Genomic DNA, 57,671 nt, shown 5'->3' with positions numbered 1-57,671 from the left:
TGCGCGACATGGAGTTCACCGCCTACGTCCCGACCGCTGTCGACCTGCCCGCCGGGCTGGCCATCCCCCTCGACCCGGCGATTCCTCTGGGACGCGAGCTGCGCTTGGCCGGCGCCCGGCTCGTCGACGCGCAGGGCCGCCCCGCGCTGACCGAGTTCGGCGGGGACGAGACGCCCGCCGAGGAACTGGCGATGGCGATCCACGACTGGTTGGCCAGCCGCACCGGTCAGCGGCTCTTCCTGGACGGCACCCGCCTCGGCGCGCTGACCTGGGACTCCCCTCCCCTGTCCGCCACGCTGGCAGCCTGCCGTGCCCGCGGGATCGATCCGACGCGCACGCCGATACCGGTCCGCCCCGCCGTGCAGACGATGATCGGCGGCATCAGCGTCGACCTTGACGGCGCGAGCAGCGTCCCCGGCCTGTACGCGGCCGGCGAGGCCGCCTGCACCGGGGCCCGCGGCGCGGCCGGTCCGCCGGACGCGGGACTCATCGAGGCCCTCGTCGGCGGCTTCACCGTCGGAGCCCACCTGGCCCGCACGGCCGGCTCGTTCGACGAGCCGGGCGAACCCGTCGGTCGGGAACCGGGTGGCTGCGTGCCCGCCGCCGCCCGGCAGCGCATCACCCGGGCCGGGCAGGCCGCCGGCCTCCTGCGCGAGCACACCGAGCTGGCGCGCGCCGCAGACGGGCTCGTCACGATGCCGACCGGAGCACCGTTCAGCGGCCCGGCGCTGTCGGCGACGAACCTGCGGCTGACCGGTTCCGCCGTCCTCGCCGCCGCCAAGGCCCGCCCCGAGTCACGCGGCTGGCACCGTCGCGCCGATCACCCGGGCAGCAGCGAGAAGTGGGTGCGGACCATCCGCATCAGGCTGGACGAGGACGGCCGCCTGCGCGTGCGCAGCAGCGCCGTCGAGAAACCGTCGGACCAGCACTGAGCCACCGCCCCGGGCGTTTCCCGGGGCCGGGACGGGTGACAGGACGTCCCCGGGCTGCCCCGCGGCAGCCGCCCGGCGGTGCCGGGGCACCGAACGGCCTGCGCTCAGACCCGCGAACCCACGGAGCTGCCGTCGTCGACGCGGATGTCCGGGCTCGCCGGGGAGGCGGCGTCGAGCGGGGAGGCCGTGTCGAAGTCCGACTGCCACTGCCTCAGGCCGACGGTCTTCTCGTTCTTGAAGGCGGTGGCGATCATCAGCTTGATGCGGTTGAGCTGGTTGACCTCGGAGGCGCCGGGATCGTAGTCGATCGAGGTGATGTTGGCCTGCGGGTACAGTTCGCGCAGCGTCTTGAACATGCCGCGCCCGACCACGTGGTTGGGCAGGCAGGCGAACGGCTGGGCGCAGATGATGTTCGGCGTGCCGTGCTCGATGAGGTGCATCATCTCGGCGACGAGCAGCCAGCCCTCACCGGCCTGGGTGCCGAGCGAGATGACCCGCTGGGCGCGCGTGGCCATGTCGTGGATCCGCTCGGGCACCTCGAACTTGCCGTTCGCGCCGGCCAGGGCCTTGTGGGCGGTCTTCTGGAGCTGCTCGATGTACCACAGCAGCATCTTCTTGACGTGGCGTCCGGTCTTGTCGAGACCGAAGTTCTCGTAGCGCCACTGCCCGGTCTCCAGCGACTGCAGGAAGAAGCCCATGAGGCCCGGCATGACGGCCTCGCAGCCCTCGTCCTCGATGACGCCGATGACGTTGTTGTTGGCGTCCGGCTGGAACTTCACGAGGATCTCGCCGACGACGCCCACGCGCGGCTTGCGGGGGATGTCGAGCAGCGGCAGCTCATCGAACTCCCTGACCATCTGGCGGCACAGCCACTTGAACCCGAGCTTGCGGCCCTCGGTGGGCGAGAACGACGGGTCGGCCATGAACTCGCGCACCAGGGTGTTCCAGCGCCCGTAGAGCCGCATCGCCGAGCCCTCCTCGCGCTCGTAGGGGCGGACGCGCAGCAGCACCTCCTGGAGCAGGTCCATGAGGACCAGGCCCTGGATCGCCGAGTGGATGAGGGTCGGGGTCAGTTTGAAGCCCGGGTTGGACTCCAGGCCCTGGGCCGAGACGGCCAGCACCGGCACCTGCTCGTAGCCGGCGGCCTTCAGCCCGCGGCGGAGCATGCCGACGTAGTTCGTCGCGCGGCACATGCCGCCGGTCTGGGAGATCGCCACGACGGAGGCGTCGGGGTCGGCGCCGCCGGTGATGAACTTGTTGATGAGCTGGCCGATGACCATGATCGCAGGGAAGCAGGCGTCGTTGTTGACGTACTTCAGGCCGCACTCCATGTCCTCGCGGGTAGCGTGCTCGAGCAGCTCCATCGTGTAGCCGGCGCGCCGGAACAGCGGCTCGATGGCCTGGAAGTGGATCGGGGACATCTGCGGCAGGTAGACCGTGTGGGTCTTGCGCATCTGCTTGGTGTAGGGCGGGGTCGCGCTCGCCGGCACCGTGATGAGCTCGTCCGGCTGCTCGGGCCGGATCGTCGTGTCGACCTCACGCGAGACCTCCTCGCGTTCGGCGGACGCGGCGCGCAGCGAGCGCAGCCGGATCCGGGCGGCACCGAGGTTGGAGACCTCGTCGATCTTGAGGACGGTGTAAATGTCACCGGCCTGTTCGAGGATGTCCTGGACCTGGTCGGTGGTGACGGCGTCGACGCCGCAGCCGAAGGAGTTCAGCTGCACCAGGTTGAGCCTCGGGTTGGCGCGCACCTGGGCGGCGGCCTCGTAGAGGCGGGTGTGGTACACCCACTGGTCCCGTACGCGCAGGGGCCGGTTGAAACCGGTGCTGCGCATGCCGTTGGTCAGCGCGTCCTCGGAGAGGACGACCATGCCCAGCTGCGTGATCTGGTCGGGGATGCCATGGTTGATCTCGGGATCGACGTGGTAGGGGCGGCCGGCCAGCACGATGCCGCGCATGTCGTGCTCGATCATGTACTGCATGGCGCGGTCGCCCTCGGCCCGGATGTCGGCCTTCGCCTTGTCGAGTTCCTCGAACCCGGCCGCGACGGCGGCCCTCATCTCGGGCAGCCCGATGTCCCAGCCGGACAGGACGTCGACCAGGCGTTCCGCCAGCTTGTCGGGGTCGTTCAGGTTGAGGAACGGGGCCATGAAGGTGATGCCGGGCTCGCGCAGCCGCTCGACGTTCTTCTCAATGACCTGCGGGTAGAAGGCCACGATCGGGCAGTTGAAGCTGTTGTCCGCCTCGGCGATCTCCTTGCGCTCGAAGCTGACGCAGGGCATCCAGATGTTCTTGACGCCGTGGTCGAGCAGCCACTCGATGTGGCCGTGCGCCAGTTTCGCCGGGTAGCAGACGTTCTCGGAGGCGATCGACTCCATGCCCGACTCGAACAGGTCGTGGTTGGAGCGCCCCGAGATGAGCACCTTGAAGCCGAGCTGGGTGAAGATCGTGAACCACAGCGGGTAGTCCTCGTACATGCCCAGCGCGCGGGGCATGCCGATCTCGCCGCGGGTGACCTTCTTGTCGGTGAGCCGGCGGTAGGCGAACATCCGCTTGTACTTGTAGTCGTACAGATTGGGGATCTCGCTCTTCCTCGGCTTGGCGTCGAGGCTGGCGCCGCGCTCGCAGCGGTTGCCGGAGACCTGGCGGGAGCCGTCGTCGAAGGTCGTGATGGTGAGCTTGCAGTGGTTCTGGCACAGCTTGCAGATGCGCTGGCTGGACTCCACCGAGAAACCCTCGAGGTCACGGCTCATCATGGCCGAGACGTCGCCCGGCGCGGCGTGGGCCTTGGCGATGAGCGCGGCCCCGTAGGCGCCCATGTGGCCGGAGATGTTGGGGCGCTTGACCTTGACGCCGGTCAGCAGCTCGAAGGCGCGCAGCACGGCGTTGTTGAGGAAGGTGCCGCCCTGGGCCACGACCTTGTCGCCGAGCTCACCCGTGTCGCGCAGCTTCATCACCTTGTAGAGGGCGTTGCGCACGACCGAGTAGGACAGGCCGGCGGAGATGTCGGCCATGCCGGCGCCCTCCTTCTGGGCCTGCTTGACCGAGGAGTTCATGAACACGGTGCAGCGGCTGCCGAGGTCGACGGGGGCCTGGGCCTGCATGCCGACCGTGGCGAAGTCGCGTACGTCGGTGCCCATCGTCTCGGCGAAGGTCTGCAGGAAGGAACCGCAGCCGGCCGAGCAGGCCTCGTTGACCGCGATGGAGTCGACGACGCCCTCGCGGATCCGGACGAACTTCATGTCCTGACCGCCGATGTCGATGACGCTCGTCACGCCGGGGCAGACGACCTGGGCGGCACGGAAGTGGGCCATCGTCTCGATCTCGCCCTCGTCGGCGTGCAGGGCGGTCCTGACGAGGTCCTCGCCGTAGCCGGTGACGCAGGAGCGGGCGATCGTGGAGCCCTCGGGCAGGGCCGCGATGACGTCCCTTGCGATGGCGACGGCCGCCTTGACCGGGTCGCCCTGGTTGGAGTCGTAGCTGGAGTGGACGATCTTGCCGTCGTCGTCGATGAGGACCGACTTGATGGTCGTCGAGCCGGCGTCGATACCCAGGTAGAGGTCGCCGACGGCCTGGCTCATGTCGGCCTGCTCGATGTCGATCACCGAGTGGCGTTCGTTGAACTCGACGCGCTCGGCCTCGTCGAGGAACAGCGGACGCATCGTCTTGGACGCCACCGTCGACTCGCCGGCCCCGTCGAGCATCTCGGCGAGGTGACGCAGCGAGAGCGCCGGGCCGTCGGCGAGGAAGGCGGCGCCGACCGCGACGTACAGCTGGCCGTCGGCGGGGGTGACGTAGTCCTGGACGTGCTCGCCGAGGACCCGCCGGAACGCCTCACGCAGCTCGGGCAGGAAGTGCAGCGGCCCGCCGAGGAAGATGACCTTGCCGCGGATCGGGCGGCCGCAGGCCAGGCCGGCGACGGTCTGGGTGGCGACGGCCTGGAAAACCGAGGCGGCGATGTCCTCGTGGCGGGCGCCCTGGTTGATGAGCGGCTGCACGTCGGTCTTGGCGAACACGCCGCAGCGCGAGGCGATCGGGTAGATGTTCTCGTAGCGGCCGGCGAGCTCGTCGAGGCCGCCGGCGTCGGTGCGCAGCAGCGAGGCCATCTGGTCGATGAAGGCGCCGGTACCGCCGGCGCAGGTGCCGTTCATGCGCTGCTCGGGAGTCGGGTGCAGATAGGTGATCTTGGCGTCCTCGCCGCCGAGCTCGATGACGACGTCGACGTCCGGGTCGAGCTCCTCGATCGCCTCGGTCGCGGCGATGACCTCCTGGATGAAGCTGACGTTCATCATGCGGGCGATACCGAGACCACCCGAACCGGTCATGGCGACCTTGAGGGTGTCGTCGGGGAACTGCTCACCGATGTCAAGCAGGAGCCGCTTCATCTCGCCGCGAACGTCGGCGTTGTGACGCCGGTAATCGCTGAAGAGCATCTCGTGACCGCGCATGACGACGGCCTTCACCGTCGTCGAGCCGACGTCGAGGCCAAGGCGCAGGGCTTCGTCAGTCATCCGTTGTTCTCCTTCGAGATCCGGTGAGCACCGTCCGAAAACAGAACGCTTGCTCTGTTTCATAGTAGGCCAGATTCCTGCCCTCGGCACGTCCCGATTTCTGCCCGGATCCCTAAGGGCCGGACCCCTACGGGTCTGGGTGAAGGCCGTGCGGAGACCCCCGGGGATTCAGCTCGGGACCATCCCCCGACACGGTGCCGCGATCCGCAGAGGAGCCCGGTGAATAATGAGGGGCATTGTCCCCGTGCAGACCTCTTCGGAGGAAGACTCACCATGTCCTCTCGTCCGCCCAGCCGCATCCACCTCGTCCTCGCCGTCCTCTCGCTCGTGTGCGTCCTCACCGGTTCGTTCGCACTGAGCGGCTGCGTTGCGGGCGGCTCCTCAGTCGAGCCCCCGCAGCCTCGGTGCAGGTCGTCCTCGAGGGCCTCGTCGCGGCCTTTCCCGACGACGCCCAGGTGTCGGTCGTGACCGCCGACGGCGACGTCGTCACGGCCGGCGAGGTGCCCGAGAGCACCGCGTGGTCGACGATCAAGGTGCCGATCGCCATCGAGGCCCTGCGCGAAAGCGGGGACGAACTCGACGAGCAGGCGAAGCTGGCGATCACCGAGTCCGACAACGACGCGGCGAGTGCACTGTTCGAGACGCTCGGCGACGGCTACCAGGCCAGCACCAAGGTCGACAACCTGCTGCGCGAGGCAGACGACACGTCGACGCTGACCCTGCCCAATGCCGCGCTCGGCGGCGACATCGGTTTCGGCATGACCCAGTGGTCGAGTGCCGACCAGGCGCGGTTCGCCGCCTGGATGGCCTGCTCGGACGAGGACGCCGTGCAGCACGTCTACCGGCTCATGGCCGATCTGGTCGACTCGCAGGCGGTCGGCGTCGAGACCGTCGAGGGCGGGCACGCCAAGTCGGGCTGGGGCACCAACGAGCACACCGGCGTCTCGACGATGCGTCAGATGGGCACCATCGACACCGGCTCGGGTCTGGCCGCGATGAGCATCGTCATCACCGGGGGCGAGCTTGAGGACGTCACCGAGGAGATCGACGTGCTGGCCGACTGGCTGGCCGGGCACGCCGGCGAGCTGCCCGTCGTCGAGTGCGGCGCCGACGGACAGTGACGCCGTTCCCGCCCCGACGGCCCCGCTGGGGTGCGGCCGCGCCGGAGCATGCGGGGCCGGCGAGCCCCGTTGGGGGGTGCGGCACACGGCTCGCGGCGATCAGCCCTCGCGCCTGCTGAAGCCGAGTAGCCACAGTAGGTAGAGACCACCGATCGCCGAGCTGACCAGCCCGACGGGGATCTGGAAGGGGGCGAGCAGCCGCTGGGCCAGCAGATCGGCGGCGCCGAGCAGCGCCCCGCCCATCGCGACGGCCGGCCAGAAGGCGATCCCGGGCGTACCGGCCAGGCGGCGGGCCAGCTGAGGGGCGGCCAGGGCGAGGAAGCCGATCGGCCCGGTGACCGACACGACGGCCGCGACGAGCAGGACGCCGTAGACGAGCATGGCGAGGCGCTGACGCCCCGGGCGCACCCCCAGCCCGGCGGCCGTGTCGTCGCCGAGTTCGAGGATGCGTGAGGGGCGGGCCAGCCAGGCCAGCTGCGGCAGCAGGACGACCAGCCCGGCCACCAGCACCCTGGTCTGGGACCAGCCGATCGTGTTGAGGCTGCCGAACTGCCAGGCCTTCGCCGCCTCGGCGGACTCGAGCGGGGCGCGGCTGACGAGGTACTCGTTGACCGCCGAGATCATGGCGGCGATGGCGATGCCGGCCAGGACGAGGTTCTCGCCTGCCATGCCACGGCGGACCGTCGCCACGATGACGAGTGCCGCGGTGAGGAGACCACCGGCCACGGTACCGAGGGCCAGTGTGGCGACACCGGGGGCGCCCATGAGAATGATGACGATGAGGCCGCCCGCGCTGGCGCCGGTGGTGAACCCGACGATGTCGGGGCTGCCCAGCGGGTTGCGGGAGAGCGACTGGAAGACGGCGCCCGACAGCCCCAGGCCGGCGCCGGCGAGCCAGGCCGCGATGGCGCGCGGGAGTCGCTGGTCGAGGACGATGAACCGGTCCGTCTCGGAACCGCCGCCCTGTAGGACCTGGAGGACACCGGCGAGGTCGAGCTCGTAGGAGCCGGTCGCGACGGCGAGCACGGCGACGAGACCCGCGACGAGAACGAGGGCCGCGGTGACGGCCACGGCGCGCGGGCGCACCGGCAGGCGGGCACCGGCGGGCAGGGGCAGCGACGGGGCCGCGGCTCCGTCGTGCCAGAGATCCGACCGGGCGCTCATCGTCCCCTCCTGTACACGACCAGGGAGAGCAGCACTGGCGCGCCGACGAAGGCCGTGACGACGCCCGCCTCGATCTCATCCGGCCGGGTGATGACGCGGCCTGCGATGTCGGCGGCGAGCACCAGAATCGGGCCGCCGACGATCGACAGCGGCAGCAGGCGGCGCTGGTCGGGACCGACAACGAGCCTCAGGACGTGGGGGACGACCAGCCCGACGAAACCGATCGGCCCGGCCGCGGCGGTCGCCGCCCCACACAGCAGGGTGATGGCCGTCAGTGAGGCGGCCCGCACGAGGCCGAGCCGGGCGCCGAGGGCGGTGGCCTGCTCGTCGCCGAGGGCCAGGACGTTGAGACTGCGTCCGCAGGCCAGCGCGATGAGCAGGCCGGCCGCGACGAACGGGGTGGTCCAGGCGAACGTGGCCAGGTCGCGGTCGGCGAAGGACCCGAGAGTCCAGAACCGGTAGGAGTCGAAGGCCGCGGTGTCGTACATGGTGACGGTGCCGGTCACCGCGTTGAGCGCCGCGGCGAGCGCGACACCGGCGAGGACCAGGCGCGCGTGTCCTGCGCCGGGTCGGCGCCTGGCCATCGTCTGGACGAGGAGGGCGGCCGCCGCGGAGCCGATGAACGAGAACCAGACGTAGCCGGAGACCGCGCTCACACCCCCGACGGCGATGGCCAGGACGACGGCGAAGGAGGCTCCCGCGTTGACGCCCAGGACACCGGGCTCGGCGAGCGGGTTGCGGGTGAGGGCCTGCATGACGACTCCGGCCGCGCCGAGGGCGGCGCCCACAACGACGGCCACCACGGTACGGGGCAGCCGCAGCTGCCAGACGATGATCGAGGCGGCGCTGCGGTCGTGCGCGGCGAGCCCCTCCCATACCTGGGCGAGCGTGAGCTGACGTGAGCCGATCGACATGCTGACGAACGCCAGCAGCACGATGACGGCGACTCCGAACAGGACGCCCGCGACGGTCCGGCAACGCCTTTCAGCTGACAGCGCAGGAATATGAGACACACTGAGAGAGTACTATTGAAAAGTTTAGGCTTACCTCATGACTGTACGTATTCAGCGCCGCACGTTCAGCCTCGGCGCCCTCGCCGTAGCCGCCGCCCTCGCCGGCTGCTCCTCCGACAACTCAGGCTCATCCGGCTCCGGATCATCCGCCTCCTCGGCCTCCGCGCCGGCCAGCTACCTCGTGCCCCGCAGCATGACCGAGGGCATGGGCAGTGGCGCTGCCGACGGCGCCTGGCCGCGCACCGTCACCCACCACAAGGGGGAGACGACGATCGAGAACGAGCCGCAGCGACTCGTCGTCATCTCGACCGGCCAGCTCGACGTCGCCCTCACCATGGGCATCGTGCCGGTCGGCTCCACCGGGGTCGACGGCTCCAAGATGGTTCCGCAGTACCTCTACGACGCCTTCCCCGGCGACAAGGCCGGGCTGGACGCCATCACCTATGTCGGCAGCCGCACCGAGCCGAGCATCGAGTCGATCGCGAACCTCGACGCCGACCTCATCCTGGTGAACTCGGCCGGCAAGAACATCGACAGCCTCTACGAGAGCCTCACGGCGCTGGCGCCGACCGTCGTCACGAAGGGCACCGGGCTGTACTGGAAGCAGGACTTCCAGCTCATCGCCGATGCTCTCGGCAAGCTCGGCCAGGCGCAGGACTGGCTGACGAGCTACCAGGAGGACGCCGCGAGCTGGGGCGCCGGCCTGTCGACCGTGCCGACCGTCTCGTTCCTCAACAAGACCTCAGACCGGACCCGCATCTACGGCCTCGCCTCGTTCCCCGGTTCACTGGCCGAGGACGCCGGCCTGAGTCGCCCCGACAGCCAGCGCTTCGAGGACACCTCGCAGGACATCGATGACGAGAGCCTCGACCAGGCCGACGCCGACTGGATCTTCTACGGCGTCCAGTCCGGCGACGGCAGCGAGGTGACCTCGCTGCCGCTGTGGGGCACCTTGGGCGCGGTGTCGAACGACCAGGCCGTGCAGGTCGACAACGACCCCTTCTACCTGAACGCCGGCCCCACCGCTGCCGCCACGGCGATGGCCGCGCTGAAGGAACACATCGGATGAGCCAGGTCCTGCGGGACGGCACACCCGGTTCGGGCCCGCAGGGCAGACCACGGGCGACTCCCGGCCTCAGTGCGCGGAAGCTGGTGATGAGCTATCCGCACGGCGACCCGGTCATCGAGCACCTCGACGTGGACATCACCCCCGGCGCGTTCACCGTCATCCTCGGACCCAACGCCTGCGGCAAGTCGACCCTGCTGCGCGCACTGAGCCGGGTACTCGCCCCCACCGGCGGGCAAGTGCTATTGGACGGGCGCGACGTGCACTCGTACTCGCCGAAGGCGCTGGCCCGGCGGGTCGGTTTCCTCGCCCAGTCCTCGCTGACCCCGGACGGCATCACCGTGCGCGAGCTGGTGGCGCGCGGCCGCTACCCCCATCAGGGCCTGCTGCGGCCCTGGTCGGTCGAGGACGAGAAACAGGTGCGCATCGCGATGGAACGCACCCATGTGGCCCCGCTGGCGAAGCGGCCGGTGACGAATCTGTCGGGCGGCCAGCGCCAGCGGGTGTGGATCGCCATGACCCTCGCCCAGCAGACCGACGTCCTGCTCCTCGACGAACCGACCACCTACCTCGATCTGGCCCACCAGGTGGACGTCCTCGACCTGTGCCGCGAGCTCAACCGCGAACTGGGGACGACGATCGTCTCCGTGCTGCACGACCTCAACCAGGCCTGCCGCTACGCCGACGAGATCATCGCCATGCGTGACGGCACGATCCTGGCGAGCGGCGCACCGGCCGATGTCGTCACGCCCGAGCTGGTGGAGCAGGCCTATGGGCTGCCGGTCAGCGTCCTCACCGACCCGATCACCGGCACGCCCCTCGTACTGCCGCAGGCGCCGCGCCGGAGCTGATCGGAGCACGAAGCCGGCCCAGCCCGATCGACCCCGCGGTGATGCCGAACCGCGGCGTCGAGATGCGCGGAGCCGTCCCTCACCCGATCGGCCCCGTACTCACTCGGAACCGCCCCGCCCCGGCCGAGAGACCCGCAGGAAGCTACACTGCACAGCTATTGAACAATGTTCAGCCCTGTGAGGGTACTTGTCTGGGAGAGATGATCGCGTGAAGACCGTACGACTCGACGGCCCCGAGCCGACCACCGCATTCTGGCGTGCCCACCGCGAGGGGGCGCCGATCGCACTGCGCACCTCCGGTACCACCGGTGCGGCGCGCACGATCGTGCGCAGCACGTGCTCATGGACCCGCTCCTTCGCGCCGTTGATCGAGCGCACGGGGCTTCATGCCGGCGACAGGATGTGGATACCAGGGCCCCTCGACTCGACGATGAACCTCTTCTCGGCCTGCCTGTGCGAGTACGCCGGGGCCGCCTGGGACTCTCGGCCCGAGGGCGCGAGCTGGGCGACGCTGACCCCGTCCGGGCTGGCCAGGGCGCTCGACAGCCACGCGCCGATGAAGGCTCTCGTCGCCGGGGACGGGTTGTCCCGGGCGCTCTGGCAGTGGGCCACCGGTCTTGGCTGGGACGTGGTGCACTATTACGGCGCCGCGGAGCTCTCGCTCGTCGCACTCGGCCGGCATGCGCAGGACCTGCGCCCCTTCGAGGCCGTGGAGATCGACACCGCCGACGACCGCATCTGGGTGCGTTCTCCCTGGCTGGCCGACGGCTGTCTCGAGCCGGAGGGACCGGGCGCGTTCCGGCGGCGCGCGGACGGTTTCGTCACCGTGGGCGACCGCGGCCGGCTCGACAACGGGCTGCTCCAGGTGTGGGGCAGGGCCGGGGCGATCACGACCGCCGGGGCGACCGTCGAGCTGGCGCCGCTGCGGGCCAGGCTCGCCGCACGTGCCCACGGCGAGGTGGTGCTGCTCGGTCTTCCGCACCCCGAGCTGGGACAGGTACTGGCCGCGGTCACGACCAGCCACGACGACCTGCGCCACGTCAGGGGCTGGGCCCGCCGGAATCTGTCCGGCCCGCAGCGGCCCCGCGTCTGGCGGGTCATCCCCCGCCTGCCCAGGACGACGACCGGGAAGATCGACCTGCACCGGCTGGCCGAGGAGCTGCGATGAGCGTCTACGTCGTCGACGCCCGGCGCACCGCGATCGGCTCGGCCCGCGGCATGTGGCGCACCATGAGCACCACCGACCTGGCCGCCCCCGTGCTCGCCGAGCTGGCGCGATCCTGCCCCGCGCCCGAGCTGATCCGGCAGATCGTCGTGGGCACTGTGCGGGGCCCCGGCGGCAATGTCGCCCGGGTCGCCGCCCTCGCAGCCGGGCTGGACGGGATACCCGCGCTGAGCGTCGACCGTCAGTGCGGCTCGGGGCTGGCCGCCGTCGAGGTGGGCCACCACTGGCTGACGGCCGAGCCCGGATACGTCATCGCCGGAGGCGTCCAGGCCGTCTCGACCGAGCCGCTGACCTACTGGCCACCGACCGGCGGAGGACCTGCCCAGCGCTACGAGCGGGCGCCCTTCTCCCCGCCGGGCCGGCCGGACCCCGAGATGGGTGAGGCGGCCGATGCGCTGGCCGCCGAGCGCGGTATCGGCCGACGACGCCAGGACGCCTACGCGGTGGACTCCCACCGGCGGGCCCTTGCGGCACAGGAGGCCGGGCTGTTCACCGCCGAGATCATTCCCATCAGCGGCAGGGACCGCGACGAACGGCCCCGCTCCGGCTTCAGCATCGAGCGGCTGGCCCGTTTCCGGCCCATCTTCCGCGGCGACGGCACCGTCACCGCCGCGAACTCGTGCGGCATCAACGACGGGGCGGCCGCCGTGCTCATGGCCGACGAGGACACCTGGGTTCGGCACCGGAGCCCGGGGCTGCGCGTCCTGGCGCTCTGCTCGGCCACCTGCGACCCGGCCCGCCCCGGCTGGGGAATCGTCCCGGCCTGCCGGCTGGCCCTCGAGCGCAGCGGCATCGCCCCCGACCAGCTCGACGTCGTCGAGTTCAACGAGGCCTTCGCCGGGCAGGTGCTCGCCTGCCTGGACGCCCTGGGCATCGATCAGGGGCGCAACTGCCCGCAGGGCGGCGCGATCGCACTGGGGCATCCGTGGGCCGCGTCCGGAGCGATCCTGCTGACCCGGTTGTTCAGTCAGCTGGTCCGCCAGGGCCGGGGACGATACGGCCTGGCGGCCATCGCGATCGGGGGCGGTCAGGGCACGGCCGTGGTCGTCGAGACGGCGCGCTAGCCAGCTGCTCGCCGGCGCCGGTCAGGGCACGGCCGTGGTCGTCGAGACGGCGCGCTAGCCAGCTGCTCGCCGGCGCCGGTCAACGACCGGCCCGTGCCGCCACGGCCCCGGCTGTGCAGCGACCGGCGCACCGGGCGGATCGCCGCGCACGGGCCGTCGGCGGAGCCGCGCCCTCGACGTCCGTCCGGATGGGCAGGTGACCGGGCACGCGGCCCGGCACCGCCAGAACCCGCATGACGTGCGGCCCGGCCCCTCCCATCGCACAGGGGGCCGGGCCGCACGGGTCCTTGTCTCAGGCCGAGGCGACCTCCGGGTCGGCCGCGGCGGCCCGCAGACGCTCGTTGGCTCTCTCGACGTCGAGCCTCCACAGCAGGAACAGGATGATCGCATTGGCGATGGCCGGGATCCACAGGTACATGAAGTAGAGCATGGCGATCACCGAGTGCGCCTGTTCCGCGGCGTTGGCGACGTAGCCGCTGGACGACAGCAGCCAGCCGGCCAGCGCCGTGCCCAGACCGCCGCCGACCTTCACCCCGAGTGAGGTGCACGAGAACATGAGGCCGTCGATGCGTTTGCCGAACCGCAGGAAGGTGTTCTCGGAGGCCTCGGCGATGAGCGCGTTGAGCGTGCCCTGCAGCGGGCTCATGCCGAGCGAGGCGACGCCCGAGAAGAACATCATGAGCGGGACATTGCCCAGGTAGGCGGCGCCCGCCACCCCCAGCCTCCCGAGGACGGCGATGATGTAGCCGACGATGTTCACCTTGTACATGCCGCCGAACTTCGCGACGACCGCGGGGGCGAAGAGCAGCCCGACGATGAGCGGGATGTTGATGGCCCATGCGAAGGGGCCCAGGAGGTTGGCATTGCCCAGGATGTACGTCATGAAGTAGATGCCCATGTTGAGGGTCGCGGTGAACATCTGGGTCATGATGAAGATGACGAGGATGACCAGGTAGTACTTGTTGTGTGCCAGCAGCTTGAAGGACTCGGCGACCGAGACCTTCTCGGCCTGCCGGGCGGCCTCGGCGTCGTCGATCTCGGTGAGTTCCTCTGGCGAGAGCTCCTTGACCGACAGCACTGAGATCGTGTTCACCGCCAGGCCGACGAGGGCGTAGATGATGGCGATGGTCCGCCAGCCCTCCGCGCCGCCGCCGAGCATCTTGACACCCTCGACGGTGATCGTCTGGATGGTCAGGCTGGTGCCGAAGGCGAACATGAACCGGATCGAGCCCATCTGGACGCGTTCTGAGCTGTTCTTGGTGATGAGCGCGGTCAGTGCGGAATAGGCGATGTTGTTCGCGGTGTAGAAGACGGCATTGAGCAGCGTGTAGGCGATGAAGAACCAGGCGTACTTGGCGGTGTCGCCCAGACTCACCGGGATCGCGAAGATGGCGATGATCATCGCGGCACAGCCGAAGAAGCCCCACAGCATCCACGGGCGGGCCTTGCCCATCCTGGTCTGGGTCTTGTCGAGGAGCGTGCCGAAGACGAAGTCCGAGAAGCCGTCGAACAGCTTCGAGACCATCATCAGCGTGCCGACGACGCCCGCGTTGAGACCGACCGTGTCGGTCAGGTAGATCATGACGAACGCCGACAGGAGGGCGTACACGACGTTCCCGGCGACGTCACCGGATCCGTAGCCGACCTTGTTGTACCACCTCAGGTACTTCTTCTCTGGCATGAGTTCACCTTTCTCCAGGGAACGAGTGGTTGGCGGGTGGTCAGTTGGTGAGGGCGGGGACGAGCCGCAGGTTGAGCTTCAGTTCCGCGTCGTCGACGCGGTACCGCTCCAGCAGGGCCGGCCCGCAGCTGTTGGAGCCGATGCCCGACATCGCCGCGTCGAGACACAGGACCGTGGAGCCGCAGGGCTCCAGCTCGACGTCGTGCCGGGCGCGGGTCAGTTCCTCCTGCGTCCAGGCGGAGGCGTTGAACGAGAACCGCCGCGCGCCGACGACGGTCAGGGCGAGCCCCGGCCCGGTCAGCTCGACCAGCTCGCAGTCGGCGCGGCTGCCGTTCTCCTGCGGACGGATGTAGTCGTGCCCCAGATCGGCGACGGAGCTGGTGAACATGCCGTGGTGGCAGGCGCGGTGCTTGTCGACGTAGCTCTCCTGGGGGCCGAGCCCGAAGTAGCGCACGGCGTCCAGCCGCCGGGGCAGGAACAGGCGCAGTCCGAAGCGCGGCAGGAAGGGGAACTCCGTGTCGCGCTGGGCGTTCAGGTCGAGGGCCAGTGAGCCGTCGGCACCGATCGTCCAGCGCGCCCCGAGACGGGCGATGGGCTGGACGGTCGGGGCGACGAGCGCCATCGTGGCATCGACGAACACCTGCCCGGTGGGGGTCGTCGACACGGCGGTGCTGTAGGCGCGGGTGCTCGTCTGGTCGTAGCGGGCCCGCAGCCACTCCAGCTGAATGGAGCGGTCGTTGTCGGTGGGGGCGCGCCAGATGTTGACCTCGGCCGGCCGGTCGAGCAGCCGTTCACCGCCGACGGTCATGGTGCGAGGCAGGCCGGTGCTCCGGTCGAAGCAGTACTCGAAGTCCTCGCCGCGCACGGTGATGGCCTCCTCGTCCTGCACGGTGCCGGGCGTGGGCCCGCCGGCAGCGCGGCCGAGCAGCGCCGCGGCCTCGCGCAGGCGGGGCTCGGCGGTGGGCACCTCGATCTCGTCGAAACCCAGCTCGTGGCCGGCCTCCAGCAGTGGCCGGGGCTCGGCCAGGCGGTAGCGCAGCGTGAGGAAGCAGCAGCCGCTGGCAGGGGTCTCGATGCGCAGCGGCACCGTCGCGCTCGTGTGGGGCGGCACGGAGGCGGGCAGTTCGACGGGCCCCTCGTCGACGAGCTCGCCGTCGCGCGTCAGCGTGTAGGAGACCTCGGCGTAGCCGGCGAGATCGGTGAAGTCCAGGTCGTTGCGCAGGGTGACCGTGCCGGCGGCGAGGTCGAGGGCGGTGACCCGCACCGGACGCTGGACGTTGCCGAGTTCCAGCAGGCCGGGGTGGGGTTCCCGCTCGGGCGAGACGAGCCCGTCGACGCAGAAGTTCCCGTCGTGGACCCGTTCGCCGTGGTCGCCGCCGTACAGGTGGATCGGCCGCCCGTCCGCGGTGGTACCGGCGCGCACCGCGTGGTCGCACCACTCCCAGACGAAGCCGCCGCACATGCGCTCGTCGGCGTTGATGAGCTGCCAGTACTCCTCCAGGTCGCCCGGCCCGTTGCCCATGGAGTGGCAGTACTCGACGAGGATCAGCGGCTTGTCGGGCTCGTCGTCCAGGTAGGCGTGGATCTCGTCCAGGCTCGGGTACATGCGGCTGTACAGGTCGATGCTCGAGTAGTCGTAGCGCCGGTCGCCCGAGCGGTAGTAGGCGCTCTCGTAGTGGGTGACGCGGCTGGGATCGAACTGCTTCATCCACAGCAGCGCCGCCTCGAAGGTCCAGCCGTAGGCGCACTCGTTGCCCGCCGACCAGGAGATGATGCACGGACGGTTCTTCTCGCGCTCGACGCACAGCCGGACCCGGTCGAGCGTGGGCTCGATCCAGGCGGGATTGTTGGCGATCCGCTCGTTCCAGTGCTCGACGACATTGGGCCAGGAGTCATCGGCCAGGAACTGCGTCTGGGTGCCGTGGCTCTCGTTGTCGGCCTCCGACATGACGTAGAAGCCGTACTCGTCGCACAGCTGGTAGAACTGCGGGCAGTTGGGGTAGTGCGAGGAGCGGATCGCGTTGACGTTGTACTGCTTCATGAGCCGCATGTCGCGGCGGATGTGGTCCAGGTCGACGGTGGGCCCGGTGACCGGATCGCTGTCGTGCCGGTTGACGCCGCGCAGCGTGACCGGCGCGCCGTTGACGAGCAGGACCGGCCCGTCGGTCCGCACCTCGCGCAGGCCGACCCGGTCCCTGATGACCTCGTCGGGGCAGCTGAGAGTGAGCGTGTAGAGATAGGGGTCCTCGGCGCTCCACAGGTGCGGCCGGGGCACGGTCAGGACGGCCCGGTGCGTGAACTGCGGGTCGGCGCCGAAGGGTTCGAGGACGGCTCCGGCGACCGGGGCGCCGTCGGCGTCGGCCAGCTCGAGCCGGGTCGGCACCTCGCCGCCGCGGAAGGCGGCCCGCACGGTGACGGTGGCGGCCTCCTCGCCCAGCTGCGTCGTCGTGAAGTAGTCGAAGAGCGCCGCGGCCGGGCGTCTGAGCAGGAAGACGTCGCGGAAGATGCCGCTGGTGCGGAACTTGTCCTGGTCCTCCAGGTAGGTGCCGTCGCACCACTTCAGGACGAGGACCGCCAGCCGGTTGCGGCCGGGAACGATCTGCTCGGTGACGTCGAATTCCGCGGTGGCGTGCGAGACCTGGCTGTAGCCGATGTATGTGCCGTTGAGCCAGACGTAGAAGCACGAGTCCACGCCCTCGAAGACGAGGCTCACCGCGGGGGCTGCAGCGTCCGGGACGTGGTCGAACTCGGTCAGGTAGGCGCCGGCCGGGTTGTCATGCGGCACGTACGGCGGGTCCAGCGGGATCGGGTACCGCACGTTCGTGTACTGGTGCCGGTCGTAGCCCTGGTGCTGCCAGCTGCCGGGAACCTTGACCGGGGCGAAACCCTGCGGCTCGTGGTCCGCGGCGTAGAAGGCGTCGGTGAGCTCGTGGACGCTGTCGTAGTAGCGGAAGTCCCAGTCGCCGTTGAGCGGCTGGAACCGGTCCGAGGACTCCCGGTCGAGCGGGTCGTGGCCGCTGCGGGGCGAGCCGGGGACGTAGTAGGCGCGGGTGGGCAGGGTGTTCTCGTGCAGCACCGAGAGGTCCTCGTAGTGCCTGGGAACGATCATCGTCGGCGTTCCTTCCCTTGTGACGTCTGCCTGGCGGGCCTCTGCTCCGAGGCGGGCGCCAGGTGTTCTGAGGGGATGCGACCCGTGCGGAGCCGCACCTTTGAGTGATAACGTTAACATCATGCATCACGCCACCGTTTGCGTCAAGTCAACGCGGAATAAATGACCTGAACTCATGGTCAACTAGACAGAATTGTCGACGTCAACAACCATGTTGACGGATCGCTCGCGCCGCCTTGGTATGGTCCGGTCCATGGGAGGCTCACGTCCTGGTGCGGCAGGCGCGCCGTCGATCATCGACGTCGCGCGGCTCGCGGGCGTCTCCTCGCAGACGGTGTCGAGGGTCTCCCGCGGCGCACCGAACGTGAGCGACAGGACCAGGGAGCTGGTCCTGCAGGCGATGGACAAGCTCGGCTACACACCGAACAAGGCCGCCCAGGCACTGCGCAGCGGCGCCTTCCACACGATCGGCGTGCTCACCCAGCAGATCCAGCGCACCGGTGAGGCATGGACGACCAGCGGCGTCCTGGAGGCAGCAGCGCAGGCCGGGTACACGGTCGTCATGGCGCAGGTCGCCCATCCCGATGGTGCGGAGATGGGCCGGGCGGTGGGCCGGCTCGCCCAGCAGTCGATCGACGGCCTGGTGATCGTCCAGGCCGGGACCGCCACGGCGGAGCACCTGGCGCTGCCGGCCGGCCTTCCGGTGGCCTCCTCCGATTCGGCGCTCGCCGGACGCTATCCATCGGCGTCGGCGGACCAGGTGCAGGGGGTGCGCGAGGCGATGAGTCATCTTCTGGGGCTGGGCCACCGCACGGTGCATCACATCGCGGGCCCGGCGGATTCGCGTTCGGCACACGTCCGGTCCGCGGCGTGGGCGCACTGCCTGGCCGAGGCGGGGATCGCCGTGCCCGAGCCGGTCCCGGGCGGCTGGGAGGCGAGCGACGGCTACGCGGCCGGGCTCGAGCTGGCCGGGGACCCGGAGGTCACCGCGGTCCTCTGCGCCAACGACGAGGTGGCGCTCGGGCTGATACGGGCCCTGCACGAGTCGGGCAGGCGGGTGCCCGAGGACGTCTCCGTCGTGGGCTTCGACGGACTGCCGCTGGGCGAGTACGCCTTTCCCCCGCTGACCACGGTCGAGCAGGACTTCCGTCGCGCCGGCGCCGAGATGGTCCGGCTCGTGCTCGCCCAGGCCCAGGGGCGGCCGCTCGAGGAGAGCCATGTCATCATCCCGACCAGGCTCGTCGTGCGGGCCAGCACCGCGGCGCCCCCGGCGTGACGCGTCGGCCCTCTTGAGAACCGGACGGGACCATGACGGCGGGCGGCCGGCCCGCGGTCAGAAATCGGCGTCGACCCGCATGGCGCCGAGGGCGTAGAAGGTGGCCTCCAGGACACCGACCGGGCAGGGCCGCTCGAACAGGACGATGCTCACCCAGCCGCGGTCCTCGTCCACGACGTCGGCGTCCCACCAGCGCCAGGGACGCTCCCCCGGGTCGGCCCAGGGCAGCCAGGCGTCGACGTCCCAGATCCGGTCGGAGCCGGCCGGGCGACGCCGGCAGGCCCTGCGGAACCAGCCCGGCAGGGTGGCCCTGGCCCTGCCGTCGGTGAAGGCCTCGTGGTCGAGGCCGGCCACCGTCAACCAGACCTGCCGGGCGCCGTCGATGACGTCCTTGGCCAGGCCCGGGGCGACGACGTCGATGCGGCCGAGACCGACCCCGCCGGGCTGTTCAACGGCGTCGGGGCCGGACCTGAGTCGTGACAGCTCCGTGGACATGGCAGACCTCCCGCGGGCAGGGGATGCGGTGAACCCATCATCGCGCACGACCCGACCGGCCCGCTCCCCCGGCCCCGAGCTGTCAGCCCATCGACTGGCTTATGGCTCGGGCCCACTTCGCTCAACGCCTGTCCACACCTCAAGCCAGCAACTAGACTCGACACATGAGTGCAAGATTGGGACGCCTTGTCGTGGAGGGGTTCAGATCGATCCGCCAGCTTGAGCTGGATCTCACCTCAGACGTCACCGTGCTCATCGGGGCCAACGGCTCAGGGAAATCGAATCTGGTGAGCGCCTTGGAACTGGTCTCACGCATCTGGGACGGCAGTTTCCATGAATACCTGAAACAGCGCGGAGGAGTCGGCAACCTACTCTTCGAGAACTACGAAGAAACCGCCGAGCACATCTTCGTCGAACTCCTATCGGAGTTCGACGAACAGGACCATCGGAACGGCTATCGCGTCGAAATATCTGCCATCCCGATACAGGTTTTCAACTCAGAAGTAGTAGCAGAACTGCACGAATGGCTGCTCTTCCAAGCCGGCCGCGAGTGGCAACGCCCCTATGACGAAGACTTGGGACTCAGCCTGCAGAGCAAAGTCCGACACATCGTCGAATCGGAAACTGCTGGAAAACGACTCCATAATTTCGCCGCCTACGTTCGCCCCATCCTTGAAGGATGTCGAGTCTTCCATTTCGATGATGTCTCCAGCAATGCACCCGTCAAAAGCAAGCCACGGGTTGGCGACAACTTGAGTCTGCACTCGGACGCCGCGAACATTGCCGCCTACCTCTACCGGGTGAAAACCGAACACCCTGAACACTACCTGAGGATTGTTTCCGCCATTCGACATGTCACTCCCTTCTTCGATGATTTCGTTCTCCTGCCCGATACCTCAGGTTTTATCGAACTGCGATGGAGACAGCAGGGACTGGATCGCGTTTTCACAGCCCATGAGGCCAGCGATGGCACACTGCGCTTCATCTGCTTGGCCACCTTGTTACTGGGACCCGATCTTCCGGAAACAGTGGTTCTGGACGAGCCGGAGCTCGGGCTTCATCCGGCAGCGATCAGTCTGCTCGCGGAGATGGTCCGCATCGCCGGCCAGAATGGCCACAAGGTCATCCTGGCCACTCAGTCCGTGCCGTTGGTCTCCCATTTCGAGCTGGGTGAGATCGTCGTCCTGAACCGGGTCAATGGCGCCACCGAGGCAGTACGCCCCGATGAAGAATTCCTCGCGGCCTTCCTCGACGACTACTCGACGGGCAATCTCTGGGAAATGGGGCTTCTGGATGGGCAACCGGTGCACGAGGAAGCAGTCTCATGAACAAGGATGATCGTCGTGTTATTGTCCTCGTTGAAGGTCCAACCGAGAGAACTCTTGCCGATAGGGTTCTCACTCCAGCCGCTTTGAAACAAGACATCTTCCTAAAAGCCGTGACCGTCAAGACGTCCAGCACCCCCTCAGGAAGTCACAGCGGCGGAGGCACTTGGACGAACTACCAAAAGGCGCTCACCGGTTTCTTCAAAGACAGAAATCTTCGCCGAATAGGACTCCTCATCGATTATTACCAGTATCCCCGAGGCGCCCCCGGACGCGATGCAGCAGGGAATGGCATCACACGTCAAAGCGAACTCGTCAACGCGCTCCGCGCGCAATATCAAGATGACCGCTTTTGCCCTCTCGTCGTGCTCCATGAGATCGAAGCACTGGTCCTGGCGGCGATCGATGCCGGTCATGGCGATGGAGTAATTCCACGTCGAGAACTCGCTGCCCTGCGACGCGCCATCGTGGCAGCTGGCGGCCCGGAATTCGTCAACAATGGCACCGAGACGGCACCGTCAAAACGCCTCAAGAAAGCGGCTCCGAACTACAGCAAAACAGTTACTGGACCTGATCTCGTCGCCGAGGCGGGCCTTGATGCAATCCTTGAACGCTGCCCCACTTTCGCCTCGTGGTGGCGCGATATCCTATCCTGACCGGGTGACGACAGAACGCACCCGGGGCTCGCCTCGTATCCGTGCTCATCGCGGCATGATGAGGCCAGAGCAGCGACAACGATTCCAACCGGAGGGGACTGATCGGGCTCGGGCCGTCAATACGTCATTGACGTTGTGGATGCGATGGGTCTCGTAGCGATCGGCGATCCGGACTGAGAACCATCACACCCATATGAAGAGGGAAAACGCGATCAACAATTTGCCGAGTCCACCCGCCCCGAACGAGGGCGCTGTGCACACGAGGCGTGCCGCAACGGATCGTTGCGCCCATTCCAGTGAGGATTGGCGGCCGATCGATGGCCCGCTGGCTACTGTTGTCCCAGACCCGAGGAACAGGAGGCGAGTGACATGACCCCCGGTGAGAAGATACAGCGGCTGAGAAGGCAGCAGGGGCTCTCCCAGGAGGCCCTGGCGGAAAGGATCACGGTCACCCGGCAGACCATTTCGAAATGGGAGTTGAACCAGTCCTCACCGGACCTGTTCTTCATCGCCCAACTCAGCGACATATTCAACGTGTCCTCCGATTATCTCATCAAGGACGACATGGTCGAGCCCGACGAGCTGCCCGTCAGGAAGCGGAACTACAGATTGTCCGAGCGCAGCAGGCGCATTCTGCTGGTGAGCTTCTCCGCGGCAGCGTTGACCGCGATCTGCGTGTGCCTGATCTGTGATTACTTCACTGCGGACGAGCTGTCCTGGTCCCTCATCGCCGCCACATCCATCGTCGCGGGATGGCTCATACTGATCCCGGGCCTGACGGCCAGGACGAGGCCTGTCCTGAGGACGCTGCTCATGGCGAGTATCGTTCCCGTCCCGCTGCTCGCACTGCTGTCCGTGCTGCTGCAGAAATCCGTCATCCTCACCCTGGGCGCCTGCATCTCGCTGGTTGCGGTCGCCACCCTGTGGGCGGTGTACGGAATCTTCCGTAGGTTCTGGCCGAACTGGTACCGGGCGGCCGGTTTCTCCCTCCTCGTCATGATCCCCGTTCCAATAGCAATCACTCACCTGGCGGCCGCGTTCCTTCAGCAAGGCACCCGCGATCTCACATCGGAGATCTTCAACAGCGCCATCACCCTTGTCCTCGCTCTCGTCTGCTTCGGATTGGATTTCGTCGATCGCCACCGCATGGACGAGGAAGCCGACCAGAGATGAGAACCGTTCTGCTGCATGGATTGGGCCAGACGGCCAAGGACTGGGATGGCGTGATCACCCGGATTCCCGCCGGTGAGGTGGACTGCCCGGAATTGTTCGCCGAGACGACCGGCGAGGTCAGCTACTCCCGGATGCTGGCCGATCTGGAACACCGGTATGCGGGCACGACGGAGTCGCTTCGCCTCTGCGGGCTCTCACTGGGGGCGATGCTCGCCATGGACTACACGATCCGGCACCCCGACGAAGTGGCTTCGCTGGTTCTCATCGGGGCGCAGTACAGGACACCCCGCCTGCTCATGGGCCTTCAGAACCTCCTGTTCCGGTGCATGCCGGGCAGGTCCTTCAGCGGCATGGGCATCTCCAAGAGTGAGGTGATCGAACTGGCCCGGTCCATGCGGTCACTGGATCTCACGCCACGGTTGGGCGAGATCGTGTGCCCGGTGGCGATCCTGTGCGGGGGAAGGGACCGGGCGAACCTGAAGGCGTCGAGGCGGCTGCAGAAGCTTCTGCCGCAGGCGACGCTCCATGTCGTGCCCGGGGCGGGCCATGAGCTCAACCGGGCTGCGCCAGATGCCATCGTTGACGTCCTCGATCCTGGGGCGCTCGGGGGCGCCGACGGGTCTTCTTGGACCAGCACGAGCCAGTGACCGGCTTGGGAAAACAACTCCGTGTCCCCGCTCCTGCGTGGGTTCTTGATCCGGGTCCTGCACCGCACGGCCAGGAGTTCATCCCACGGCTCGGCAGGGTTCGAGAAGTCCCTCGGGAGCCGCGCGCGGCAATGCGTGTGCCCCATGAAACTCATTCATGAGGATCGGACCGGGGCCGCACTCCACGCCAAGTGCCCGCCGGCTGAAACCATGAACGTTTTCCCCGCACGGGCCCTGCCGACAGCCGCCGTCCGGCACCCTGCGGCGCGTGGCCACACGGTGTGCCAGAGTGGGATCCGGCAGCGCGGGGAGGGGACCATGGCGACCGACGATCTCGGGTACACCGTCGAACCGGCCGCGCTGCCCCGACGTGTCGTCAGCCTGGTGCCCTCACTCACCGAGGCCCTCGCCTGGAGCTGTCCCGAACGCATCGTCGGAGCCACCGAGTTCTGCGTCCGCCCGGCCGACCTGGCCGAGCGGGCCGGGCACGCCGTCCGCCGGGTGCGGGGCCCGAAGAACCCCGACCTGGCGGCCATCACCACCCTGGCACCCGATCTGGTCGTCGCAGCGCGGGAGGAGAACCGCCGCGCCGACGTCGAGGCGCTGCGCGCGGCCGGCGTGGCCGTGTGGGTCACCGACGTGGACAGCGTCGACGGCGCCCTGGCGAGCCTGCGTCGGCTCCTGGGCGAGGCGCTCGGCCTGACCCCGGAGCCCAAGTGGCTCGCGGCGGCCTCTCGCGCCTGGAGCGCACCGGACGAGGAGCCTGGCGCGCGCGTCGTCGTGTGCATCTGGCGCGACCCGTGGATGGTCGTCGGGCCCCGCACCTACGCGGCAGACCTGCTGCGCCGCTCCGGTTTCCCGCTGGCGCCGCTCGACGTCGCGGGCTGGCGGTCCGCGCGTTACCCGGCCGTCACCGTCGAGACGATCCAGCGGGCCGGCGCCGATGCCGTCGTCCTGCTCGACGCGCCCTATCCGTTCACCCCGGACGACGGGCCCGAGTGCTTCCCCGGCCACGACGTACGGATCCTGCCCGAACGCCCGGTGGTCTGGTACGGCCCCGCCATGGTCGACGCCCGCGCCCGGATCCGCCGGCTGATGGGGCGCGGTTGAGCGGACCGGGCGGGGAGGATGCCGTCAGCCGGCCACCGCTGCCGCGAGCATCGCACGGCCCTGGACCTCGTAGGCTGCCTCGTCGAAGTCGTCGACGAGGGCGCGCTGGGTGGCGAACCCGAGGATCAGCCCGACGAGCATCTCGGCCAGGCCACGTACCCGCTCCTGCGGCAGGCCCTGGTTGCGGGCCCACGAACCAAGGGTCAGGTCGAGTCCGTCGCGCAGCTGGCTGAACTCGGCGCGCAGCGCCCGGCCCAGTTCGTCGTCGCTGAGGCCGCCCGCGCCGAGCTGGACGAGCAGTTCACCCAGTTCGGGGCCGAAGCGCAGCGCCTCGACCGCGTAGCCGAACAGGTCTGCCGGGGATGCGGGGTTGTCGAAGTACTCGGTGATGGCGGTCATCGGCCAGTGGAGCGCCTGCCGGGCGGTCTCGACGATGATCTCCTGCTTACTGCCGAAGTGGTGGTAGATCGCCCCCGTCGAGGTGCCCGAGGCCCTGATGATGTCCGCCACCGACGTGCCGCTGACGCCCTGTCTTCCGATGAGATCGGCAGTCGCCTCGATGATCGCCTGGCGGCTGCGGATGCTTCGAGGCTGTTCGGGCACGCCGCCAGTCTACGCAGCCGGGCCCACCCCGGTCTCCGCCGCCGCGCGCCCCTGGTCCACCCCGAGGCTCCTGTCGCGCCGCTCGGAGAAGCGGGCGTACATCTGGTCGATGACGTCGGCGAAACGCCGCTCGACCTCCCGTCGCTTCACCTTCAACGTCGGGGTGAGAAGGCCGTTCGCGATGGAGAACTCCTCGGGTGACAGGTGCAGCTCCCTGAACTGCTCGTGCTTGGGCAGCGAGCCGGTGAGCCGGGCCGCACGGGCCTTGACCTCCTCGACGACGCGCGGGTTCGTGAAGAGCTCGTTGACGTGGCCGTACTGGATCTGCAGTTTCTCGGCGATCTCACCCATCGTGGGCAGCGAGGGTTTCACCAGGAGCGTCAGGAACGGCCTGTCGTTGCCGAGCAGGACCGCCTGCTCGAACAGGGGGTCGGCCTGCAGCAGCGCCTCGATGGGCTGGGGCGCGATGTTCTTGCCTCCCTTGGTGACGATGATGTCCTTCAGCCGGTCGGTGATGAACAGATAGCCCTTGTGGTTGATCCTGCCGGCATCACCGGTCCGCAGCCAGCGGGTGCCGTCCTCGTCTGTCCAGAAGGCCCGGTCCGTGGCCTCCTCGTCGCCCCAGTAGCCGTCCATGAGGTTGGGGCCGGTGTAGAGGATCTCGTTCTCGGGGCCGATGCGCAGCCGCCCGCCGCTCATGACCCGTCCGACGCTGCCGCGCTGCCAGTGCGAGTGCGAGTTGAAGGAGATGAGCGGGGCCGCCTCGGTCATGCCGTAGCCGTTGAGGATCTGCAGCCCGGCCGCGCCGAAGAACAACGCGGCCTCCCGCGAAAGGGGAGCACCGCCGCTGACGAGCATCTTCTTCGGGCCGCCGATGGCGCCCCGGATCTTGCTCAGGACGAGCCGGTCGGCCGCGAGCAGTTTCGCGCGGTCGCGCAGCGACGGGTACTCGCCGTTGTTGTACGCGGCCTGCACCCTGGCGCCGACACCGATCGACCAGTCGAAGAGGCGCTTGCGGAGCCGCGATCCGGCGGCCTGTTCGCGGGCCATCGTCATGATCGTCTCGTAGAGCTTGGGGACGGCGACCACCATGGTCGGGCGCGCCAGCGGCATGAGTTCGGCGATGCTGCGGGTGTCGGTGACGTAGGTGTTCATGCAGCCGTGCGCCCACAGATAGGCCGTCCAGGCCCGTTCGAGGGCGTGTGAGAGGGGCAGGAAGCACAGCGAGTGCTCGGCGGGACCGATGTCGAATATCTCGTCGAGGGCCCGGAACTCGGCGATCATCGCGCGGTGGGCGAGCATGACGCCCTTCGGTTCGCCGGTGGTGCCCGAGGTGTAGATGATGCTGTACAGGTCGTCGCCGGTGGCCGACGCCAGCCGGGCATCGACCTCGGCCGCAAGGGCGGTGTCGGCGGGTTCACCGGCGGGCGCGAAATCGGCGAGCCAGCAGAACTCGCCGTCCCAGGCTGTGCCGTGCCGGGGGTCGTCGTCGCACGGGTCCATCGAGACGACCAGGCGCAGGCTCGGTACCGAGGTGGCCGCCTCGATCATGGTGGCGGTCTCCTGGGCGCTACCGGCGAAGGCGGCGACCATCTGGCAGTCGCCGGCGATGTGGGCGGCCTGCTCGGGCGTGTTCGTCGCGTAGATCGGCACCGGGACGGCGCCGATGTACTGGCAGGCCAGGTCGGCCTGGGTCCACTCGGGACGGTTGCGGGCGTAGATACCGACACGGTCACCGGCGGTGATGCCCTGCCGGAGCAGTGCGCAGGCGATCTGGGTGACGCGTTCGTCCAACTCGCGGTAGGTGGCGATGTCCCAGACCGCGCCCTCGTCTCCGACGCGCACCCGGGTGGCCGGACGGTGGCTGTAGCGGGCGGCCGCGGCCTTGAACATGAGAGCGACGTTGTCCTGCGCGTAGTGCAGCGGGCGGTGGTGTGACATGTCAGATCCTCGCTCGCAGCCAGGCGATGTCGGCGGCCTGGGCCTCGGCCCCGCCGGGGGTCTCGACGATGGCGGGTGCCCCGGCCGTGGCGACGATGCGTGCGATGGCCTCGGCGTCGGCCAGGCCCTGGCCGAGATTGGCGTGCCGGTCCGCACCGGTGCCCGGTTCGTCGCGGGAATCGTTGGCGTGCACCAGGTCGATGCGTCCGGTGACGGCCATGACCCGCTCGACGAGGCCGTCGAGCCCCAGCCCGGCGCCGTGGGCGTGGCAGGTGTCGAGGCAGAAGCCGATCCTGTCGCCGCCGTCGACCGCCCCGAGCGCCGTCCACAGCCTGTCGAGGGACTCCAGGCGGCGGGCCATGGCGTGCTGCCCGCCCGCCGTGTTCTCGATGAGGATCGGTACCTTGGCGTCCAGCCCGTCCACGGCCTTGACCCAGTTCGCGTAGCCGGCCTCGGGGTCGTCCTTCGCCGTGACGTGGCCGCCGTGGACGACGACCCCGATCGCGCCGAGTTCGGCCGCCATGTCGACGTGCTTCTGCAGCAGGCGGCGGCTCGGCACCCGGATGCGGTTGTTGGTGCTGGCCACGTTGATGACGAAGGGCGCGTGGACGACGAGCATCAGGTCCGCCGCCTCGGCGGCGGCACGCAGCGCCTGCGGACCGCCCTCGTAGTCGAGGACCGGCCCCTTCCAGCTCTGCGGGTCGCCCAGGCTGATCTGGGCGACCTCGGCGCCGCGCACGGCAGCCTCACCAACGGGGTCCTTCTCGTCGACGTGAGAACCGATCCGAACTGACATACCGTGAGCCTAGTGGGCGGGGCGCGTACACCCAGCGTGAGGGAGGCCGAACCGCGCAACGAGGGGGGAACGGCCCGGGTCGGTGTCCCCCGCCGGGCACGGTGCACCTGGCTCGGCGCTGGAGCCGCGTCGCAGAGACCCTGAGAGCTTCGGCGGAGTCCCCGGCCCGATTCGTGCCGCGGCGGATCAGCGCCCTGGCCGGGGCGGTGCGGTGCGGCCCGTCGGCTGGGCCGCCTGCCCGCGGCAGCACCGGCAGCCCGGCGTTCCCCACTTCGCCTCGTCCGGCAATCATGCCTAGACTTGGCCGGATGAACGCGCACCTCGACTACGATCCCGCGGCCTCGGTCCAGCTGCGCTGGCTGGCCAGGTTGAGCGATGAGATCCTGCTCAACCACTACCCGCAGCGTTCGTTCGAGCGGGGTGCCGCCTACGCCGGCCAGGCCGGTGTCGTCACCGACGTCCGGTTGGACACCGCGACGCTGTCGGGACACGTGCAGGGCACCCTGTCGTCGCCGTACGACACCTCGATCCGTTTCATCTGCGCGGGCCAGCGCGTCGTCACCTGGTCGGACTCGTGCACCTGCCCGAAGGGCAAGGACTGCAAGCACGCGGCCGCGCTGCTCATGAGCAGCCGTTCGGCCGCTCAGCTCGTCCTCGAGGGCAGGACCGCGGACGCGACACCGGCACCGACCAGCTCGTGGGAGCGCGCCATGGCCCGGCTGGCCCCCGAACAGGGCGGCACCCGCAAACTCGCCGTCGTCTTCGAGAGCGCCGGCATGGCCGGCTACGACTACTCCTCGTCGGGGCGCTGGCACCTGCACCTGCTGCGCACGAGCGTGGACGGCGACTGGGTGAGCAAGCGCGTGCGCTGGCGCGACCTCATCGACTCCCCCGCCATGGTGCAGGCCCGCTCCGACCAGCGCGCCGCCGTCCTGGGGCTGGCGCAGCTGCTGAGCGCCGATGACACCTACGCGATGAACCGCACGACGCTCGAGTCACTGCCGGCCGAGGTCTGGGCGCAGCTGCGCCGGGCCGTCGGCGCGGGCGTCGAACTGCTGCACGACCTGGGCGACCGCCGCCACGCCCGCGTGCACCTGGACCCGGCGAAGGCCTCGCTCTGCCTCGATCTGGCCGCATCCGGCGACGACTACGAGCTGCAGGTGCAGCTGCGGCACGAGGACCGCATCGAGCCCTTCCGGCCCGGCTGGACGCTGCTCGGCGAACCCGCCCACGGCATCCTGCGCACCGAGCCCCGCGGTGAACTGCGCCTCACCGAGCTCGACCACTCCGTCGACCAGGCGGTGCGCCCCCTGCTCGCCGCGGCACCCGCACTGGCACTGCCGGCCGCGGACCTGCCGCGCTTCCTGAGCCTGTACGCCCCGCAGCTGCGCGGGCACGTGCAGTTGACGAGCAGTGACGAGAGGGTCGACATCAACGAGCCGCCGGTCAGCGGGGTGTGGGTGCAGATCGACTTCAGCCAGCTCGGGCGGGCGTCGCTGCGCAGCGGCGTCACCCTCGCCTCGGCCGGCCACAGCACCCGGCTCGAACTCGAGCGCTGCCCTGCCGGCCTCATCAGCGACCAGACGCGCCGGCTCCTCGACCGGGTGCACGCCCTCGTCGGCGGCTTGTCGGCCGAGCTGTCCGGGCGCGCGCTGCTCGACTTCGTCGCCCACGGGCTGCCGGTGCTGGAGGCCGACCCCGATGTGCTCGTCGAGTCCATCGGGGTGCGCCCCGGCTACACCGAGCTCACCGCCGCCCCGCGGCTGAGCATCGAGATCTTCGACGACGAGCCCGACGGACCCCTCGGGGCCACCTCGGCCATCGAGGACGCCACGCTCGCCCACTCGACCGACTGGTTCGGCCTGTCGGTCGGGGTCCAGGTCGGCGACCGGCAGGTGCCGGTGACGCTGCTGCTGACGGCCATGGCCGCCGGGGACGACCACGTCCTGCTCGACGACGGGGCCTGGATCGACCTGGAGCGACCCGAGCTGGACCCGCTGCGGCACCTCGCCGACGAGGCGTCGCGTCTCGCCGACCCGGAGACCGGCCGGATGCGTCTGAGCCGCTGGGACCTGGGCATGTGGCAGGACCTGCAGGCATCCGGCGTCATCACCGCCGCCTCGGCACGCTGGCAGCGCTCGGTCGCCGCGCTCCTGCGCCTCGACGAGACCACGCCGCCCGCCGTGCCGGGCACGATCGGGGCCGAGCTGCGTCCCTACCAGGTCGAGGGCTACCAGTGGCTGAGTGCCCTGTGGACGGCCGGGCTCGGCGGCATCCTCGCCGACGACATGGGCCTGGGCAAGACGCTGCAGACCCTGGCACTCATCGCGCGCGCCAAGCAGGACGGTGAGCTGACGCACCCGGCGCTGGTCATCGCCCCCACCTCGGTCATGGCCGCGTGGACGGGCGAGACCGGCAAGTTCGCGCCCTCGCTGCGGGTCGTCGTCATCGACCAGACGGCCAGCAAGTCCGGTGTCCCGCTCGCCCGGGCGGTCGAGGACGCCGACATCGTCGTGGCCTCGTACACGCTCGTGCGGCTGGACGAGGCGAGTTTCACCTCGCTCGAGTGGGGGCTGCTCGTGCTCGACGAGGCGCAGTTCGTCAAGAACCACACCGCCAAGACCTATTCCATCGTGCGGCGCCTGCTGGCGCGCATGCGGCTGGTCATCACCGGCACACCGCTGGAGAACTCCCTGATGGACCTGTGGAGCCTGCTGTCGATCGCGGCGCCGGGCCTGTTCCCCGAACCGAAGCACTTCCAGACCGCCTTCGCCCGCCCGATCGAGTCGGGCGAGCAGCCGGACCGGCTGGAGCTGCTGCACCGGCGCACCCGCCCGCTCATGCTGCGCCGCACCAAGGAGCAGGTGGCCGCCGAGCTGCCGCCCAAGCAGGAGTTCGTCGTGCCGATCGCGCTGAGCCGCGCCCACCGCCGCATCTACGACCGCGAGCTGGCCGCCACCCGGATGCGGGTCCTGGGCCTGCTCGACGACAATGCGCGCACGCATCGCATCGAGATCCTCGCCGCCCTCACCCGGCTGCGCCAGCTCAGCCTGCACCCGGGCCTGCTGGACAAGAGCGACCTGGCCGTCGGCTCGGAGAAGATCGACTCGCTCGTCGAACAGCTGCACTCGCTGGCCCAGGCCGGGCACCGGGCGCTCGTGTTCAGCCAGTTCACGAGCTTCCTGCGGCTGGTCCGCGACCGGCTCAGCGAGGAGCAGATCGGCTGGGAGTACCTGGACGGGCGCACCCGCCGCCGCGAGGAGCGGGTGCGGGCCTTCAAGGAGGGCGACGCGACGGCGTTCCTCATCTCGCTGAAGGCCGGCGGCTTCGGCCTCACCCTCACCGAGGCCGACTACGTCTTCGTCCTCGACCCGTGGTGGAACCCGGCCGCCGAGCGCCAGGCCATCGACCGCACCCACCGCATCGGCCAGGACAAGCAGGTGATGGTCTACCGTCTCGTGTCGGCCGACACCGTCGAGGAGAAGGTCGTGGAGCTGCAGCAGCGCAAACGCGATCTGTTCGACCAGGTGGTGGGCGACGAGGCGCTGAGCAGCGGCGCCCTGACCCTGGACGACATCCGCGGGCTGCTGGCCTGAGATGGACCCGGCCGGAAATCTGTACTCGGGGATGGTGGTGCCCTCAGTGGTGCGACCGGATGGCGTGTGACGCGAACGATCTCTTCTCAGCCAACAAGGGGCTGACGGGCGGCCACCCGTGGAGTAGAATCAAAAACTGAGGAGCGTGATTCACCATGTCTGATGTTGATGCTCGGATCGGGAGGCGGTTGGTCGAAGCACGTGAAACCCTCGGGCTGACTCAGCGTGACCTGGAGCAGTACACCGGGATCTCGCAGTCGACGATCCACCGGATCGAGGCCGGGCACCGAGAGGCATCGATCGCGGAATTGTCGGTTCTGGCTGACGCCTGCGGCGTACTGGTCGCCGATCTGCTGGGCACCAACACCCTGGCCGATCAGGTGCTATGTGCCGGCCGGACGGATGATGCTGGTTCCAAGGCCCTCGCCGACTACATGATCTATGCCTTCGGGCTGGCCCGACGCCTCGACGAGCTCGGCGTACCGGAAGTCGCGTGAGCAACGAGAGTGCTGGCCGGGAAGCGGCTGAGGAGTTTCGGCTCGAGTTCAACCTGGGTGCCGAACCGATCGTGAACATGGCGCGGCTCATCGAGCGGACGATGGGCATCGGCGTCGCCTACGTCGATGCGCCTGCGCCGGGGCATGGCATGACCATGCGCCTCGGCGATCGGTACATGATGGCGGTCGGATGCACAGTCCATCCGATGCGACTCAGGTCGACGCTGGCCCACGAGTTGGGGCACTTGCGGCTGAGTAACGTGGACCGGTATCTCGACCACGGCGACTGGGGGGAGCGCACGCCGGAGGAGATCCAGGCGGATGCCTTCGCCCGGCACCTTCTCGTCCCTCTCGATGCCGCCGATGCCGCCAAGGCCGCAGCGAACAGCGCAGCGGCCACCCTCGCCCTGCTGTCAGACCTCGTGCAGAGGTACATGGCCTCGCCTGGCATGGTGGCGATCCAGCTGCGAGAGATCGGCGCCATCGACCAGGACGCCTACCGTGAGTGGAACTCGATGACCTCGGGGAGCCTCGCTTCACAGTTCGGGTGGCGCGCGGAGTACCAGGCGCTCGTTGACCAAGCCAGGACACCTCGGGCACCGCAGGAACTCCTGGCACGAGCCACCTATGCGTACCGCTGGGATCTCATCACGCCCGCGGCCATTGCACGGCTGGAGGGCGAGCGCGACCCGCGCATTGTGGCAGCACGGTTGGAGGCGGAGGGCATTCGGCCCATGAAGACCGATGACGTCGCGCCTGCACGTCCGACGGACGCCAGTGGTGGTCTCACCGCGGAAGAGTTGGCACTACTCACGGGCGGCGCCGATTGATGCACAAACCTGACACGGACCCCTTCTTCATCTTCGACACGGCCCCCCTTTTCAAATTCCTCACCACCGATTGCGTGCGCCAGCTCTTGGCAGCCCTGGGACACCGCATTGTGAACGTCCCTGAGGCTGTGAACTTCGAAATCACTGACACACCGAAGAGACGGCGACAGTTCAAACGGGCCGCGGAGGTCTGGCCTCGGCTCCCGGACCGCTTCAAGCAAGTGCTCCCGGACAACCCGACCGATGAATTGCGGAGATGTTGCCGCAGTGTCTTCGGCATGGATTTTCGATGACATGTACGCACGCCCGAAGGACCGCGGGGAGAACATGGCTATTCTGCACGGCGTGCTGCTCGCCCGTGCGGGAAAGCAGGTGATCCTGGTCTGCGACGATGAGGCGGGCACGCGGAAGACAAGGCAGCAGGCGAGGGCACTCGCCATGCAGCACATGCAGGGCCAGCACGTCCCGGGCGGTCGGATCCAGCACGCGGACACGCTGACACTCCTGTCTTGGGCCATTGAGGCCGGCGCATTCGATTCCCAAGCCACATTCCTCACGAAGTACCAGGCGATGGCCAACCTCGACGAGGCATTGCCCAGGGATGTGAAGGTGACGGGACTGACGAAGCACCCTCCGTGGCCCTCTGTGTAATTATCGTGGCGGTTACACTGACGCATGGCGTGGCCACAAGGATGGGGTTCGAGCATGCCCCGCGGCCTGCTGGCCTGAGCCGTCCGGGTTTCAGCCGAGCCGGTGATCGTGGGCCCAGATGGCGACCTGCACGCGGTTCGTCATGTCCAGGCGGGTGAGGATCGAGCCGACGTGGGCCTTCACCGTGGTCACCTCGAGGTTCAGGCGGCGGGCGATCTGCTGGTTGCTGAGGCCCTCGGCGACCAGGGCCGCCACCTGACGCTCCCTTGCCGTGAGGGTCTGCGGGTCGCCACCGGCCGGGGCACCGGCCGGCCCGCGCCGGGCGAACTCACCGGCGAGCCTGGCCGCGGCCCGCGGCGACAGCCAGCAACCGCCGTCGGCGACGGTGCGGACCGCCCCGGCCAGCTCGTCAAGGTCGAGGTCCTTGTTCGCGAAACCGGCCACGCCCAGGTCCATGGCCGCGAACAGGTACTCGTCGAGGTCGAAGGTCGTCAGGACGAGGACTCTCGCCGGTTCCGGCGCCGCCAGGATCTGCCCGCTGGCCCACAGCCCGTCGCCGTCCGGCATCCTCAGGTCCATGAGGACGACGTCGGGCCGGACACGGGCCGCGAGCCGCACCGCCTCACGCCCCGTACCGGCCTGGCCGACCACCCTGAGCCCGGGGGTCTCGGACAGGAAATCGCCCAGCCCGCGGCGGACGATCTCCTGGTCGTCCGCGATGAGCACGGTGACCGGTTCCCCCGCGCGGGAGTGAGACCGGCCGCTCGTCGGGGTGTTCTGCATCGGCCCTCCCATCCCTGCGAGACGCCCCGGACCGGTCCGGGGCGCCGGGGCTGTCGACCGTCTCCACGATAGGGCCGGCCGGGTTGTTCGTGCAGCGGGTTCACCGGCCGGGAGCCCCTGACCTCTGTCGCCGTCACCGGCCACGGCGGCGGGCCGGGCTGCGTACAGTTCCGGTTGGAGCCCGGCTGCTCCGGCGGGCCCGGGCACGCAGGACCAGGGGGTGAGGCTCATGGCGGCAAGGCACGCCACCCCGGCAGCACGCCACGTCGCGTTCGGTACGGTGCTGGCCGGCCTCCTCACCGCGCTCAGCGTGATCGGCGGGACGACCGAGCAGGTCATCATGGGTGCCGGAGCGGTACTGCTCGGCGTCGTCTGCGCCCTGGTGCTCCCGGCCCGCCCGTTGCTGGGGCTCACGATCTGCCACGTGGCATGCCTGGCGGCGGCTCTCGCGCTGCACAATCCCTACGCGACGCAGGCCCTCGTCCAGCTGCCCCTGGCCTACTGGCTGGGGCGCCGCACGCGGGCCCGCCTCGCCTGGGGCGCCGCCGGCCTGTTCACCGCGACCACGGTCGTCATCTTCGTCCTCGCCCTGCCGGGCGATGATCCCACGCCGGTCGCTCTGCGCGCGATGATCGGATTCGCCTCAGGATGTCTCTTCGTCGCGGCACCCACGCTCACCGGCGCGTGGCTGCGCGCCGCCGACGAGCGGGCGGCAGGGGCGGAGGCCCTGCTGCGGGCCGAACGCGCCGAACGCGAGGCGCGGATCGCCAGGGCCCTTGAGGAGCAGCGTGGTCTCATGGCCCGCGAACTGCACGACGTGGCCTCCCACCACATGACCGCCGTGCTGCTCGACGCACGGCTCGCCCGGCAGATGCTGGCCAGGAACCCCCGGCGGGCCGGTGAACTGCTCGCCGAGTTGACCTCCGAGGCCTCAAGGGCCAGCGAGAACCTGCACGAGGTGGTCGGCATCCTCCGGGCCGGCTCACCGGCGCCCACCGCTCCCCAGCCGGCACTCGCCGATCTGTCCGATCTGCTGCGCGGGGCCAGGGCCATCAACCCGGACATCGTCCTCGACATGCCGACCCAGCCGCTCGTCTCGCCCGCCGTGGAGATGGCCCTGTACCGGATCGTCCAGGAATCGCTGACCAACGCCCACCGCCACGCCCCAGGGGCACGGATCGACGTCACCCTCACCGAGACGGACGGCTGGGTGGAGCTGTCGGTCACCAACGCCCGGGCGACCCGGCCGGCACCGGGTATCAGCGGCTCGGGGCTGGGCGTCGAGGGCATGCGCATGCGCTGCGAGCTGCTCGGCGGGCAGCTGATGGCGGGCCCGCACGAGGACGGCTGGCGGATCCTGGCCCGGCTGCCGCGGCGTGCCGGGCAGGACGGCGCCCGCCCGGATGCGACTCGACGTGATGCGACTTAAGGAGGAGGCCTCGGTGTCCTGATGGCCGATGACGCGCTGGTGGGCGGCCGGGCATCGTGAGAGCAGTCCACGAAGGAGCGCACCATGGCTGCCCTGCACCGCATCGTCCACCCCGTCACCGGCTACGCAGTCACCGTGCTGTGCCTGGCCGCGATGGTCTGTTACAGCCTGTGGTCCTGGGACGACATGCCCGCGCGGATCGTCACCCGCCAGGCCGCGGGACGCCACGGCAGCTCGGTGGTCTCGCGCACCGCGGCGGCCGCGGCGATGCCCGTCGTGTTGGCGGCCAGTGCCCTGCTGCTCCTGCTCGTGCCGCTGTGGAACCGCCTCACCCGGCCAATTGCGCTGCGCTCCGGCCTTGACCGGCGACACGAACGGCTGGTCTGGACCGTCGTCCTGGTGATGCTCTCGATGCTCATGCTCGCCCTGCACGTCGGCATCATCGACATGTTCACGGGCCGTGGCCCGCAGCTGCCCCAGCTGGTCGGCTGGGCCATGGCCGCCGTGCTCATCGGCCTGGCGGTCATCTGCCAGGTGCAGCGGGTGAGAGGCCGCAGGGCGATCACCGCCGCCCTCGTGACCGGCGGGGTGCTCGTGGCGGCGCTGGCCGGTGCGCTGCCCGCGGCGGCCATCGCCGTCGGAACGGTAGTCGTGCTGGGCGCGATCGTCGCCGTCGCCGTGGGGCAGCTGCGCGGCAGCGGCCTGCCGGACGGGTCCGCCCGCTAGCGTCGTCGTGGAGCAGGACCGGATGGCACATGTTTCATGTTGACTGCCGAATATGTTGTCGCCCGTTCGGCCAGCGCCGCCCATGTGGCGTAACTTTGTTCTGTGAGCACACGTGTATATGTTGCGTCCCCCGATGCCCAGGCCGATCTGAGCGCCGTTGCTCAGGCCATCGCCGAGGCCGCGGGCCGCCAGTCCGATCCCGTCGCAGTTTTCCACCCGCTGTCCACGCAGGCCACTGCCAATGGCCTCGTCGGCGCCTCCTTCGACGAGTTCGCCGCGAACACCGATGAGGCCGAGGCCGGCATCATCGAACGTTTCGAGGCCCTCGCCGCCAAGGGCCCCGTCGTCGCCGTGGGCACCGACTACACCGGCGTCACCGCCCCCACCGAGCTGGCCCTCAACGGCCGGCTGGCCGCCGACCTGGCCGCCCCGGTCGTGCTGGCCGTCGACGCCTCCCAGGGTCCCGATCACACGCTCGGCGTGGCCCGCGTCGCCCTCGACGGGCTGGCCCGCGAGTGCGCCACCGTCGCGGCGATCGTCGCCACCAACCCCTCGCACACCGACGCCACCCGCACCCTGCTGGCCTCGCTCGGCGTGCCGGCCGCCGTGCTCGGCGACGACCTCCAGGCCGTCCTCGCGGCCGCCTCGACGCCGGTCACCACCCGCACCCCGGCCCGCTTCAGCTACGAGCTCATGGCCCAGGCCAGGTCCGAGCTGAAGACCATCGTGCTGCCCGAGAGCGAGGACCCCCGCATCCTCGAGGCCGCCTCGATCGTCGCGGCCCGCGGCGTCGCCAAGGTCGTGCTGCTCGGCGAGGCCGACGAGGTACGGGCCGAGGCCGCCAGGCTGGGCTTCAACCTGGACGGCGTCGAGATCGTCTCGATGAACGACCCGGAGCGGATCGAGACCTACGCCGCCAAGTTCGCCGAGCTGCGCGCCAAGAAGGGCGTCACCATCGAGCAGGCCCGCGAGACCATGACCGACGGCGCCTACTTCGGCACGATGATGGTCTACATGGGTGGCGCCGACGGCCTCGTGTCGGGCGCCAACCACACCACGGCCAACACGATCCGCCCGGCCCTGCAGCTCATCAAGACGAACCCGGGCATGAAGACCGTCTCGGGCGCCTTCCTCATGAGCCTCAAGGACCGCGTGCTGCTGTTCGCCGACTGCGCCGTCACCCCGAACCCGGAACCGGCCCAGCTCGCCGACATCGCCGTGGCCAGCGCCGAGACCGCCCGCATGTTCAACATCGACCCGAAGGTCGCCATGCTGACCTACTCCACAGGCACCTCCGGCAGCGGCCCGGACGTCGACCGGGTCCGCGCCGGCTACGAGGACGCCATCTCGCGCGTCCCCGACGAGAAGATCGCCGGCCCGATCCAGTTCGACGCCGCCATCGACCCGGTCGTCGGCAAGAAGAAGATGCCCGACTCCGAGGTGGCCGGCCATGCGACCGTGTTCGTGTTCCCCGACCTCGAGGCCGGCAACATCGGCTACAAGATCTGCCAGCGCACCGCGGGCGCCGTGGCCATCGGCCCGCTGCTGCAGGGCCTGCGCCGCCCCGTCAACGACCTGTCGCGCGGCGCCCTCGTCGACGACATCGTCAACACCATCATCATGACCGCCATCCAGGCCCAGGGCACGAGCGGCCCGCTCGCCTGAGACCCGGACCTGACAAGGAGAGAAATGGCCAAGCCAATCCTGGTGCTGAACTGCGGTTCCAGCTCCCTGAAGTACCAGCTCATCGACCCCGAGTCTGAGGCCGTGCTGGCCAAGGGGCTGGTGGAGCGCATCGGCGACGCGAATGACGGCATCGTCACCCACGAGCTCGGCGACGAGGAGTTCTCCGTCACCCCGAAACTGCCCGACCACACGGTGGCCCTCGAGGTCGTCTTCACGATGTTCTCCGAGCACGGCCCGTCCCTCGACGACGTCGCGGCCGTCGCCCACCGCACGGTGCACGGCGGGGACCGGTTCGCGGCGCCGACGGTCATCGACGACGAGGTGCTGGCCACCCTCGAGGAACTCGTCCCGCTGGCCCCGCTGCACAACCCCGCCGGTATCAAGGGTGTCCGGGCCGCCCTCGAGTTGCTGCCGAACGTGCCGCACGTCGGCATCTTCGACACCGCGTTCTTCGTCAACTTGCCGGACGAGGCCTACACCTACGCCATCAACCGCGAGCTGGCGAAGAAGCACTCGATCCGCAAGTACGGCTTCCACGGCACCAGCCACCAGTACATCGCCGGCCTGGTGCCGGGCGTGCTGGACGCCGACGCGGGCTCGCTGCGCCAGATCGTCTGCCACCTCGGCAACGGCGCCTCGATCTCGGCCGTCAAGGGCGGCCGGGCCATCGAGACCTCGATGGGCCTGACGCCGCTGGCCGGTCTGGTCATGGGCACCCGCTCGGGCGACATCGACCCGGGCATCTTCGCCTATCTGCACCGCGCCGAGGGCTGGGACGTCGACCGGATCGACGCCGAGCTCAACAAGAACTCGGGCATGCTCGGCATGTCGGGCGTCACCGACATGCGTGACGCCGAGGCCCAGTTCGAGGCCGGCGACGCGGACACGATCAATGCCATGAACGTGTACGCCCACCGGCTGGCGTTCTACATCGGCGGCTATGCGGCCCTGCTCGGCGGTCTCGACGCGATCACCTTCACCGCCGGCATCGGCGAGAACTCGTCGTTCGTGCGCAAGCTGGTCTGCGACAAGCTGGCCGGCCTCGGCGTCGTCCTCGACGAGAAGCTGAACAGCGAACGCGACAAGGCCCCGCACCTCATCTCGGCCCCCGACTCGGCGGTCAAGGTGCTCGTCATCGGCACCAACGAGGAGCTCGCCATGGCACAACAGGCCGCGAGCCTGCTGGCCGGCTGAGCAGGCCCGCCTCACCTGTGTGCCGGGGCCGGCGGGCGCCTGCCCGCCGGCCCCGGCACGTTCACCCCTCAGATCCTCTTCCCCGGCTCGGCGACGCATCACCGCTCATCACGGCGCCACACGCGGATCCGACCGCATGGTGCGCACCGGTGGAGCCGATGCCGGGGACCGACTAGATTGGCTGCCATGTCTACCGCACTCGTCACCGGGGGAAGCAGTGGCATCGGGCTGGCGTTCGCCGACGCCCTGGCCGCCCGCGGTGACGACCTGGTGCTCGTGGCCCGCGACACCGCGCGGCTCGAGGCGGCGGCACGGCAGCTGCGGGGCCGGCACCGGGTGACCGTCGAGACCCTCTCAGCGGACCTGACCAGCCTGGACGGCATCCGTTCGGTCGAGTCCTTCATCGAATCCCACGAGATCGCCACCCTCGTCAACAACGCCGGATTCGCGGCGCACACCGATCTGCTCGGCGCGGACTGGTCGGGCCAGGTGGACGCGCTCAACGCGATGGCGCTGGCGGTGCTCGTGCTGTCCGGCGCGGCCGGACGCCAGATGACCGGCCGCGGGGCAGGCGAGATCGTCAACGTCTCCTCGATCAATGCCCTCATCGACGCCGACGTCTACTCGGCGACCAAGCGCTGGGTGATCGGCTACACCGAGGCCCTGGCCGGGCGCCTGTCCGGCACCGGGGTGCATGCCACTGTCGTCCTGCCCGGCTGGGTGCGGACGAACTACCACGCGGCCGCCGGGATGCGCCGCCCACACCTGCCGGGCTGGGCCTGGACCAGTCCCGGGCAGGTGGCCGCCGAGGCGCTCGCAGCGGTCGCCGCGGGCCGGGTCCAGGTCACGCCCAAGGCCATCTGGAAGGTGGCCGGCTGGGTGCTGCGGCACGGCCCGGCCTGGCTGCCCCGCCGGGTGGCGGCCGGGGTGCGCCGCGGCCATGACAAGCAGGGGGCTCGCTGATGGATTTCGGACGCAACCCGCGCCTGTACAAGTCGACGGTGGCGGCCATCGCCCGCGACTCGGTGCGCTTCGGCCTCATCAAGCCCGTGCTCAACCGCGCCGTCAAGCTGCACGTGCACGGCAAGGAGCACCTCGACGGGCTGCGGGCACCGTTTCTCGTCACACCCAACCACTCCGGCCACCTGGACGGCCCGCTCATCATGCTGACGATGCCGAACCGGCTCACCAAGGAGCTGGCCACCGGGGCGGCGGCGGACTACTTCTTCGACAAGTGGTACACCGCCATGGGCACCCACCTGCTCATGAACGCGTTCCCCGTCGACCGCACGCGCAGCAAGGGCAAGAACCACCGGGGCATGGCCGGTGAACTGCTCGACGCGGGCGTCTCACTGCTCATCTTCCCCGAGGGCACCCGTTCGCGCACCGGCGGCATGGGGCGTTTCAAGCCGGGCACGGCGGCCCTGGCGATCGCCCACAACGTGCCGATCGTGCCGGTCGCGCTCGTGGGATCGTGGGCGGCGTGGCCACCCACCGAGAAACGTTGGCTGCCCGGCCGTCCCGACGTGCACGTCGTCTACGGCGCCCCGATGACCGCCGAGCCGGGCGAGATCGCCCACGAGTTCTCCGAGCGGGTGCGCCGCAAGATCATCGAGATGCACGACGGGGTGGCGAGGGCCTACGGCATGCCGACCCAGGCCGAGATGATGCACCTGGCGGCCATCGAGCGGGCCCGCACCACGCAGGAGAAGGACCAGAAGAAGGACGCCTGATGCTGTGTACCCGATCATGATCGCGGGCCCACAGCACCAGGCGTCACGTCCCCGCCCCACTCACACCGGCGGAGCGGCTCAGCATCTTAGGGCGTCAGGGGGTCACCGTGCCCTCGGTCGTTCCGTCGGCGTGCTGGGTGATGGTCCCGTGCTCGAAGGCCTGCGTGCAGGTGTCCTCCGCGTCACACTTCGCATCGCGAAGCGGTGCGCCGTAGTCCCCGTTCACGGCGCCGGCGTCACGCCAGGTCCGGTAGATGGCGCCCTCGACGATGGCCCAGTACTCGCGGTGCTGGTAGGAGCCGTAGATCGCCCCGCCCTCGAAGTACTGGACGATCGCCCCCGGAACGGCCTCCATACCGGAGACCGGGTAGCCGAAGGGGCCCTCAACGGCCCCGCGTTCTTGCCAGCGCGGGAAGATCTCACGGCCGACGGCATGGGTCCCGGTGCTGGGGGTCCCGATGATGACGCCGTAATAGAAGGACTGGACACAGCCCCCGTCGCGCATGCCGCAGAACTGCTCGCCGACCGGGTAGTCGAGGTAGCCGGTGATCTCCTCGACCTGCTTCCACACGTCGCCGATGACGCCGTCATAGATCGCATGGGCACCGGTGAGCTCGGACCAGTAGACGGTCCCGCCCTGGAAGCTCTGGGAGCAGGCGTTGTTCCAGAGCCCGCACACCTCGTCGCCGGTGGGATAGCCGAGAGCATCGTTCTCGGCGCCGCCGGCAGTCCACCTCTCGGCGATCTCCCCCGATGTGGCATGGGAGCCGGTCGCCGGCGACCAGTGCACCTGACCGCCCTCGAAACCCTGGTAGCAGCCGCCGTTCTTGAGTCCGCAGATCTCATCGGTCGTGGGGTAACCGAGGAAACTCTTGTAGGAATTCATCTCAACCCACTTGCCCCGGATCGATCCGACGCTGATGTGGGCTCCGGTCTTCTCGGACCAGATGATGGCCCCGCCCTGGAAGTTCTGGTAGCAGCCGCCCCTGCTCAGCCCGCAGACCTCCTTACCGGTGGGCTTGCCCAGACGACTGGAGGCGCCGCCATAGGACTCGTATTTCGCGCTGATCTCGGAGGCAGCAGCCGCCTGGCTGGTGGGGACCAGCTGGATCAGGCCGACCAGCATGAGCAGCGCCGAGGCGAGCACGGCCAGGCGCCAGCGTGATGGCGCATGGAACAGCGCGCGGTGGTTCGTCATCGGGGTTCGTGTCCTCTCTCATGGGTTTTCTTGCTGGCCGCCCAGATCGTCCCCAGTGGACTGCCCGGCGGGACGGGGCGGCTATCCGAGAGGCGCCGGCGAAGCAGACGTCGTGAACTGTTCACTCAGTGACGTGCTGCCGGCCGGAGCCTTTCGACATCGGAGGGGGCTGATAAAGGTTAGGGGATTTTTCTGAGAATCATCTGAGAAATTGCCCCGCGCAACGTGCGGAAATCCTGAGAATCTGCTGAGTCTTCGTTGCCCGGCACGCCCTGGGCACAGAGTCACCGCGGCCGGATAACCTTGTGCCATGGCTGATCTCCACACCCCCAACGGCGGCCCCCGAGCATCCCGGGTCGTCGCCGTCGTCGTGGCGTGGAACCGCGCCGAACTCCTCGGCCACTGTCTCGACGGTCTGGGCATGCAGACGCGCCCGCCCGAGGCGCTGGTCGTCGTCGACAACGCCTCCACTGACGAGTCGCCACGCGTCGCGGCCGAGCACCCTGCGGTCACCGAGGTCGTCACCATGGCGAGGAACACCGGTGGTGCCGGAGGCTTCGCCGCCGGCATCGCCGTGGCCTGCAACCGTCACGACGCAGACCTGGTGTGGATCATGGACGACGACACCGTCCCGAGCCCCGGGGCCCTGCAGGCACTCCTGAACGTCCGTGACCGCTACCCGCGGCCTCCGGCGGTCCTGGCCAGCCGCGCCGACTGGCACGACGGCCGCGAGCACCCGATGAACACGCCGCGCAGCCGACTCGGCGCGAGCCGGGAGCACCGGCGCGATGCCGCACGTGCGGGTTGCCGCCAGATCCGTTCCGCCTCGTTCGTCTCGATCCTCATCGACGCCCAGGCGATCCGGGCCGAGGGCCTGCCGATCAGCGACTACTTCCTGTGGAACGACGACTTCGAGTACACGACGCGCCTGCTGCGCTTCCGCGAGGGCCTGTACGTCCCGGCCAGCCGCGTCCAGCACCTGACGAAGAGATTCGGTGACACGAGCGCCGACCCGGGCCCGCGGTTCTACCAGGAGGTGCGGAACAAGGTGTGGATGTTCACCCGGTCACCGGCCCTGGCCGGCTGGGAACGCCTGCTCTACGGCGGCTCGACGCTCCGCCGCTGGGCCTCGACCTTCAAGGCCTCCCCCGACCGCGCCACCCTGCGCAAGGGGCTGCGGGCCGGGCTGCGCGACGGGCTGCGCCACGGGCCGCGCAGCAACGCCCAGGTACTGGCCGGCACCCCCGCCGAGGCCGACGTCCTCGCCGTCGAGGGGGACCGATGACGGCCTTCAGCGTCCTGCTGCCCGTCTACGCCGGCGACGACCCGGCGTTCTTCGCCCGTGCGCTGCGTTCGGTGAGCATCGACCAGAGCCTCAAGCCGGACGAGATCGTCATCGTCCGCGATGGCGAGGTCAGTGACGAGATCGAGACGGTCCTCGACGCCGCCATCGATGGCTCGGCGGTCGGCGGCGTGCCGGTCACCGTCGTGCGCATCGGTCACAACCGTGGCCTGGCCGACGCCCTCGTCGAAGGGCTCAAGGCCTGCCGCTACGAGATCGTCGCGCGCGCCGACGCCGACGACATCTCGCTGCCCCACCGCTTCGCCACCCAGATCCCGGTCATCGTGGGGGACGGGGGCGAGCCGCTCGACCTGCTGGGCGCGGCGATCCAGGAGTTCGAGACCGAGTCGGGCCCGAGGGGCGTGGTGCGGGTGCTGCCCACCACGGCGGAGAAGATCACCGAGATGGCGCGTTTCCGGGACCCGTTCAACCATCCGACGGTCGTCTACCGCAAGGCCGCGGTGGCCCGCGCCGGCGGCTACCGCAGGCTCGCCAAGATGGAGGACTACTGGCTGTTCGTCCGCATGCTGCAGACGGGGTCCCGGGTGGCGAACCTGGCCGAGCCCCTGGTGCTCTACCGGGTCGGCGCCGGCGCCTACCAGCGCCGCGGCGGCGAGGAGATGCTGCGCAGCGAGATCGAGCTGCAGCGGGCCTTCATGGCATCGGGTTTCGTCACCCGGAGTCAGGGGCTGCGCAACATCGTCGTGCGCGGCGGCTACCGCCTCGTCCCGACATGGGCCCGCAAACCGGCCTACCGGATCATGGTGCGGCACGGCAAGGGCAAGGTGCGGGCCAGCCAACAGCCTCCGTCCAGCTGACCTGCCCGGCCATCGGGACGTGCCGCAGTGACTCAGGCCCGTTCGGCTGCGGTCAGTGGCGGGCCACCGACACGCACCCGAACCGGAACCGCCGCACGCTCGGCGTCGGTGAACAACCGCTCGGCCTTCTCCTCCTCACTCAACGGAGGCCGTGCCGGATCCTCACTGCCATCCAAGGCACGCCCACGCAGGAAACGCACCGCCTGATCACAGGGGCCATCGAAGACCAGCCTGCCCCGCTCCATGACAAGACCCCGCTTGCAGAACTTCTCGACCATGTCGAGATCGTGACTGACGATGACGATCGTCTTGCCGTCACGCACCATGGAGCGGATGAGGGCCTTGCACTTCCTCTGGAACGGCTCGTCACCCACGGCGAGGATCTCGTCGACGAGGAAGACGTCCGGGTCGGTGTGCACCGCGACCGAGAAGGCCAGCCGCAGGTACATGCCCGAGGAGTAGAACTTCACCTCGGTGTTGATGAAGTCGCCGATGTCGGCGAACTCCAAGATGTCGTCATAGGCGGCGTCGATCTGCTCCTTGCTCATGCCGAGGATCGCGCCGTTGAGGTAGACGTTGTCGTGGCCGGTGAGGTCGGGGTGGAAACCGGCGCCCACCTCGATGAGGCCGGCCACCTTGCCCTTGATGCCGACGGCGCCGCCGTCGGGGTGCATGACGCCGCTGATGAGTTTGAGGGTCGTGGACTTGCCAGAGCCGTTGAAGCCCATGAGTGCGACCGACTCGCCGTCGGCGATGTCGAAACTGACGTCGTTCATGGCCTGGAACTCGTTGGTGATGTCCTTCTTGCGGCCCTTGAACAGCCAGACGACGGCCTCCTTGATGGAGCGCGTGTGACGCAGCAGGAAGGTCTTCGTGACGTGCTGTGCGGTGACGACGACGCGTTCGTCGCGCGGTTCGAGTGCGATCTTCCTGGCCATCACAGCTCCTGTGCGAACTTGCCCTCGAAGTGACGGAACAGCAGGTCGCCCACGAGCAGCAGACCGAAGCTGGTCACCAGCGCGATGGGGGTCCAGTACGAGAACAGGTGGGGCATGACGTGCCAGGTCTCGTAGGGGACCTCGCCGGTGACGGTGGGCGCCCAGAAGGCGTCGTGGAAGAGTTCGACGGCGGTCGTCAGCGGGTTGAACTTGTACAACACCACCGCCCAGTGCGGCAGTGTGTTCGCCACCAGCACCCACATGTAGAGCACCGGGCTCAGCCAGGTGACCACCATGTTGATGAGGTCGACGAAGTTCTCCGAGTCGCGGAAGAAGACGTTGGCCGTGCCGAAGATCAGGCCGAGGGCCAGCGCGAACACCGAGACGATGACGAAACCGGCGAGGAACGCCAGGATCTGCACGAGCGTGGGATGCCAGCCGACGATGAGGTCGACGACCAGCAGGATCGCCACCTGCGGGAAGAAGTGGATCCACGCCACCCACAGGCTCGAGACCGGGAACAGCTCACGCGGCAGGTAGATCTTCTTGATGAGATCGCCGTTGCCCACGATGATGCGCGCGGAGTTGCCGAAGACCTCGGTGAACAGGTTCATCACGACGATGCCGCTGAACATGTAGATCGCGTAGTTCGGCAGACCCCTGTTGAGGCCGAGGAAGATACCCATCGCCACGAAGAAGACAGCGAACTGGATGGCCGGTTTGATGTAGCTCCACACCAGACCGAGCACCGAGGCCCGGTAGCGGACCTGGATCTCCTTGTTGACGATGCGCTTGAGCAGGAAGCGGTTGGTGAAGACCTCACGGAGCCCACGCCCCTGTCCGGGGGCGTGGAACTCGAGCTGTGTCGCGGGCACGGGACTCTGCGAGGAAGAACTCACGAGATCAGTCCTGCTCGGGGTACTTGGCGAAGGTCTTTCCCCACTCCTCCATCGAGGTGATGCGAGGCAGGGCCTGCCGGTAGGTTCTGGCCAGTCGAGGCCATGCCTTGGCGAGTTGTGCGTGGAGAACGAGGTCCTTGCCCAGGAACTTTCGGGCCTGCTGGGGGTCGCGCTGGTAGAGACTGACACCGTTACCGGTGCTGTTGCTGACCAGGGCCGAGTCGAGCTTGGGCAGATAGTACCAGGCCGCGTCGCCCCTGGCGACGGCCCGCTCGGGGTAGCTGCGGGACAGCTCGGTCGGTTTCTTGAAGACCTGCCGGATCGCCACAGTCGCGGCCCAGGGGATCAGGGTGCGCGGGTTGGGTTGCTTGGCCTTCGTGATGCGCGGAACCGCGCGCTCGGCCCTGATGGCCGGGCGCTGCGACAAGTCGGTGATGACCGGCCCATCGACGAAATCGTCCTTCATCGCCCGCATCTCGGCCGCCTTGGACTCGAGCATGCCGTGGAGCCGATCAGGGCCTGCGAAAACGTCGTCGATGGCCTGCGCGACCAGCGTCGCCGCGTAGTACTGCATCGACAGGGCGTGCTTGGTGAGGACATTGACACTCTCGCGCACCATGCGTCCCCCCACTGCGTAGGGCGAGTGCAGCAGTGCCGCGATGAGTCGGTTGCGCTCGTGGAAATAGGCCTGCCAGTCCGTGGCGTCGTCCTTGTCGATCCATGAGGCATGCCACGTGGCCGAGCCGGGGAGCGAGATCGTCGGATAGCCCTGGGCGCGGGCGCGCAGAGAATACTCCGAGTCGTCCCATTTGATGAAGACCGGCAGCGGAAGGCCGATCTCCTCGATGATGGTGCGCGGTATGAGGCACATCCACCAGCCGTTGTAGTCGGCGTCCCAGCGGCGATGCAGTTCGGCGATGGATCGCAGGCCCTCGTCGGAGAAGTCGATGTCGCCGAGGCCAGGAATCGGCCCCCAGTTGAAGCGGTACTCGTCGACGACCTCGGCGTAGGCCAGCAGGGACGATCGGCGGTTGATGTCGAACATGTGGGAGCCGACGATGGCCGGGTGGGTCAGGTAGTCAGCGAAGACGCAGGCACGGAAGATCGACTCGGGTTCGATCTCGATGTCGTCGTCGAGGGTCATGAAATAGTCCGACGTGGTGCCGTTGCTGCCCTTGACCGTCTCGTACATGCCCCGGGCATAGCCTCCCGAGCCGCCCATGTTGCCCTGCTTGATGACACGCAGCCGCCCCTTCATGGCCGTCGAGGCCTCGGCGTAGCGGGGATCGTCCTCGACCTGCTTGTTGCCCTGATCGACGACGAGCATCTCGCGTACGCAGTCATCGAGTTCGGCGGCACCAGCCACGCGGAGCACGTTCTGCACGGCGTCGGCAGGCCGGTTGAAGGTGGTCATGCCGAGGGTGACGGTGCCGTGTCTGCCGTTGTCGGCGGCCAGCCACAGGGCCTCGTTGAGGACGATGGGTTCGTCAGCAGAGGCCACCAGGTCGAACCAGTACCAGCCGCCGTCACCGAAGTTCTTCAGCGGTAGGGTGAACTCCGTCGTCTGTCCCTCGCCGGAGACCTGTTTGGACATGACCACGGAGGAGAAGGCGGGCTTGCCAGAACGGCCGCTGGTATTGGTCTTGGTGGTGCCGAGTGAGCGGGCCCGGGAACTGTGGACGATGATGCGGCCGGACCCGCTGGTGCTCACCCGCAGCGTCACCTCGGTGACCGATGTCCACCACTGCCAATAACCAGCCGGAAAGGCGTTGAAGTAGGAACCGAATGAGGCCCTCATGCCTTCGCGCACCCGCAGCGAGGAGCGCGAGATGCGGTCCTCCTCGGGGATCGCGGCCGGATCGACGACGCGGGAGACCTCCTGGTCCTTGAGTGGCTTGTCGATGCACAGCATCATGCCGGCCGCGTCATCGGCCTCAGCAAAGAAGACGTGGGCGATCTCACGCAAAGCGGTGGTTTCGGTGTTACTCACTCGTCAACTCCTCCGGAGACCAGCGCCTCGCCGGCGGCGAAGTGCGGCTTGAGCTTGTTCTCGTACATGCTCAGGGCCGAGCCGATCGCCATGTGCATGTCGAAGTACTTGTAGCTGCCGAGACGCCCGCCGAACAGGATCTGCTTCTCGGCCTTGACGCGCTCACGATACTTGAGGATCTTGGCGCGGTCCTCGGCCGTGTTCACCGGGTAGTAGGGCTCGTCGTCACGGCCGGCGAAGCGCGAGTACTCGCGCATGATGACGGTGGCGTCCTTGGTGTAGTCGCGCTCGGGGTGGAAGTGCCGGAACTCGTGGATGCGGGTGAACTTCACGTCGGGGTCGGGGTAGTTCATGACCGCGCAGCCCTGGAAGTCCTCGATCGGCAGAACCTCCTCCTCCAGGTCGATGGTGCGCCAGCCCAGCTCGCCCTCGGCGTAGTCGAAGTAGCGATCGACCGGGCCGGTGTAGACCACCGGCACGGCACCCACGGTGGCCGCCTTGCCGAACTCGCCGTCGTCGAAGAAGTCGGTGTTCAGGTGCACCTCGATGTTCGGGTTGTCGACCATGCGCTCGAACCAGGCGGTGTAGCCGTCGACGGGCAGGCCCTCGTGGGTGTCGTTGAAGTAGCGGTTGTCGTAGGTGTAGCGCACCGGCAGGCGGTTGATGATCGAGGCGGACAGGTCCTTCGGGTCGGTCTGCCACTGCTTGCCCGTGTAGTACTTGATGAAGGCCTCGTAGAGGGGCCTGCCGATGAGCTGAATGCCCTTGTCGTTGAGGTTCTCGGGGTCGGTCCCGGCGAGTTCGCCGGCCTGCTCGCGCACCCAGTCGCGGGCCTGCTGGGGGGTCAGCGCCGCATGGAGGAACTGGTTGATGGTGCCCAGGTTGATGGGCATCGGGAAGACCTCGCCGTTGTGGGTCGTGTAGACGTGGTGCACGTAGCCGGTGAAGTCGGTGAACTGGTTGACGTAGGCCCACACCTTCTCGTTGGAGGTGTGGAACAGGTGGGCGCCGTAGCGGTGCACCTCGATGCCGGTCCGGGCCTCGCGCTCGGTGTAGGCGTTGCCGCCGATGTGGCCGCGCCGGTCGACGATGGCCACCTTCAGGCCCAGTTCGTTCGCGGCGCGTTCCGCGATGGTCAGGCCGTACAGGCCCGCGCCGACGATCACCAAATCTGCTTGCACGGAAGCTCCCCTCAGCGCTGATGCTGACGCACCGGATGGACATTACTGCGCCCCACAATATATGGTGGCGCCACGGTCGGCACTGCATGGTTCTGTGCATCACGAGGCTGTCGTCACCCCTCGTCCTGGGCTCCGGACCCCTCAACCGGCGGCGTTGCCCTTCGGTAGGCGGCGAACGGCAGCGCCACCATCGTCGGTAGCAGGTAGACCGTCGTCGAGAGGTAGCGCGGAAGGACGATGGGGCCTGCCACGAGTGTCAGGAAGAAGACCATGTATGGCACCAGAGCGAGCAGAACATGCGTTCGGCGGGTACGGACCAGATAGCAGGCGGCGAGCAGTGGAATCCAGAAGCAGTAGGTCGCGCCGGACAGGAGGATCACGCCGACAAGACTGTGACGCACACCGTGGTACGCATTGTTCACGATGCCGCGCACAGTGGTCATGCCGGGCGCTGCCTCGATGCCTGACAATTCCTGTTCGATGTCCTGACGAGTCACCGAGTCGTGCTCGCTGATCGCGTACCAGTAGTCGATTCGCTCGGGCGTGAAGAACGAGGGACTGACCTGGTCATAGAGGTCATCCATTGGCTGCGGATAGAAGAGCGGGTAGGTGTTGTTGAAGGTCGCTACAGCATAGGCCAATGGATGCTTGAGCCCCATCGCGAACCAGACCCTGAAATACGCCTTCATCGCGGCGAGATCATCGCCCGCGAGCCAGTTGTCCTTGACGGCGTCCGAGCGATGTGGCTTGTACAGCTCGTCGAGCTGTTCGTAGGGCAGGACGGCCTCGATGGCCTCCCTCTCCTCGGCAGTGACCTCGTCCGGATACATGACGACGTAGCGCGCCGTCTGCTGAAGCGGGATCGATAGCATCTCACTGGTCTTGGTCCGTTGCACCCCGAGCGCCGGCAGAGCGAGGTGAGAGAAGAGCAGGAACAGGATGAGCGGTGTCACGAGGACGCCGGTGACGCGCAGGCGATTGTGGCAGCACCAGGGGAGTAGGGCCGCGACAGCGGCGAGCAGGCAGTAGAGACCGGTTTGTTTGGTGAGCATCGAGAGCAGGGCCGTGGAGAACATGAGAAGGGCGAAGCCCCTGTTCCGCACAGCATGGCCCCGCGTCCGTACACATTCGATGAAGCAGAGGGTGAGCAGCAGGTAGATCCACCCGAACAGATAATCCTTGGTCATGCTCATCGCAAACATGGGGATGATCGGGATGAGCGCCAGGGATGCGGTGAGCAGCCGCACCATCACGCGGGGTGCGCCCAGCCATCGCGTGTAGTGGATTGCGGCTCCGGTCGCCAGGGCGGTCGCGACCATGTTGAGTCCGGTGAAAACGGCTAGGCCCGTGCTCTTGGAGCCCAAGAGGTCTCCGAGAGCCCAGAAGCGACCGAACAACCAGGTGTCGAAAACAGGATGGTGATTGCTCCACGGCCGGAAGCCGCTGCTCTGGAGCAACTGGTAGATCGTGTCGTCATCGAGGGCGCCGGGGTAGTGGATCACCCACCATGCGGACCAGGGGATGAGCAGAGCAACCACGGTCAGCCACAGCTTTCTGCTGAAATAATGTCCGTGCGGCGCTCCGGCGGCGCCCGCCACGGCCCGGTCAAACCACACGAACACCAGATGCGCGGCCCAGTAGACGAGGATGGCGAGCAGCAGGGCGCCGCCGAACAGCAGAACTGGTTCCTCTCTCAGAAGGCGCCTCGTCTCGGCGGTTGAGCCGGTCGTGGCGAAGCTGTGGCCGAACACGGCCGCAGCCGGCGCGATGACGGCAGGAACGCACGCCCAGACGTCGAACTGTCGGACCCTCACTCTGGTTCTCCTCAACCCCTACCATTCCCGGATCCGGCCGACTCTTACGGCTCGATTCGCTCCGGTGGTGCCCTGGCAGAGGTTAGCCAGTGTCTGACGGTTATTCGTCGCGGCTCGCCGCAGCATGTGTTGTTATGCTGTGGCCCAAATGTTCTCCGGTATTCCCCTGGAATCGTGGCGCATGATGTTCTGCACCGCACACCGACAATGACCCGTGGAAAGGACGACCCGTGACGCCTTGGGCCCAGATGGTTCTCCCACTTCTCCTGACCATCGTCCTGTACATGCTGCCGGGCATGCTTGCCCTGCTGGCGCTCGGGGCCCGCGGTGTCCGAGCGGTCTACCCGGCCCCCATGATCTCCACTGCGCTGGTCGCCACCCTGGCGGTGGTCTACGGGAAAGCTGGTATCGGGTTCAGCCCGGCGAGCATCCTTCTCGGTGTCCTCGTGTGCATCGGTCTGTTCTGGGCCCTGCGCCTGCTCATCAACCTGCCCGCACGCCGTACGGGACGATCTGTTCCCGATCAGGACTCTCGCGACGGGCACCCGCCCCTGCGCACCCTGGTCATGGCCTATGTGACGGGTTTCGTCATCTGCCTCATCATCTGGGTCTTCGACTTCGCACGACCGATGCGCGGCCCGGAGAACTTCCCCCAGCCCTATGACGTGCCCTTCCACTTCTCGGTGATCAAGTACATCCTCGACTCCCAGAACGGCTCGACACTCACCTCGGCGATGGTCGACCGCACCGCCGGTTCGACTCTCTACCCCGCCGCCTGGCACGACATGATCGCTCTCGTCGTCCAGGGCACGGGCGTGTCGATCCCCGTGGCCGTCGCCGCAAGCAGCACGGCGATCCTCGTCCTGGTCTGGCCTCTCGGCGTGCTCGGCCTGACCTGTGAGTTGTTCGGGCACACCCCACGTTGGGTCGCGCTCTCCCTCGGTTTCAGCGGGCTGTTCGCGACCTTCCCCTACCGCTTCGTCATCTATGGGGTGCTCTACTCGAATTTCCTGTCCTACGCGCTGCTGCCGGCCTTCATCGCCCTGTTCGTTCGCGCCTTGACGCACCTGGGCGCCCCGCCACGCGAGCACGTCACACGGGCCGTCGTACTGCTCGTCGGCCTCGTCGGCATCGGTCTGGCGCAGCCGAACTCGGCGTTCACAATCGTCGTGCTCGGGCTGCCGTTCCTAGTCCAGCAGTTCTTCCACTGGTGCGGCACCAAGTGGCAGGGGCTTCGTCGCATCGTGATGGCCTCGGGCCTGAGCGCGCTCCTCGTCGCAGTTGTAGGCGTCTGCTGGGGCGTCCTGTTCAAGCACCCGGCCCTTCAGCGCACGGTCACCTTCGAGTGGCCGCCCTTCCAGTCGGCCGCACAGGCCGTGCGCGCCTACGCAACCTCTGCCCCGAACGACGGTGGGCAGCAGGGGCAGTATCTGCTCGCCGCCGTGGTGCTCGTCGGCATCGTTGCGGCCGTGCGCAACAGCCGTCTCGTGTGGCTTGTCGGCTCGTGGGTCCTCATGGGCTTCTTCTATGTCGTGACCACGAGTTCGCGCAGCACCTTCCGCAATGTCCTCACCGGTTTCTGGTACCACGACAGCAACCGGCTGATCGCCGCCGGGCCGATGATGGCAATACCCCTGGCCGCCCTGGGCCTGGTCAAGGCCTGCGAGTGGTGCTGGGGCAGGCTCCGCCATGCACAACCGGGTCTGGTGCCCCATCTGATCGCCCTGCTCGTCGTCGTGGTTCTGACCTGCGTCGGCGCAGGCCAGAGCTCCCAGCGCGAGATCCTGCAGAAGGAATCGGAGCTCAACCAGAACACCCCCTTCCAGGACGACGAGTACGCCTTTCTCGAACAGGTCGCCGAGATCGTCCCCGAGGGGGTCGAGGTGGCGAACTTCCCGTACGACGGCTCGGCCTACGCCTACCCGCTCTTCGACGTGAACGTCTACTTCAAGGACTACGAGGCGAACTGGATCGGCCACCCGACCCAGGACATCAAGACCGTCCAGGGCCATCTCAGCGAGGCAGCGACGAACGAGCAGGTATGCCGGGTCCTCGACAAGTACAACGTGCAGTACTACCTGTCGATGGAGTCCAACGGCATCAACGGCGGCCCACTGACACCGGTGTTCATTGGCTATGACCCGGCCAACTGGAAGGGCTACGACATCGACGAGTCCACGCCTGGGTTCGAACCGGTCCTGAGCGACGACGAGGGCAACACCCTGTACCGGATCACCGCCTGCCAGCAATGACGGTCGGGGCGAGGTAGAGGATCACCGTCGGCCGGGGGGCATCGCCCCAGTTGCGCGCGGGGGAGGGCTGCTCCGCACTGATCAACGGGGGGCTGCGTACTGCAGGTACTGCAGCCGTGCCTCCTCACGGCGGTTCCGCCTGATGCCCTCGAGGATCTGTCCGAGCATCCACATGACGACGCCGATGAGGATCAGTCCCGTGGCGAGCAGGGCCGAGGGGAGCCTCGGCACGAGGTGGGTTCGGGTGAACTCGGTGATGACAGGTATGCCCACGAGCAGGCCGACGAGGATGCACAACACAGACCATATGCCGTAGAAGAACACCGGTCGCTCATGCCGGGTGAGGCTGATGATGAGCCCGAGGATCTTGAAGCCGTCGCTGAAGGTGTTCAGCTTGGACTCGGTGCCCTCGGCTCGGTCCCGGAAACCGCAGGGGTGTTCGGCGTTCGGCACGCGCAGGCTCATGTTGTGCACGGTGAGCTCGGTCTCGATCTCGAACGCACGAGAGGTGGCGGGGAAACTCTTCACGAAACGTCTAGAGAAGACCCGATAGCCGGAGAGCATGTCTGTGACCTGCTCACCGAAGGTCCACGAGACGAAACGGTTGAAGGCCCTGTTCCCCGCGGCATGGCCGGGACGGTACTTGGAGTCCTCGGCGTCGTCCTGCCGACAGCCAAGCACATGATCGTAGGGGCCGCGCAGCAGAAGATCGATCATGGCCGGCAGATCAGCGGTGTCATAGGTGTCATCGCCGTCGATCATCACGTAGACGTCGGCGTCGATGTCTGCGAAGGCGCGTCGCACGACGTTGCCCTTGCCCTTGCGTTCCTCGAAACGGACGATCGCGCCAGCGGCCTCTGCAACGGCCGCGGTGTTGTCGCTTGAGTTGTTGTCGTAGACGTAGATCTCCATCGGGGGCACCGCCTCGCGCAGATCGGTGACGACCTTGGCGATGGCCGCCTCTTCGTTGTAGCAGGGGACGATGGCCACGATGCGCAGGTCTTTGTAGGCATCGGGGTCAGGGGGCGTTCCTGGACGCTTCACCGGTTCATTCACGAGAGGATCGTACCCTGAAGGGTGTTCCCCTAACCCGTGACCTGCCGTGGGCCGCATAGAGTAAGTGGGTGGCATCGAGTGATCAGGTCAGCACTGGCAGAACCAGAGGCCTCTTGGAGGAGCATCTCGTCGCCGGCCTGCAGTTCCTTGCGGTCGGCGGCGTGGCGTTCGTCATCGATTACCTCACCTTCAATCTGCTGGTCTACGCCCGGCCCTGGCCGGGGCATCACGGCCCGATGTTCGACAGGCCGCTGGCCGCTAAGCTCATCGCCATCGCCGTGGCCTCGGTCTTCACCTACATCGGCAACAAGGTCTGGACATTCAACTCTCGCAAGTCTCGGGTCACCGGGGGCCGGCTACTCGCGTTCGTCATTCTCAACGTCATCGCCATGGGTCTGCAGGAGCTCTGCCTGGGTTTCTCGCGCTACGTGCTCGGCCTGCACAGCTGGCTCTCGGACAATATCTCGGGCACTCTCATCGGACAGGCCATGGCCACCGTCTTTCGCTACTTCACCTACCGCATCTGGGTCTTCCCCGATGAGGCGAAAGCCTCCGGGGATGATGACGATTGCAGAACCTCATAGCATCCGGGAGGGATCATGACTCACTTGCTCGTCACCGGCGGCGCCGGCTTCATCGGATCGAACTTCGTCCATCTGCTCCTGGCACGCACCGACCACACGGTCACCGTGCTGGACAAGCTCACCTATGCGGGCACCACCGCCTCGCTCGCGGACCTGCCCGACGACCGCTTCGAGCTGGTCACCGGTGACGTCTGCGATCGTGGGCTGGTCGGCGCTCTCGTGTCGCGGGCCGATGCGGTGGTGCACTTCGCCGCCGAATCACACAACGACAACTCCCTGATCGACCCCGAGCCGTTCATCCAGACGAACCTGGTGGGAACCTTCTGCCTGCTCGAGGCGGTGCGCGCCCATGACGTGCGCTATCACCACATCTCCACCGACGAGGTCTACGGCGACTTGGAACTGGACGATCCCGAAAGGTTCACCCCGGATCGCCCGTACGACCCGTCGAGTCCCTACTCGTCGAGCAAGGCTGGCTCGGACCTGCTCGTGCGCGCCTGGGTGCGCAGCTTCGGGGTGCGGGCCACCATCAGCAACTGCTCGAACAACTACGGCCCCCGCCAGCACGTCGAGAAGTTCATTCCCCGTCAGATCACGAACATCATCGACGGCGTCCGCCCGAAACTCTACGGCGCCGGTCTCAATGTGCGCGACTGGATCCACGTGGACGATCACAACGCAGCAGTTCTGCGCATCCTTGAGGCGGGACGGATCGGCGAGACCTATCTCATCGGCGCCGACGGCGAGTTCGATAACAAGACGGTGATCGAGAAGATCCTCGCCGCCATGGGCCGTGACCCCGGTGACTACGATCATGTCAATGATCGCCCCGGCCATGACATGCGCTACGCGATCGACGCGAGCACGCTGCGCACCGAGCTGGGCTGGGCGCCGGTCTACCAGGACTTCGACGCGGGCCTGGCCGCCACCATCGACTGGTACCGCGCCAACGAGGACTGGTGGCGTCCCCAGAAGGCGACCGCCGAGGCAAGGTACGCAGCGCAGGGACAGTGACCACTATGACTCTCGAATACTCCAAGCAGCTCGACGTGCGATCCACCCCGATCCCGGATCTCCTCGTCATCGACCTGACTGTTCATGGTGACAGCAGGGGATGGTTCAAGGAGAACTGGCAACGCGCGAAGATGTCCGCATTGGGGCTGCCCGATTTCGGCCCAGTGCAGAACAACATCTCGTTCAACGATGCGGTGGGGGTCACCCGCGGCATTCACGCCGAGCCCTGGGACAAGTTCGTCTCCCTTGCCACTGGGCGTGTCTTCGGAGCCTGGGTCGATTTACGTGCCGGCAACAGCTTCGGTACCGTGTTCACCTGCGAGATCGACCCGGGCACAGCCGTATTCGTGCCACGCGGGGTCGGCAACGCCTACCAGACGCTGGAACCCGATACCGCCTACAGCTATCTCGTTAACGACCACTGGTCGCCTGATGCCGAGTACACCTTCTTGAATCTGGCCGACGAGACCGCAGCCATCGACTGGCCGATCCCCCTGGGCAAGGCGATCTTGTCAGATAAGGACAAGACGCACCCCCGCCTGGCCATGGTGAAGCCCTTCCCACCAAGGATTCCCCGGGTGCTCGTCACTGGCTGCCGCGGGCAGTTGGGTCGGGCGCTCATGAAGCAACTGGCGGCGTCTGGGTTCGAGCCGATCGGAGTCGACCTTGACGAACTGAACATCAGCGATCGGGCCGCTGTGGACGCCTACGACTGGTCCGGCATCGATGTCATCATCAACGCGGCGGCCTGGACAGATGTCGACGGCGCGGAGACGGCGGAGGGGCGTCCCCGAGCCTGGGCCGCGAATGCGATCGGCCCGGCGAACCTGGCCCGCACCGCCTCGGCGCACGGCATCGTGCTGGTGCACGTCTCCAGCGAGTACATCTTCGATGGCACGAAGAGCCTCCACGCCGAGGACGAGCCACCCAGCCCGCTGAGTGTCTACGGACAATCGAAGGCCGGTGGCGATGCGGCCGTGGCCGCTGTGCCGCGGCACTATCTGGTCCGCACGAGTTGGGTTGTCGGCGATGGCCGGAATTTCGTGCGTACCATGGCCGACCTTGCTGCACGCGGTGTCGCACCATCCGTGGTGGATGATCAGATTGGACGCTTGACTTTCACCGCCGACCTGGCGGCGGGCATCATCCACCTGCTGCGCACCGGCGCCGAGTTCGGTACCTACAATCTCTCCTGCGAAGGCGAGGTGGTCAGCTGGGCCCACGTGGCCAAACGCGTCTACGAACTCACCGGCCATGACCCGGCGGACGTGAAGCCTGTGACGACCGAGGAGTATTTCGCCGGCAAGCAGGCGGCCCCGAGGCCGGCGGACTCGAGTCTTAATCTGAGCAAGCTGGAAGCCACTGGATTCACCCCTGCTGTTTGGGATCAGCGCATCACAGAATACTTGCACGCCCACAGGCCGGCTTAGGGCATGGCGGTCATAATTGGTGTATTTGATAATCCAATTACTCAGCGGCAGGTCTTCACCTTTCATTGTGACACGCCAATGCCAGAGGCTTATTCATGGGGTGTAGGTGAAGATGATTCCGAGTATTGCTGTGATGGTGTTTGGGAGGGTGTCGGCGGGGCGTCTGTAACCGATTTTGAGGGTGTGCCAGGTTTTGAGGTTGGCGATGGCCTGTTCGATCTGCCATCTGATTTTGTTGATGGCCCGGTTGTAGTTCTCGTGGGTTTCTGGT

46 protein-coding genes (1 of these 46 running past the window's edge) are annotated in these 57,671 nt (G+C 68.1%); 29 read left to right on the top strand and 17 right to left on the bottom strand.

Annotated elements, in window-relative coordinates; all coding sequences use genetic code 11:
* Positions 1-932: the 3' portion of an FAD-binding protein gene (locus tag D9T14_RS09835; protein WP_170175614.1), read on the top strand. Its footprint begins 661 nt before the window's first position; the window shows 932 of its 1,593 coding nt (coding positions 662-1,593); its start codon lies beyond the left edge, outside the window; the stop codon is at positions 930-932.
* Positions 933-1,036: 104 nt separating this feature from the next.
* Here D9T14_RS09835 and D9T14_RS09830 read toward each other — a convergent pair whose 3' ends face one another.
* Positions 1,037-5,443, bottom strand: a complete 4,407-nt coding sequence (locus tag D9T14_RS09830; protein WP_119162093.1) for an acyl-CoA dehydratase activase-related protein — start codon at positions 5,441-5,443, stop codon at positions 1,037-1,039.
* Between the two features lie 404 nt (positions 5,444-5,847).
* Between D9T14_RS09830 and D9T14_RS09825 the strand changes: the two genes are divergently transcribed.
* Positions 5,848-6,564: a serine hydrolase gene (locus D9T14_RS09825; RefSeq protein ID WP_119162094.1), complete on the top strand. Its 717-nt coding sequence runs from the start codon at positions 5,848-5,850 to the stop codon at positions 6,562-6,564.
* Positions 6,565-6,663: 99 nt separating this feature from the next.
* On the opposite strand, the gene D9T14_RS09820 is transcribed toward D9T14_RS09825, so the two are convergent.
* Together D9T14_RS09820 and D9T14_RS09815 are read right to left on the bottom strand one after the other, a co-directional pair.
* Positions 6,664-7,728 carry a FecCD family ABC transporter permease gene (locus D9T14_RS09820; RefSeq protein ID WP_119162095.1) on the bottom strand — a complete coding sequence of 355 codons (1,065 nt, stop codon included), beginning with the start codon at positions 7,726-7,728 and terminating at the stop codon, positions 6,664-6,666.
* Positions 7,725-8,741 (bottom strand): FecCD family ABC transporter permease, encoded by a 1,017-nt coding sequence (locus D9T14_RS09815; RefSeq protein ID WP_232012401.1) that lies wholly within the window; start codon positions 8,739-8,741, stop codon positions 7,725-7,727. The genes D9T14_RS09820 and D9T14_RS09815 overlap by 4 nt, the downstream gene beginning before the upstream one ends.
* A gap of 37 nt (positions 8,742-8,778) precedes the next feature.
* On the opposite strand from D9T14_RS09815, the gene D9T14_RS09810 reads away from it, so the two are divergent.
* From D9T14_RS09810 to D9T14_RS09795, 4 genes are all read left to right on the top strand, one after another.
* On the top strand, positions 8,779-9,810 hold the full coding sequence (locus D9T14_RS09810; protein ID WP_119162097.1) for an ABC transporter substrate-binding protein: 1,032 nt from the start codon (positions 8,779-8,781) through the stop codon (positions 9,808-9,810).
* Positions 9,807-10,658, top strand: a complete 852-nt coding sequence (locus D9T14_RS09805; protein WP_220451985.1) for an ABC transporter ATP-binding protein — start codon at positions 9,807-9,809, stop codon at positions 10,656-10,658. Before D9T14_RS09810 ends, D9T14_RS09805 begins: the two co-directional genes overlap by 4 nt.
* 208 nt (positions 10,659-10,866) lie before the next feature.
* The gene (locus tag D9T14_RS09800) at positions 10,867-11,826 is read left to right on the top strand and encodes an AMP-binding enzyme (protein ID WP_232012402.1); all 960 of its coding nucleotides are present in this window, start codon (positions 10,867-10,869) and stop codon (positions 11,824-11,826) included.
* Positions 11,823-12,947: a thiolase family protein gene (locus D9T14_RS09795; protein WP_119162099.1), complete on the top strand. Its 1,125-nt coding sequence runs from the start codon at positions 11,823-11,825 to the stop codon at positions 12,945-12,947. Before D9T14_RS09800 ends, D9T14_RS09795 begins: the two co-directional genes overlap by 4 nt.
* Positions 12,948-13,239: 292 nt before the next feature.
* Here D9T14_RS09795 and D9T14_RS09790 read toward each other — a convergent pair whose 3' ends face one another.
* Together D9T14_RS09790 and D9T14_RS09785 are read right to left on the bottom strand one after the other, a co-directional pair.
* Positions 13,240-14,628, bottom strand: a complete 1,389-nt coding sequence (locus tag D9T14_RS09790; protein WP_119162100.1) for an MFS transporter — start codon at positions 14,626-14,628, stop codon at positions 13,240-13,242.
* A 40-nt stretch (positions 14,629-14,668) separates the two neighbouring features.
* Positions 14,669-17,737, bottom strand: coding sequence for a glycoside hydrolase family 2 TIM barrel-domain containing protein (locus D9T14_RS09785; RefSeq protein WP_119162101.1), 3,069 nt, complete (start codon positions 17,735-17,737; stop codon positions 14,669-14,671).
* Between the two features lie 253 nt (positions 17,738-17,990).
* On the opposite strand from D9T14_RS09785, the gene D9T14_RS09780 reads away from it, so the two are divergent.
* Positions 17,991-19,013 (top strand): LacI family DNA-binding transcriptional regulator, encoded by a 1,023-nt coding sequence (locus tag D9T14_RS09780; protein ID WP_119162139.1) that lies wholly within the window; start codon positions 17,991-17,993, stop codon positions 19,011-19,013.
* A 57-nt stretch (positions 19,014-19,070) separates the two neighbouring features.
* On the opposite strand, the gene D9T14_RS09775 is transcribed toward D9T14_RS09780, so the two are convergent.
* Positions 19,071-19,508: a hypothetical protein gene (locus D9T14_RS09775; RefSeq protein WP_119162102.1), complete on the bottom strand. Its 438-nt coding sequence runs from the start codon at positions 19,506-19,508 to the stop codon at positions 19,071-19,073.
* Positions 19,509-19,672: 164 nt separating this feature from the next.
* Between D9T14_RS09775 and D9T14_RS09770 the strand changes: the two genes are divergently transcribed.
* The 5 genes from D9T14_RS09770 to D9T14_RS09750 all read left to right on the top strand — a co-directional run bounded on the left by D9T14_RS09770 (position 19,673) and on the right by D9T14_RS09750 (position 24,419).
* On the top strand, positions 19,673-20,836 hold the full coding sequence (locus tag D9T14_RS09770) for an AAA family ATPase (RefSeq protein ID WP_119162103.1): 1,164 nt from the start codon (positions 19,673-19,675) through the stop codon (positions 20,834-20,836).
* Positions 20,833-21,489 (top strand): DUF4276 family protein, encoded by a 657-nt coding sequence (locus tag D9T14_RS09765; protein WP_119162104.1) that lies wholly within the window; start codon positions 20,833-20,835, stop codon positions 21,487-21,489. Before D9T14_RS09770 ends, D9T14_RS09765 begins: the two co-directional genes overlap by 4 nt.
* A 369-nt stretch (positions 21,490-21,858) precedes the next feature.
* A complete protein-coding gene (locus D9T14_RS09760) occupies positions 21,859-22,662 on the top strand; it encodes a helix-turn-helix domain-containing protein (protein ID WP_119162105.1) in 804 nt (267 codons plus the stop codon).
* On the top strand, positions 22,659-23,309 hold the full coding sequence (locus D9T14_RS09755; RefSeq protein WP_119162106.1) for an alpha/beta fold hydrolase: 651 nt from the start codon (positions 22,659-22,661) through the stop codon (positions 23,307-23,309). Before D9T14_RS09760 ends, D9T14_RS09755 begins: the two co-directional genes overlap by 4 nt.
* Positions 23,310-23,627: 318 nt before the next feature.
* On the top strand, positions 23,628-24,419 hold the full coding sequence (locus D9T14_RS09750) for a helical backbone metal receptor (RefSeq protein WP_119162107.1): 792 nt from the start codon (positions 23,628-23,630) through the stop codon (positions 24,417-24,419).
* 24 nt (positions 24,420-24,443) lie between these two features.
* On the opposite strand, the gene D9T14_RS09745 is transcribed toward D9T14_RS09750, so the two are convergent.
* Genes D9T14_RS09745 through D9T14_RS09735 form a run of 3 tightly spaced genes read right to left on the bottom strand, consistent with a single transcriptional unit; the run spans position 24,444 to position 27,759 of the window.
* On the bottom strand, positions 24,444-25,022 hold the full coding sequence (locus tag D9T14_RS09745) for a TetR/AcrR family transcriptional regulator (RefSeq protein ID WP_119162108.1): 579 nt from the start codon (positions 25,020-25,022) through the stop codon (positions 24,444-24,446).
* A gap of 9 nt (positions 25,023-25,031) precedes the next feature.
* Positions 25,032-26,963 carry an AMP-dependent synthetase/ligase gene (locus D9T14_RS09740; RefSeq protein WP_119162109.1) on the bottom strand — a complete coding sequence of 644 codons (1,932 nt, stop codon included), beginning with the start codon at positions 26,961-26,963 and terminating at the stop codon, positions 25,032-25,034.
* 1 nt (position 26,964) lies between these two features.
* Entirely contained in the window at positions 26,965-27,759 is a 795-nt protein-coding gene (locus tag D9T14_RS09735) for a deoxyribonuclease IV (protein WP_119162110.1), read from the bottom strand.
* A gap of 308 nt (positions 27,760-28,067) precedes the next feature.
* On the opposite strand from D9T14_RS09735, the gene D9T14_RS09730 reads away from it, so the two are divergent.
* From D9T14_RS09730 to D9T14_RS13940, 4 genes are all read left to right on the top strand, one after another.
* The gene (locus tag D9T14_RS09730) at positions 28,068-31,355 is read left to right on the top strand and encodes a DEAD/DEAH box helicase (RefSeq protein ID WP_170175615.1); all 3,288 of its coding nucleotides are present in this window, start codon (positions 28,068-28,070) and stop codon (positions 31,353-31,355) included.
* A 155-nt stretch (positions 31,356-31,510) separates the two neighbouring features.
* Positions 31,511-31,852 (top strand): helix-turn-helix domain-containing protein, encoded by a 342-nt coding sequence (locus D9T14_RS09725; RefSeq protein ID WP_119162112.1) that lies wholly within the window; start codon positions 31,511-31,513, stop codon positions 31,850-31,852.
* Positions 31,849-32,682, top strand: coding sequence for an ImmA/IrrE family metallo-endopeptidase (locus D9T14_RS09720; protein ID WP_119162113.1), 834 nt, complete (start codon positions 31,849-31,851; stop codon positions 32,680-32,682). The genes D9T14_RS09725 and D9T14_RS09720 overlap by 4 nt, the downstream gene beginning before the upstream one ends.
* 294 nt (positions 32,683-32,976) lie before the next feature.
* The gene (locus tag D9T14_RS13940; RefSeq protein WP_197720612.1) at positions 32,977-33,333 is read left to right on the top strand and encodes a PIN domain-containing protein; all 357 of its coding nucleotides are present in this window, start codon (positions 32,977-32,979) and stop codon (positions 33,331-33,333) included.
* 90 nt (positions 33,334-33,423) lie between these two features.
* Here D9T14_RS13940 and D9T14_RS09710 read toward each other — a convergent pair whose 3' ends face one another.
* On the bottom strand, positions 33,424-34,116 hold the full coding sequence (locus D9T14_RS09710) for a response regulator (protein WP_119162114.1): 693 nt from the start codon (positions 34,114-34,116) through the stop codon (positions 33,424-33,426).
* Between the two features lie 229 nt (positions 34,117-34,345).
* Between D9T14_RS09710 and D9T14_RS09705 the strand changes: the two genes are divergently transcribed.
* The 6 genes from D9T14_RS09705 to D9T14_RS09680 all read left to right on the top strand — a co-directional run bounded on the left by D9T14_RS09705 (position 34,346) and on the right by D9T14_RS09680 (position 40,884).
* A complete protein-coding gene (locus D9T14_RS09705; protein ID WP_126464132.1) occupies positions 34,346-35,545 on the top strand; it encodes a sensor histidine kinase in 1,200 nt (399 codons plus the stop codon).
* An 84-nt stretch (positions 35,546-35,629) separates the two neighbouring features.
* Complete coding sequence (locus D9T14_RS09700; protein ID WP_119162116.1) at positions 35,630-36,271, top strand: hypothetical protein; 642 nt, start codon at positions 35,630-35,632, stop codon at positions 36,269-36,271.
* A gap of 102 nt (positions 36,272-36,373) precedes the next feature.
* The gene (gene pta / locus D9T14_RS09695) at positions 36,374-37,936 is read left to right on the top strand and encodes a phosphate acetyltransferase (RefSeq protein ID WP_119162117.1); all 1,563 of its coding nucleotides are present in this window, start codon (positions 36,374-36,376) and stop codon (positions 37,934-37,936) included.
* A gap of 24 nt (positions 37,937-37,960) precedes the next feature.
* A complete protein-coding gene (locus D9T14_RS09690; protein WP_119162118.1) occupies positions 37,961-39,151 on the top strand; it encodes an acetate/propionate family kinase in 1,191 nt (396 codons plus the stop codon).
* A gap of 186 nt (positions 39,152-39,337) precedes the next feature.
* Complete coding sequence (locus tag D9T14_RS09685) at positions 39,338-40,114, top strand: SDR family NAD(P)-dependent oxidoreductase (RefSeq protein WP_119162119.1); 777 nt, start codon at positions 39,338-39,340, stop codon at positions 40,112-40,114.
* On the top strand, positions 40,114-40,884 hold the full coding sequence (locus D9T14_RS09680; protein ID WP_119162120.1) for a lysophospholipid acyltransferase family protein: 771 nt from the start codon (positions 40,114-40,116) through the stop codon (positions 40,882-40,884). Before D9T14_RS09685 ends, D9T14_RS09680 begins: the two co-directional genes overlap by 1 nt.
* Positions 40,885-40,978: 94 nt before the next feature.
* Here the strand turns inward: D9T14_RS09680 and D9T14_RS09675 are convergent, their stop codons facing one another.
* Complete coding sequence (locus tag D9T14_RS09675; RefSeq protein ID WP_119162121.1) at positions 40,979-42,082, bottom strand: hypothetical protein; 1,104 nt, start codon at positions 42,080-42,082, stop codon at positions 40,979-40,981.
* Between the two features lie 310 nt (positions 42,083-42,392).
* Between D9T14_RS09675 and D9T14_RS09670 the strand changes: the two genes are divergently transcribed.
* Positions 42,393-43,367 carry a glycosyltransferase gene (locus D9T14_RS09670; RefSeq protein WP_119162122.1) on the top strand — a complete coding sequence of 325 codons (975 nt, stop codon included), beginning with the start codon at positions 42,393-42,395 and terminating at the stop codon, positions 43,365-43,367.
* Positions 43,364-44,242 (top strand): glycosyltransferase, encoded by an 879-nt coding sequence (locus D9T14_RS09665; RefSeq protein ID WP_119162123.1) that lies wholly within the window; start codon positions 43,364-43,366, stop codon positions 44,240-44,242. The genes D9T14_RS09670 and D9T14_RS09665 overlap by 4 nt, the downstream gene beginning before the upstream one ends.
* 32 nt (positions 44,243-44,274) lie before the next feature.
* Here the strand turns inward: D9T14_RS09665 and D9T14_RS09660 are convergent, their stop codons facing one another.
* The 5 genes from D9T14_RS09660 to D9T14_RS09640 form a co-directional block, all read right to left on the bottom strand.
* Positions 44,275-45,180: an ABC transporter ATP-binding protein gene (locus tag D9T14_RS09660; protein ID WP_119162124.1), complete on the bottom strand. Its 906-nt coding sequence runs from the start codon at positions 45,178-45,180 to the stop codon at positions 44,275-44,277.
* Positions 45,180-46,055, bottom strand: a complete 876-nt coding sequence (locus D9T14_RS09655; RefSeq protein WP_119162125.1) for an ABC transporter permease — start codon at positions 46,053-46,055, stop codon at positions 45,180-45,182. Before D9T14_RS09655 ends, D9T14_RS09660 begins: the two co-directional genes overlap by 1 nt.
* 28 nt (positions 46,056-46,083) lie before the next feature.
* Positions 46,084-48,069 (bottom strand): glycosyltransferase, encoded by a 1,986-nt coding sequence (locus D9T14_RS09650; protein WP_126464133.1) that lies wholly within the window; start codon positions 48,067-48,069, stop codon positions 46,084-46,086.
* Positions 48,066-49,250: a UDP-galactopyranose mutase gene (gene glf / locus D9T14_RS09645; protein WP_119162127.1), complete on the bottom strand. Its 1,185-nt coding sequence runs from the start codon at positions 49,248-49,250 to the stop codon at positions 48,066-48,068. Before glf ends, D9T14_RS09650 begins: the two co-directional genes overlap by 4 nt.
* Before the next feature lie 113 nt (positions 49,251-49,363).
* Positions 49,364-51,001 (bottom strand): DUF6020 family protein, encoded by a 1,638-nt coding sequence (locus tag D9T14_RS09640; RefSeq protein ID WP_126464134.1) that lies wholly within the window; start codon positions 50,999-51,001, stop codon positions 49,364-49,366.
* 293 nt (positions 51,002-51,294) lie between these two features.
* On the opposite strand from D9T14_RS09640, the gene D9T14_RS09635 reads away from it, so the two are divergent.
* Positions 51,295-53,316 carry a DUF6541 family protein gene (locus D9T14_RS09635; RefSeq protein WP_126464135.1) on the top strand — a complete coding sequence of 674 codons (2,022 nt, stop codon included), beginning with the start codon at positions 51,295-51,297 and terminating at the stop codon, positions 53,314-53,316.
* An 81-nt stretch (positions 53,317-53,397) separates the two neighbouring features.
* Here D9T14_RS09635 and D9T14_RS09630 read toward each other — a convergent pair whose 3' ends face one another.
* Positions 53,398-54,372, bottom strand: coding sequence for a glycosyltransferase (locus D9T14_RS09630; protein ID WP_232012407.1), 975 nt, complete (start codon positions 54,370-54,372; stop codon positions 53,398-53,400).
* A 68-nt stretch (positions 54,373-54,440) separates the two neighbouring features.
* On the opposite strand from D9T14_RS09630, the gene D9T14_RS09625 reads away from it, so the two are divergent.
* The 4 genes from D9T14_RS09625 to D9T14_RS13350 form a co-directional block, all read left to right on the top strand.
* Positions 54,441-54,956 (top strand): GtrA family protein, encoded by a 516-nt coding sequence (locus D9T14_RS09625; protein ID WP_197720614.1) that lies wholly within the window; start codon positions 54,441-54,443, stop codon positions 54,954-54,956.
* 15 nt (positions 54,957-54,971) lie between these two features.
* Positions 54,972-55,970 carry a dTDP-glucose 4,6-dehydratase gene (rfbB, locus tag D9T14_RS09620; RefSeq protein ID WP_170175616.1) on the top strand — a complete coding sequence of 333 codons (999 nt, stop codon included), beginning with the start codon at positions 54,972-54,974 and terminating at the stop codon, positions 55,968-55,970.
* A 5-nt stretch (positions 55,971-55,975) separates the two neighbouring features.
* Positions 55,976-57,400: a sugar nucleotide-binding protein gene (locus D9T14_RS09615; RefSeq protein ID WP_119162133.1), complete on the top strand. Its 1,425-nt coding sequence runs from the start codon at positions 55,976-55,978 to the stop codon at positions 57,398-57,400.
* Positions 57,401-57,403: 3 nt separating this feature from the next.
* The coding region (locus tag D9T14_RS13350) for a hypothetical protein (protein WP_147434120.1) at positions 57,404-57,671 on the top strand (268 nt) is incomplete at its 3' end.

Origin of the sequence: Propionibacterium australiense (assembly GCF_003666605.1) — a bacterium.
Classification (GTDB): Bacteria; Actinomycetota; Actinomycetes; order Propionibacteriales; family Propionibacteriaceae; genus Propionibacterium; species Propionibacterium australiense.
Note: the sequence above shows the minus strand (reverse complement) of the source record. Positions and strands in the feature narration are given on the sequence as shown.

Coding starts and splice junctions, on each gene's coding strand:
- D9T14_RS09665 (WP_119162123.1), top strand. CDS start 43,364: ATGACGGCCTTCAGCGTCCTGCTGCCCGTCTACGCCGGCGACGACCCG.
- D9T14_RS09770 (WP_119162103.1), top strand. CDS start 19,673: ATGAGTGCAAGATTGGGACGCCTTGTCGTGGAGGGGTTCAGATCGATC.
- D9T14_RS09830 (WP_119162093.1), bottom strand. CDS start 5,443: ATGACTGACGAAGCCCTGCGCCTTGGCCTCGACGTCGGCTCGACGACG.
- rfbB (WP_170175616.1), top strand. CDS start 54,972: ATGACTCACTTGCTCGTCACCGGCGGCGCCGGCTTCATCGGATCGAAC.
- D9T14_RS09755 (WP_119162106.1), top strand. CDS start 22,659: ATGAGAACCGTTCTGCTGCATGGATTGGGCCAGACGGCCAAGGACTGG.
- D9T14_RS09685 (WP_119162119.1), top strand. CDS start 39,338: ATGTCTACCGCACTCGTCACCGGGGGAAGCAGTGGCATCGGGCTGGCG.
- D9T14_RS09660 (WP_119162124.1), bottom strand. CDS start 45,180: ATGGCCAGGAAGATCGCACTCGAACCGCGCGACGAACGCGTCGTCGTC.
- D9T14_RS09735 (WP_119162110.1), bottom strand. CDS start 27,759: ATGTCAGTTCGGATCGGTTCTCACGTCGACGAGAAGGACCCCGTTGGT.
- D9T14_RS09740 (WP_119162109.1), bottom strand. CDS start 26,963: ATGTCACACCACCGCCCGCTGCACTACGCGCAGGACAACGTCGCTCTC.
- D9T14_RS09670 (WP_119162122.1), top strand. CDS start 42,393: ATGGCTGATCTCCACACCCCCAACGGCGGCCCCCGAGCATCCCGGGTC.
- D9T14_RS09810 (WP_119162097.1), top strand. CDS start 8,779: ATGACTGTACGTATTCAGCGCCGCACGTTCAGCCTCGGCGCCCTCGCC.
- D9T14_RS09700 (WP_119162116.1), top strand. CDS start 35,630: ATGGCTGCCCTGCACCGCATCGTCCACCCCGTCACCGGCTACGCAGTC.
- D9T14_RS09765 (WP_119162104.1), top strand. CDS start 20,833: ATGAACAAGGATGATCGTCGTGTTATTGTCCTCGTTGAAGGTCCAACC.
- D9T14_RS09750 (WP_119162107.1), top strand. CDS start 23,628: ATGGCGACCGACGATCTCGGGTACACCGTCGAACCGGCCGCGCTGCCC.
- D9T14_RS09775 (WP_119162102.1), bottom strand. CDS start 19,508: ATGTCCACGGAGCTGTCACGACTCAGGTCCGGCCCCGACGCCGTTGAA.
- D9T14_RS09805 (WP_220451985.1), top strand. CDS start 9,807: ATGAGCCAGGTCCTGCGGGACGGCACACCCGGTTCGGGCCCGCAGGGC.
- D9T14_RS13940 (WP_197720612.1), top strand. CDS start 32,977: ATGTACGCACGCCCGAAGGACCGCGGGGAGAACATGGCTATTCTGCAC.
- D9T14_RS09760 (WP_119162105.1), top strand. CDS start 21,859: ATGACCCCCGGTGAGAAGATACAGCGGCTGAGAAGGCAGCAGGGGCTC.
- D9T14_RS09785 (WP_119162101.1), bottom strand. CDS start 17,737: ATGATCGTTCCCAGGCACTACGAGGACCTCTCGGTGCTGCACGAGAAC.
- D9T14_RS09710 (WP_119162114.1), bottom strand. CDS start 34,116: ATGCAGAACACCCCGACGAGCGGCCGGTCTCACTCCCGCGCGGGGGAA.
- D9T14_RS09795 (WP_119162099.1), top strand. CDS start 11,823: ATGAGCGTCTACGTCGTCGACGCCCGGCGCACCGCGATCGGCTCGGCC.
- D9T14_RS09615 (WP_119162133.1), top strand. CDS start 55,976: ATGACTCTCGAATACTCCAAGCAGCTCGACGTGCGATCCACCCCGATC.
- D9T14_RS09730 (WP_170175615.1), top strand. CDS start 28,068: ATGAACGCGCACCTCGACTACGATCCCGCGGCCTCGGTCCAGCTGCGC.
- D9T14_RS09820 (WP_119162095.1), bottom strand. CDS start 7,728: ATGAGCGCCCGGTCGGATCTCTGGCACGACGGAGCCGCGGCCCCGTCG.
- D9T14_RS09675 (WP_119162121.1), bottom strand. CDS start 42,082: ATGACGAACCACCGCGCGCTGTTCCATGCGCCATCACGCTGGCGCCTG.
- D9T14_RS09690 (WP_119162118.1), top strand. CDS start 37,961: ATGGCCAAGCCAATCCTGGTGCTGAACTGCGGTTCCAGCTCCCTGAAG.
- D9T14_RS09705 (WP_126464132.1), top strand. CDS start 34,346: ATGGCGGCAAGGCACGCCACCCCGGCAGCACGCCACGTCGCGTTCGGT.
- D9T14_RS09725 (WP_119162112.1), top strand. CDS start 31,511: ATGTCTGATGTTGATGCTCGGATCGGGAGGCGGTTGGTCGAAGCACGT.
- D9T14_RS09790 (WP_119162100.1), bottom strand. CDS start 14,628: ATGCCAGAGAAGAAGTACCTGAGGTGGTACAACAAGGTCGGCTACGGA.
- D9T14_RS09680 (WP_119162120.1), top strand. CDS start 40,114: ATGGATTTCGGACGCAACCCGCGCCTGTACAAGTCGACGGTGGCGGCC.
- D9T14_RS09780 (WP_119162139.1), top strand. CDS start 17,991: ATGGGAGGCTCACGTCCTGGTGCGGCAGGCGCGCCGTCGATCATCGAC.